Below are 55,750 nucleotides of genomic sequence, written 5' to 3' on the forward strand. Positions count from 1 at the left end.
CTACTGCAACTACGAAAAGGAGTAAAAAATAGATAAGGTATGGAAGATCCGTATATTGTCATAAAAGGTGCACGTCAGCACAACTTGAAAAATATTGATGTCCGTATTCCCCGGGATAAGCTCGTCGTCTTTACGGGCCTTTCCGGCTCGGGCAAATCGTCCCTGGCCTTTGACACGATTTACGCTGAAGGCCAGCGGCGTTACGTTGAATCCCTGTCAGCTTATGCCCGTCAGTTCTTGGGCCAGATGGATAAGCCGGACGTTGATTATATCGAAGGCCTGTCACCGGCCATTTCTATTGACCAGAAGACGACGAGCCGCAAACCCCGTTCTACTGTCGGTACGGTCACGGAGATCTACGATTACTTGCGTTTGCTCTATGCCCGGGCCGGTGAAGCTTTTTGCCCTCACTGCGGCAAGCCCATCCGTCAGCAGACGATTCAGCAGATGGCCGATTCAGTTCTCGCCTTAGGTGCAGGGGAAAAAGTCATGATCATGGCGCCTGTCGTCGACGGGCGCAAGGGGACGCACCAAAAGCTCCTGGCCCGCCTGGTCAAGGACGGCTACGTGCGCGTCCGCGTCGACGGCGAGGTCTATCTCCTGTCCGACGACATTCCTATGGAAAAGAATAAGAAGCACACCATCGAAGTCATTATCGACCGCCTGGTCATTAAGGATAGTATCCTCATGCGCCTGACGGATTCCCTGGAAACGGCAGCCAAGCTGAGTGAGGGTATCGTCCATATTCTGCGCCTGAAGACGGACGAAGTTCTCACCTTTAGTCAGCACTTTGCCTGCCCGGACTGCCACATCAGCCTGCCGGAAATCGAACCTCATCTCTTTTCCTTCAACAGCCCCTTCGGCGCCTGCCCAGCCTGCTCCGGCATTGGCAGCACGATGGAAGTAGACCCGCACCTGTGCCTGCCGGATGGCAGTATTTCCTTCGCCGATGGCTGTGTAGCGGCTCTCAGCAATAACCGTGATTCATGGTTCATGCGCCAGCTCGGCGGTCTCTTGAAGCGTTATGGCTTTACGGTGGACAATTGCTTCGACGAACTGCCTGCGGAACTGCAGGATAAGATTTTGCACGGTACAGCTGAAGACTGTGTCTTTGAATACGAAAACCTGCGTGGTGAAGTGAAGACCTTTACGACGCCCTTTGAAGGCGTCCTGCCTATGGTGCGGCGCCGCTATCAGGAAGCATCGTCGGATATGATGCGCGATCAGTTCGGCCAGTTCATGTCCGTCAAACCCTGCACGGCCTGCCACGGCGCCCGCTTGCGGCCAGAGGCATTGGCTATCAAGATTGGCGGCCTCAATATCCACGAGCTGACGGACCTTTCTGTCAGTGATATGATTGATTTCTTTGCCAAGGTGCAGCTGACGCAGCGGCAGGAACTCATTGCCAAGCAGATTTTGAAGGAAATCCGGGCCCGCCTCGACTTTCTGCGTACCGTCGGACTGGAATACCTCACCATGTCGCGTACGGCCGGCACCCTTTCCGGTGGCGAAGCCCAGCGTATCCGCCTGGCGACACAGATCGGTTCCGGCCTCGTAGGTGTCCTCTATATTCTGGACGAACCGTCTATTGGCCTGCATCAGCGCGATAATGACAAGCTCCTCGATGCCCTGCGTCACCTGCGTGATCTAGGCAATACGCTCATCGTCGTCGAACACGATGAAGATACCATGCGGGCGGCAGACTATATCCTCGATATCGGTCCGGCTGCAGGGGAACACGGCGGCCAGATCGTGGCGCAGGGGACGGTAAAAGATATTATGGCCTGCCCGGAATCGCTGACCGGTCAATACCTGAAGGGTACAAAATTCATTCCCTTGCCAAAAGAACGCCGCCACGGGAACGGCAACACGCTGGAAGTCATCGGGGCAGCCGAACACAATCTGAAGAATATCGATGTAGCCTTTCCCTTAGGTACCCTCACCGTCGTCACAGGTGTTTCCGGTTCCGGCAAGTCAACCCTGGTGAATGAAATTCTCTATAAAGGACTGGCCGAAGCGGTTTATCATACGCCGCACCGGCCAGGGAAATTTAAAGAATTGCGTGGCACAGAGCACATCGATAAGATCATCAACATTGACCAGTCGCCAATTGGCCGGACACCGCGTTCCAATCCGGCAACCTATACGGGGGTCTTTGATTTTATCCGCCAGCTTTTCAGCCAGACTGCCGAAGCGAAGGTGCGTGGCTATAAGGCCGGCCGCTTCAGCTTCAACATCAAAGGCGGCCGCTGCGAAGCCTGCCACGGTGATGGCATTATCCGTATTGAAATGAATTTCCTGCCCGACGTGTACGTGCCCTGTGAGGTTTGTCACGGTACGCGCTACGACAGGGAAACGCTGGAAGTCAAATACAAGGGCAAAAATATTTCCGACGTCCTCAACATGACCGTCGATGACGCGTGTGAGTTTTTCGCCCACATTCCCCGTATTTTGAATAAGCTGAAGACACTGCAGCAGGTCGGCCTGGGCTATATCCATCTGGGCCAGCCGGCAACGACCCTCTCCGGCGGTGAAGCCCAGCGTGTCAAGCTGGCTACCGAGCTTTCTAAGCGCAGTACAGGCCGTACGTTATATATTCTCGATGAACCGACGACGGGATTACATACGGCAGATATCCATAAGCTTATGGACGTCCTGCAGCTTCTCGTCGATGGCGGCGATACGGTCATCGTTATCGAACACAACCTGGACGTCATCAAGGTGGCCGATCACCTCATCGATCTCGGCCCTGAAGGTGGCGACGGTGGTGGTACAGTCGTTGCGACGGGTACACCAGAAGAAATCTGCGCCGTGCCGGCGTCGTACACGGGCAAGTTCCTCGCACCGGTTCTCAAACGGACACAGCAGCTTATGGAACAACGAGAACAACACACGAATGAATAGGAAAAAATCATGGCATTATCAGAAGCAGTACTGGAAAAAGTAAATAATCTCACGACCCAGCCCGGCGTTTACCTCTGGAAAAATGAACAGGGCCGTATCATTTACGTCGGCAAGGCCGTCAACCTGCGCAACCGCGTTAAGAGCTACGTCCGTAAGGATAGCAACCGTGCCATCAAGGTAGCGGCCATGATGAGCCACGCTGTCGATTTGGAAACCATCGTCGTAGCCAACGAAATGGAAGCGCTGATCCTGGAAAATACGCTCATCAAAAAGTATCATCCTCACTACAACATCATGCTCCGCGACGATAAGACCTATCCCTACATCAAGGTCACCATTCAGGAGGATTACCCGCGCATTACCATGACCCGCCGCGTACTGCGCGACGGCGCCCGCTACTTTGGCCCCTTTGCCGATGCTACGGCGGTCCACTACGTCCTGAAGCTCCTGCAGCAGGCCTTCCATATCCGCACCTGCCGCACCTTGAAGGCGACGCGTCCGTGCTTACAGTACCACCTGGGGCACTGCGACGCACCATGCGTCCATTACATCACTAAGGAAGACTACCGGGCCCTGGTCCAGCGTGGCCTCGATGTCCTGGAGGGACGCGACACAACGCTCGTACGGGAATTGCAGGAACAGATGGAAAGGTGTGCAGAAAACCTGGAATTTGAAAAAGCTGCCCTGTGCCGGGACCGCATTGAAGCTATCAAGGTCATTCAGGCCCAGCAGAATATCGTCACCCAGGGCGGTGACATGGACGTCCTGGGCCTTTCTAGTGATGCCGGCCAGACGTGCGTTCAAGTCTATACCATCCGCAACGGCAAGGTCATGGGCCGGGAAACGTTTAGTCTGGAAAACAGCGACGACGCCACGCCGGCCGTCATGATCGAAGCGATCATCGACCAGTACTATACGGCAGATACGTTTATTCCTAAGGAAATCGTCGTCGCCGCTGTAGCAGAACAGGAAGACTGCGAACGGCGCCTGAGCCAGCTCAAAGGCCAGCAGGTAACGATTATCGTACCCCAGAGGGGAATCAAAAAGAAACTCCTCGCCATGGCTGAAGAAAATGCCCGCGTTCTCCTGGAACAGCGGCGTCTCCAGTGGCAGCATGACCGGGAAAAAACGAGCGGTGCCGTCCGGGCCCTGGCGCAGGTGCTCGACTTGCCCTGTCTGCCGGAACGAATGGAATGCTTTGATATTTCCCATACCCAGGGGATCGAAACGGTAGCCTCCATGGTGGTCTTTGAAAATGGCCAGCCTGCCCGTAAGGAATACCGGCGTTTTAAATTAAAAACCGTACAAGGTAAGCCGGACGACTTTAAATCTATGGCGGAAATCATGGAACGGCGTTATAATGAGAAAGAATGGCCTGTACCGGACCTGATCGTCATCGATGGCGGCAAGGGGCAGCTCCACGCAGCCTTGCCCGTTATCCGCCAGGCCGGCTGCGAAGCACCGGTCATCAGTCTGGCCAAGAGGATAGAAGAGGTTTTTGTCGAAGGACGGAGCGATTCGATTATTCTCAGCCATCACACGCCGGAGTTGCAGCTTTTGCAGGCAATCCGCGATGAAGCACACCGCTTTGCCATTACGTATCACCGCCATCTGCGCGGCAAGCGCAGCCTCGTTTCTATTCTCGATCACGTTGAAGGCATTGGTCCGGCGCGCCGTAAGGCCCTGTGGCAGCATTTCAAGACGCTTGATGACATGAAGCAGGCAAGTATTGAAGACCTGGCGGCCGTACCGGGCATGACCCGCCAGGCGGCAGAAAACGTCTATTACTTTTTCCGCTTAGGAACGGATGAAAAACGCAAGAAAACACAATTGGTCTGACCGGGCATACAGGACCCGGCACGAAGGAGGAACTACGATGAAACACAAAATACTGACTCTGGTCTGCGCCGCTATGCTGGCAGGCTCTTTGTCCTATGCTGCGGAACCGGCCGTCGTCGGCACGGCACCGGCTAGTGTCTATACGCAGGCTGACGGCAGCCGGCTGACACTGCAGCTGCCGGACATTACGATCAGCACGAATCCGGCAGCAGCCCAGAAGATCAATGCGTACTTTGCCAAGAAAGCCGCTTCGACGAAGGCCTTCTTCGATAAGCAGCAGGGCAATGGCAGCGTCATGAGTGAAGATAAGTCCTACGAGGTCACCCTCAACGACGGGACCTACTTGTCTTTCGTCGAAACGGGGCATATCCGTTTTGAAAAAGAAGCTCATCCGACCTATTGGAAGACCGGCGTTACCTTTGACCTGGCTACCGGTGAAGTCCTGAACTGGCAGGACCTGGTCAAACCGGAAGACGCTAAGGCGTTCACGCTGAAAAATATCAACCGGGCTCTCTTGCTCAGTAAATACCACTTATCCGGGTACTTTACAGGGCTGACGGAATTGCCAAAGAATTTCTATCTTGATAAGAACCGGGGCATTCATTTCATCTTTGGCCTTTACGAAGTAGCTCCGTATTCTACAGGAATCGTCGATTTGGATATGATGAAGGATGCTAAATAACAAAAACATCATATTAGAAGAAAATATTTATTAATTATTTACCCTCTAGGTGTTGCAAAATTGAGATGTCCATGATATGATGAAACCAGATAAGAAATAACTACTTTTACAAATTGGAGGTCTTTCCCATGGACAAATACGAATGCACTATCTGCGGTTATATTTATGATGAAGCTGAAGGCGATGCTGATACGGGTGTAGCAGCAGGCACAAAATTTGATGCTTTGCCGGAAGATTGGGTTTGTCCGACCTGTGGCGCAGGCAAAGATGCCTTCGTAAAGATGGACTAATTGCAGACAGAGAAACCTCCCGTTGTGAGCTGATACCCACACGGGAGGTTTTTTGTACGGGTGCCTGACCCTTTAGGCATACGTGCAGCCTGCAGTGAGTATAAAAAAAAATTAAGGGAGGCTGTATGGTATGGATTTGAAAGAGGTTTATGAAAACGCGCGCGCTAAAATGAAGGGCTGTCACGTCTGTCCCGAATGTAACGGCAAAGCCTGTATTGGCATGATTCCCGGTTTTGGCGGCTTGCGCACGGCCCGTTCTTTTATGCGCAATGTGGAAGCACTGAAGGAATATGGCCTGATTATGCGCAGTATGGCAGGAGTAGAAGAACCGGATACGTCCTGCGTCATCTTAGGTAAGAAGCTGAGCATGCCCGTGCTCATCGCACCGGTGGGCGGGATCGTCCTCAATGCCAAGGTCGAAGGGGATCCGGCAGAAGTCGAACAGGCTTATGATGAAGCCGTTACCCAGGGGGCTATGGACGCAGGTACATTGGCCTTTACAGGCGACAGCGGTGCTGCGTACATGTACGCATCGGGGATTGAATCGTGCAAGAAACGTCCGGGGTATGTCATCCCGACGATCAAACCGCGGGAAGACGACAAGATTATTGAAAAGGCAAAGCTCGCTGAAAGCTCCGGCGCACCGGCTGTAGCATCCGATATTGATGCGGCTACGCTGATCAATATGCGTATCTTTGGCCAGCCCGTTGGTCCTAAGAGTGCTGCCAGCATTCACAAGATCGCTGCTTCGGTCAATATTCCCTTTATCGTCAAGGGCATTATGTCAGCAGAAGAAGCCGTTGCCTGTGCTGATGCGGGCGCACAGGGGATTGTCGTCAGCAATCACGGCGGCCGTATTCTCGATGGTATGGCTGGTACGGCCGATGTATTGCCGGAAATTGCTGCCGCCGTCAAAGGCCGCCTGACCATCTTTGTCGATGGCGGTGTCCGTCACGGTGAAGATGTTTTGAAAATGCTGGCCCTCGGCGCCGATGCCGTTCTCATTGGCCGGCCTGCTGCTGTCGCAGCTATTGGCGGTGGCGCAGAAGGTGTTAAGCTTCTTCTGGACACACTGCGCCAGGAATTAAGCGATGCCATGATGATTACCGGTACGAAGCGCCTGGACTGCGTCAATAGCAACGTCCTCAAAAAACTGTAAGAAATCCTATGCTATACGAAAAACGCTGCCTCTGTGGAGAGACAGCGTTTTTTTTACAGCAGTGAGGTAATTGATAAAAGTTCTTGCAAAAAGTCAAAAAGACTAATATAATAAGAGTGTAACAAAAGTCAAAAGGTATAACGTCTTTACAAAAATACAACCGATGTGGAAACATTTTAGATAAGCAGGTGATTAGTATGAGTGTATTAGCAGATAAGATTGAACAATTTATACTGCATAAGCTTTTAGAAGATGAAGAAGAAAATATCGTCCTTCGCCGTAATGAATTAGCCGATGAACTGGATTGCGCTCCTTCGCAAATAAGCTACGTCCTGAGTACGCGCTTTTCTAACGATAAGGGCTTTATGGTCGAATCACGCCGCGGTTCCGGCGGCTTCGTACGTATTATCCGCCTGGCACCGGCAAAAGAAGACCGGACGCCGGCGCCGATTTCGGAACGCCTGCCAGCCGTCAATATTACGATGGAAGATCTGGATGTCCTCTTATACAGGCTCATCAAAAGCAAGTCATTGACGAACCGCGAGGCCGTTCTTTTGCATCATACCTTCGAAGCGCTTTTTGACGAAGTGGATGAGCCCCAGCGGTTGAACGTCATCGGCCGCATTTTAAAACACCTGAACCTGCGCTAATCTGGTGGAAGGAGGCATCGTATATGCTTTGTGATCAATGTAAAAAAAGAGAAGCCGTAGTGCATATTACCAAAATAGAAAACGGCCATCGGGCAGAGCTGCATTTGTGCGCCGAATGTGCCCGCAAGCAGGGAAATTTCCCGGATAGTCCCGATTTTAATATTGTAGACAATGACTTTTTCCGCAAAATGGCCTATCCCGATTATTCCGGCCAGGCAGAAAAAGAACCGTGCTGTGCCAGCTGCGGCATGAAATATAGTGAATTTAACCGTCTGGGGAAATTTGGTTGTCCCGATTGTTATGCTGCTTTTGGGACGGAGATTACACCCCTTATGCGCCGCATCCACGGCCATACGAAGCACGTTGGCAAGGTGCCCAACCGGGGCAGCGGTGTCTTTCGTACGACGAACCAGATCAAGCGCCTGCGCCAGCATCTGCAAAAACTCGTACGGGACGAACAGTATGAAGAAGCCGCGAAGGTACGCGATGAAATCCGTTTCCTGGAACGGCAGCTGCCACCGGGTGACAGGACTGGGGGGAAATGAAGATGCTAAAAGATTTGTTAAAAGAACCGCTGGCACCCTGGCAAAATGGCTCCGGTGATGTAAGCGATATCGTTCTCGATAGCCGTATCCGCGTATCGCGCAATCTAAAAAAATATGTCTTCCCGTCGAAAGCGACAGACGAAGAATTGGCAGCTGTCCTGGCAGAAGGCGAACGGTATTTGCCGTCTTTGAATCTCTTGGGACACGGCACGTATGAGGCTGTCGCTCTGACGGACTTAACGCCTCTCGAACGGGAAGTCTTGGCAGAACGTCACATTTCTTCTGCCACGCAGATCAAGACGCCGGCCCAGCGGGGCGTCATGGTACGCCAGGATGGTGCCGTATCGGTCTTGATTAATGAAGATGATCACTTTTGTATTCAGACCGCCGCGCCGGGCCTGCAGCTCGAACAGGTGTGGGATGAGGCTTCACAAATTGATGACACCCTGGAAAGCAAGCTGAACTTTGCCTTCCGCGATGATTTTGGCTATTTGACAGCCAGCCCTTCCCTGACCGGTACGGGCCTCGTCGCCGGTGTGACACTGCACCTGCCGGGTCTGGTCATGATGAAGCGGCTGAACCGTATCGTTCAGGTCATTACGAAGCTGGGCTTTGCCATTTGCGGCCTTTACAGCGAACGGAATGAATATATTGGCAATCTTTTCCAAGTGACTAACCAGGTGACACTGGGCATTTCTGAAGAAGATATTCTCAAACAGATGAAAAAGATCGTCGGCCAGATCGTACAGGAAGAACGAAACTGCCGCAGCCTCTTATGGACGCATAACCAGAACGCCATGAAAGACCGCCTTTTCCGCAACTACGGTGTTCTTTCCCAGGCCTGGATGATGCAGCTCGATGAAGCTGTCGAATTGTTAAGTGACTTCCGCCTGGCTATCGATCTGGGCGTGATACAAGAACGGCCCCAGGCCTATCCGGCCTTATTGACTGCCGCCGGACCGGGATATCTGCAATACCAGGCCGGCCGGGAATTGAATGGGGAAGAATTGGATTTACAACGGGCTCAGACCCTGCGGCAGCTTTTGCGTACCTATGCCGTATAACGAGGTACCATCTGAAACAGGGAAGAGGGACGTTGTGTTTTCTCTATAAGGATGTGAATTACCATGTACAATAGATTTACGAATAATGCGCAGCACGTCTTGCAATATGCACAGCAGTCGGCACAACGGCTGGAACATAACTATGTCGGCACAGAGCATATCCTGCTGGGACTCGTGCTCAATAAAGAAGGCGTAGCCGGACAGCTCCTGTCGCAGCTGGGCCTGACGCCGGAAAATGTTGTCCGCGCTATTGAAAAGCTGGCCGCTCCGCAGCCCCGGAATGACGGGGAAACGGCGCTCCTGCCAAGTACGAAACGGGCCCTGGAATTGGCTGTAGCCGAAGCGAACCGCCTGGGCCAAAACTACGTGGGTACGGCCCAGCTGCTGGCCGGCCTGCTCCTCGATGAAAACGGCCGGGCCTGGCAGATCCTGGAATCGATGGATGTCGATCCCCAGCAGGTCATGCGCCGTCTGGCCGAAATGACAGGCATGGAAATGGAAGATGCCGGTGACGATGGTTCCGGCCAGGGGAAGGTAGATTTGAATTCCTTTGGCCGCGACTTAAATGAACTGGCACGGCAGGGAAAAATCGATCCGGTAATTGGCCGGGAAAATGAGATCGACAGGGTTATTCAAATTCTCAGCCGCCGGACGAAAAACAATCCGGTCCTCATTGGTGCACCGGGCGTAGGCAAGACGGCTATTGCCGAAGGCCTGGCCCAGCGCATTATCAATGGCACCGTACCGGATATATTGGCAGGGAAACGTATCTTTTCCCTCGATATGGCCAGCCTCGTTGCCGGTACGAAATATCGCGGTGAATTTGAAGAACGTATCAAAAAGGTTATTGAAGCTATTCGCAACGATCCGACGGTCATCCTCTTTATTGACGAGCTCCATCAGCTCATCGGTGCCGGTGCCGTCGAAGGTTCCATGGATGCGGCCAATATTCTCAAGCCTGCCTTGGCCCGTGGGGAACTGCAGTGCATTGGCGCTACGACCATTGATGAATATAAGAAACATATTGAAAAGGATATGGCTCTGGCCCGCCGTTTCCAGCCTGTTCTCGTAGGCGAACCGTCCCAGGCAGATGCTATACAGATTCTCTTTGGCCTGCGCGACCGTTATGAAGCCTTCCACAAGGCACGCATTACAGACGAAGCGGTGCGCAGTGCTGTAACCCTTTCGGCCCGCTATATTTCTGACCGCTATTTGCCGGATAAAGCCATTGACGTCATGGATGAAGCGGCGGCTAAGGTACGCATGAAAGTGTATTCACCGACAGACGAAGTGAAGCAGCTCGAACAGAAACTGGCGGATGTCCGCAAAGAAAAGGAAGCAGCCCTGGCCAGCGAAGATTTTGAACGCTGCGCTTCCCTGCGTGACGAAGGCAAACAATTATCAGAACAGCTGGAAAGCATGCAGAAGGAACGGAAGCAGCAGGATGATGCCCGCCTGGTCGTTACGGAAGATGACATTGCTGACGTCGTAGCCCAATGGACAGGGATTCCTGTCCGTCAGCTGACGGAAACAGAGTCGCACCGCCTGCTCCATTTGGAAGAAGAACTGCATAAGCGCGTTATCAGCCAGGATGAAGCTGTTTCTGCCGTTGCCAAGGCTGTGCGCCGGGCCCGGGCGGGCCTGAAGGACGCCAACCGGCCGATTGGCTCGTTCCTCTTCCTGGGACCGAGCGGCGTTGGCAAGACGGAACTGGCCCGTACGCTGGCACGGCAGCTCTTTGGCAGTGAAGACGCCATGATCCGTATCGATATGAGTGAATATATGGAAAAATACAGCGTTTCCCGCCTCGTCGGCGCGCCTCCGGGCTACGTGGGTTATGAAGAAGGCGGCCAGCTGACCGATGCCGTACGGGAAAAACCGTACAGTGTCATCCTCTTTGATGAAGTCGAAAAGGCAGCACCGGATTTCTTCAACCTCCTCTTGCAGGTCCTCGATGACGGACGCCTTACTGATTCACAGGGAAGAAGTGTCGACTTCTGCAATACCGTCATCATTATGACCAGTAACCTGGGCGCACAGCACTTGAAACCGGAAGCACCGGTCATGGGCTTTGCCGCAGCCGGTCATGAAAAGGAAAATAAGGAACGGGATTTCCAGGAAGCCAAGAAGGAAATTATGGAAGACGTCCGCCGTTTCTTCCGCCCGGAATTCCTCAACCGTATTGACGAAATACAGATTTTCAAACCACTGGGCCAGGCAGATCTGCGGCGCATCGTCGCTATTATGCTGCAGGAACTGAACCAGCGCCTGGATGAAAAAGGGATTCAAATGGAATGGACAGAAAATGCCGACGACGTCCTGGTCGATAAAGGGACTGACTTTGCCTTTGGCGCCCGGCCGCTCAAACGGGCCATTCAAAAGCTCGTGGAAGACCCCATTTCCGAAATGCTCCTCAGTGGCAGCCTGAAAAAGGGAAGCCACGTCTATGTAGACAGTAAGGACAAAAAGGAACTCGTCTTTACGACGCAGGCGGAGTAAGCTATGGCTAAAATTAAATCACGGTATGTATGTACGAATTGTGGCAGCGTTTCCAGCCGTTGGCTGGGACGCTGTCCGCAGTGCGGTGAATGGAATACGATGGCTGAGGAAACGGTGCGACCTGAAGCACCCAGGCAGGCAGCGAGCCTGCAGCGCAGCGGTCAGGACGTACGGCCCAGGCAGCTGCATGAAATTGCCATGGAGCGTATGAGCCGCATTGGCACGGGGATTGGTGAAGTAGACCGCGTCCTCGGCGGCGGTATCGTACCGGGAGCCCTGATCCTGCTCAGCGGTGATCCCGGCATCGGTAAATCGACGCTGGTCTTGCAGGTGGCAGCGGCAGTGGGGAAGGACGGTGACGTGCTTTATTGTTCAGGCGAAGAATCGGCCGGCCAGATTAAGCTGCGGGCCGACCGCCTGGGTGTGACGGCACCGGGCCTGTTGATTCAGGCCGATACGTCCCTGGACGCCGTGCTGCATGAAGCAGAACGGCGCCGGCCGCGCTTGCTGATTGTCGATTCCATCCAAACGGTCTACTGCCAGGAATGTGACGGTGCTCCCGGCAGTATGAGCCAAATCCGCGAAAGCACGGGCCGGCTCATGAATTTTGCCAAGCAAAGCAATGTGCCGGTCATCGTCATCGGTCACGTGACCAAGGAAGGAACCATTGCTGGACCGCGCATGATGGAGCATATGGTAGATACAGTCCTCTATTTTGAAGGAGACCGGCAGTACCAGTTCCGTATTTTGCGCAGCATTAAGAATCGCTTTGGCTCGACCAATGAGTCGGGCCTGTTTACGATGACCGAAGACGGATTGTCTGAGCTGGCTAATCCGTCGCAGCTACTCTTGGCAGAACGGGCGGCCCAACAGGCCGGTTCTGCTATTGCCGCCGTCCTCGATGGGCAGCGGCCTATGCTGGGAGAAATCCAGGCGCTCACAACTCACTCCGTTTTTGCTGTCCCCAGACGGACCGCATCGGGAATGGATTATAACCGGCTGATCATCCTGCTGGCCGTTCTGGAAAAACGGGTCGGTCTTAACCTGAGCCAGCAGGATGTCTATATTAACGTCATTGGCGGCTTAAAAATTACGGAAACTGCCGCCGATCTGCCTATTTCTCTGGCTGTCGTGTCGAGCTTCAGGGATCTGTCTCTGGAAGAGCATACGGTGGTCATGGGCGAAGTCGGGCTCACTGGCGATATACGCCGCGTGTCCCAGGTGCAGCGCCGCCTGCGGGAAGCAGCCAAGATGGGCTTTACCCGTTTTATTATTCCCAAGGGGAATCTTACAGAAATAAAGGAAACGGAGTTTCCCCAGTGCCGTATTATTGGCGTGAAGACCTTGCGTGACGCCATTACGGCAGCTTTTACAGAATAAATAATAAAAAGTTTAAATTTTACGGTCCCATGATGGGGTTAGAATGTGTTATACTGATAGCATGGAGAGGAAAGGGGGAAAAGCTAATGTTTCTTGTCCGCACTGGCAAGCACGTATGTGTCGCAGCGGCCCTGTTGGCCCTGCTTGGTGGCACGAGTGCGTTCGCTTTTTATCAAAGTCCTTCTTCTGCCAGCCGTACCAGTACGACTGTCTTGAGTCCGGCCGGTCCTGTGACGTATCACCAGGGCTACCGTGTCCTGCCTGATGGCCGGACGGAACCGGTCCTTGCCCGGCCAGGGTATGTCGTCAATTCCCATGGCGCTATTGAACCGGTTACGACGAAGATTACGCCCGCAGCTCCGCAGCCTGTACGTACCGGTCCGGTACAGAACGCTGCAGGACAGGACAAACCGGCACAGGCACGTTCGCTTATGCCGCAAGCAGGAACTGCGCAGCTGTAACTGCCATCAGTATCGAAACGGTCTGAAGAGCAGCTTTGCAATGGTAGATGATGCAGAGCTGCTTCTTTATGTATAGGCTTTGTTACAGTTTTTTCGAAAACGTGGTACATTGGTACAAAGTATGGTATGATTATGAATCATAATCAGGGATGGTATTCTTGATGACCGGAAAGGGGGTGAATCGTATGGAAGATAAAAATATGACCGATACGACAGAAAAGAAGACAGGTGAACACAAGAGGCTCAACGGCCGCAATATTGCGGACAATATTATGAAGGGCGCGATTATGCTGATCCTGGCCATCGTCTTTGTGCTCCTGGCAGATCAGCTGGTTTCCACGCCGTTTTTCAGCGCAGAAATTGAAAGCAAGTTTTCCCGTGTAGGTATTTTTGGTACGACCTTAATGGCTATCATTACGTACATTTTGGGAGCCCTCCTGGGAACCCTTTTGGGCTATATCCTTTCGCCGCTGATTTTGGGCCTGGTGTGGCGCGTAATCCAGCGCATGGAAAATGGCCTGAGCGACTTTTCTAGTCAGGACTTGCTGATCGGAACGCTGGGATTGCTTTTTGGACTTATCATTGCTAATTTAATAGGACTTGCGTTCTCACGGCTGCCTATTATTGGTGCGTATGGGCCTATTGTCTTCAGTATCATCTTCGGCTACGCCGGCATGAGTATTGCCGTCCGCAAGAAGACGGAAATTGCCGGCCTCGTAGGTATGCTGCGTCTGAATAAACAGGGCAAGGAAAAGGAGAAAGAACGGAAACGTGATGAATTCTCCGGTAAATTGCTCGATACGAGCTCGATCATCGATGGCCGCATTGCAGAAATCTGCAGTACCGGTTTCCTTGAAGGACCTTTACTGGTACCGGTATTTGTCCTGGAAGAGCTGCAGCTCATTGCCGACTCGTCGGACCTGCTTAAGCGTAATAAAGGCCGCCGTGGCCTCGATATTCTCAAGCAGATGCAGGAAGATAATTACGTAGAAGTACGCATTATCAATGATGATTTTGATGATGTCCAGGGCGTAGACTCCAAATTGGTGCGGCTGGGCCGTAAAATACACGCCAAGGTTGTGACTAATGACTACAACCTGAACAAGGTTGCCGCCTTGCAGGGCGTTGTCGTCCTCAATATTAATGACCTGGCAAATGCCTTGAAGCCGGCTCTTATTCCGGGAGAACAGATGAATGTCCTCGTCGTGAAAGCCGGGAAAGAAAATAACCAGGGCGTAGGCTATCTCGACGACGGCACGATGATCGTCGTAGAAAACGGCCAGCGTCATATCGGCACGACCGTGCCTGTTGTCGTCACGTCAGCTCTGCAAACGTCTGCAGGCCGCATGATTTTCGTAAAAATCGCAAACGAGTAGGTGAACGTATTGAAAGTATCTGTCATCATAGTAGCCGCCGGTTCCGGTCGGCGCTTTGGGTATGAACGCAATAAACTGTTTTTTCCCCTCTGCGGCAAACCTGTCCTCACGTATACACTGCAGCACGTTTTTGCTGCCGCGTGTGTCAGTGAGGTTGTTCTCGTCATAGCTGAACGGGACCGGGAAGATATTAGGGCTATTGTTGAGAGTCTGCATCCGTCCGTACCCGTACGCTACGCCTTAGGCGGCGCAGAACGGGAGGATTCCGTTTACAACGGACTCAAAGAGACCGCTGCAGACACGGATATCGTCATGGTTCACGATGGTTCGCGTCCCCTGGCCGGGCCGGAATGGTTTGACAATGCCCTGGCTGCTATGGGTGATGCGAATGTAGCCGTCTATGCCATTCCTGTCAAGGATACGGTAAAAGAGCGGGAGCATGCCAACGCGTGGGGGCTGCAAAAAGTCCGTACGTTGGAACGGAGCCGGCTCATTGCCGTCCAGACACCGCAGATATTCCGGCGGCAGACCCTCTTGGAGGCGCATCGCTATGCCAAGGAACATCATATTTCCGGCACAGACGACGCCTCGCTGGCAGAAGCTATGGGGGAAGCCATTGTAGTCCTTCAGGGCGATGAACGGAACCGTAAGGTAACGACCATGGATGACGTGCCGATTATGGAATTTTACATGACCGGCCCGTCGGAACACCGCGTCGGCAGCGGCTATGACGTGCATCAGTTGGCCAGCGGGCGGCCCCTCGTTTTAGGCGGCGTTCACGTGCCCTATGAACAGGGACTGGCCGGTCATTCCGATGCCGATGTTCTCGTCCACGCAGTCATGGATGCCTTGCTGGGGGCAGCGGGATTAAAGGATATTGGCACCTATTTCCCGGATAACGATCCGGCGTACGCCGGTATTTCCAGCATCGTCTTATTAGAGAAGGTGCGGCAGATCCTGATTGAAAACAGTTGCCGTATCGTCAATATTGATGTAACATTGTTAGCACAGCAGCCAAAAATTAAGCCATATGTAGAGCAGATGACAAAGAATTTGGCAGAAGCCCTGCAAATCAGTCCCCAAGCCGTGTCTGTCAAGGCGACGACGACGGAACATTTGGGCTTTGTGGGCCGCCAGGAAGGTATGGCAGCCCAGGCTGCGGCTATGGTCATAAAATATCGCAATTAACCTGATTTATGGGAGGAATTTTTCATGTCTAATGAAGTACGCGTTCGCTTTGCTCCGAGCCCGACCGGCCCGTTTCATATTGGCGGTGCCCGCTCGGCCCTCTTTAACTACCTGCTTGCCAAGCATACAGGTGGCACGTTTGTCGTCCGGATCGAAGATACGGACCAGAAACGTTCGACGCGCGAATCGGAAGAAAATATTAAGGATGCCCTGAAATGGCTGGGCATTAACTGGGATGAAGGCATTGACGTAGGTGGTCCTAACGGCCCGTACCGTCAGATGGAACGGCTGGACCTCTATAAAAAATATACGGACCAGCTCCTGGCTGAAGGCAAAGCCTATTATTGCTTCTGCACACCGGAAGAACTGGAAGCCGAAAAAGAAGCACAAATGGCTCAGGGCGAAACACCGGTCTATTCCGGCAAATGTGCGAACCTTGCACCGGAAACGGTACAGCAGTATCTGGCCGAAGGTCGTCCCTATGTTATCCGCGTAAAGACGCCAAAGAATGAAACACTGGAATTTGACGACCTCGTACGGGGCCACGTTTCTTTCGACTCCAATAAAGTCGGCGATTTTGTTATTGTCAAATCCGATGGCATTCCTGTATACAACTACTGCGTCGTACTCGACGATGCACTCATGCACATTACCCACGTCGTACGGGCAGAAGAACACCTGTCGAATACACCGCGTCAGCTCGTCCTCTATCATGCCTTTGGTTTCCCTGTACCGACCTTTGCACACGTGTCCCTGATCCTGGGCAAAGATAAGAAAAAGATGAGTAAGCGTCATGGTGCCACGAGCGTACAGCAGTATCGTGACCTGGGCTATTTACCGGCTGCTATTGATAACTTCCTGGCTCTCCTCGGCTGGACGCCGGACAGCGATCAGGAAATCTTTACGATGGAAGAATTGTGCCAGCAGTTCAGTCTCGACCGCGTTGCAAAAAATCCGGCCGTATTTGATATTGAAAAATTGAACTGGATCAATTTCCACTATATGAAGGAACTTGATGAAGACCAGCTCCTGGAACTCTGTCTGCCCCACTTGCAGCAGGCCGGCTATGCAGCGGCCCAGCCGTCGGCAGAAGATCTGCAGTGGCTGAAACACCTTTGCGCCGCCATGCGGGAACACGTACAGTATGGTGCCCAGATCGTCGATGCCGTCAAGGTTTTCTTTACAGACGACTTTGCGCCGGAAAATGAAGAAACGGCAGCCGTCCTTAAAGAAGAAACGGCCTCTTCCGTTCTTACCATGTTCTACCAGGAACTGAAGGCCCTTGACGAAGTGACACCGGATACGGTACAGCCGCTATTCAAGAAGATTCAGAAGGGCCTGAAAGTGAAAGGCAAGTTTGTCTACATGCCAATCCGTGTGGCCGTAACGGGCGTCATGCACGGTCCGGATCTGAACGTCATCGTTGCTCTCATGGGCCGCGATAAAGTCTTGAGCCGCTTACAGGCCAGTGGCTTGATCAACGCCTGATCGTAGCTTGAAAGGAGACGATTGCTGTGACGTACGGGGCAGCACGAGAAGTATTGGCGCGTAACTACGCAGCCCGTATCATCGAAGGACGGCATTTGGTGCTGGATGGAGAACTCGAAGTGCGTGAAAGCGACGGGGCCTATACGTACATCCACTGTACGACCCTTGATGACAAGTTAACCTTCCGCGTGACCGATTTCAGCCTTCTCGATGCTATCGAAGAGCGGGATGTATCCCCTATCTTTGGCATTCCGCTGCCACCGTACCGCCTCCTTTTGGCAGATACACCGTGCCGTGAATATTATGAAGGCATCGAAGCTGCTGCGGCATCGGCATATTATCCGCTTTTTCAGCAGCTGCAACGCGGTCTGGAAGACAACCTGCGCGCAGACACGGAAATAGACGATGAGGAAACGCCAGATACGTGGGACCGGCCTGACATGATATGGGAAAAGCCGGACGAAGACTAGGCTTGGGACAAAGGGCAAAAAGGCGGTGTATCGTCTTGACAGATTGCCATTTATTGAGTATCATTTAACTACAAATGATATTTAATAATAAATATCATTTGTATAAAATATGTAAATGCAATGATCAAAATAATCTGTAAGGGAACGCTACAGAGAGGCCGGGCAATAGCTGAGAACCGGGCCAGACGGTGAAATTACAGAGTTGCCTTTGTGAGCAGATCAGGTGAAGCATGGAGTATCCTGGTCCGGAAGCAGCCGTTATCTGCGTCGAGATTATGGCCAGATGCCATAAAGCAGAGTGGAACCACGGGCCACCGTCTCTGTCTAGGGACGGCGGCTTTTTGTATTGAAATTTAGGAGGCCTATGATGAGAGAATTAAAAGTGTACAACACACTAACCCGTCGCAAAGAAACGTTTGTACCGGTTACACCGGGACAGGTAAAAATATATGTCTGCGGTATTACGCCGTACAACCATTCCCATATGGGGAATGCCCGTCCCTTCGTAACATGGGATGTCATTAAACGCTATTTGGAACACTTGGGCTATGAAGTCACACATATTCAGAACTTCACGGACGTAGACGACAAGATTATCAATGCCGCCAACGGAGAAGGTGTAACGTGGGATACGATCGCTAACCGGTATATTGCCTCGTATTTTGAAGTCATGGATGCCCTGCATGTACGCCGGGCCGATAAATACCCGCGCGTTTCCGAACACATGCCGGAAATTATCAATATGGTACAGAAATTGATCGATAAAGGCTATGCCTACGTCATCGATCACGATGTCTATTACCGTGTCGAACAGTTTAAGGACTACGGCGAATTGAGTGGCCGTTCTCTCGATGATATGATGGCCGGCGCCCGTATCGAAGTAGACGACAGAAAAGATAATCCCATGGACTTTGCCCTTTGGAAAGGGGCAAAGCCGGGCGAACCGTCGTGGGACAGCCCTTGGGGTCCCGGCCGGCCGGGCTGGCATATCGAATGCTCGACGATGAGCAATAAATACCTGGGCGATACCTTTGATTTCCATGGCGGCGGCAGCGATCTCATCTTCCCGCATCATGAAAATGAAATTGCCCAGTCCGAAGCGTACACAGGCAAGAAGCCCATGGTCAAATACTGGCTCCATAACGGCTTCATTACGATCAACTCGGAAAAGATGAGCAAGTCCTTGAACAACTTCTTCCTTGTCAAAGACGTATTGGCTCATTACAGCCCGGATGCGCTGCGCTACTTCCTTATCTCCAACCACTATCGCAGCCCCTTGGATTTCAGCGATGAACGGCTGGAAGAAATGACGCGCAGTCTGGAACGGCTGGGCACGTCCATTGACAACGTATTGGAACTCCTGGCGATGCCGGCCGGCGCTAAATCGGAAACGTCTGCCCAGCTCCTGAAGGATGCCCAGGCTGTAGAAGAAAACTTCGAAGAAGCCATGTGTGATGACTTCAATACGGCTCTGGCCAGCGCAGCTATGTTTGAACTGGCTAAGAAGGTCAATATTTATAAAGATGCCGTTCTCACTAAGAACGTGCCTGTCGATTCGGCTGTCATGTCGGAAGTCAAACGTATCTTCAAGACCATGACCGATATTTTGGGGATTCTCGAAGACCGTTGGACCGGCCGCAAGAATGAAACGAGCAATAAGGATTTCGATGATCTCATGAACGTCATCCTCGAAGTCCGTCAGGAATGCCGGGCCCAGAAGCAGTATGCCCTGGCCGATGCCATCCGTGATAAATTGGCGGCTCTTGGCATTACTGTAGAAGATTCGCCACAGGGAGCGCGTTGGAAAAAGTGAAATTTAAAGCATTGCAAGCCTTAAAAGCAAAAAGCTATGCTGCCTTTGCCAAGGGGGAACGCTTAGACGTTCCCCGCGTAGAGACAGCCCAGCTGGACCCTATTTCCCTGGCCTTTGTCGGCGATGCCTGGTATGCCCAGTATATGCGGCGCCAGCTCGTCGCACTGGGAATTCCGAACGTACAGGTAATGCATACGCTGGCGGCTGAATTTGTTTCAGCCCGTGTGCAGGCTGCTGTATACCGGCAGCTGAAAGACCAGCTCCATGAGCAGGAAGCCGCTGTCTGCCAGCGGGCACGCAACGCCTATTCGCAGACGCCAAAAAGCGCTTCTGTCGCCGAATATCATGACAGTACGGCACTGGAAGCCCTCGTAGGATACCTGGTCCTTTCAAAGCAGCAGGTACGGTTAGCTGAGATGATGGAACGAATCTGTCAGTATACGCGGGACTATTGCCGCGCAGCGCATGGCGCTAAGGAGTAACGATGAGTGAAGAAAGTATAATTATCGGCCGTAACAGCGTGTGGGAAGCCTTGCAGGCAGGCCGTTCTATTTCGAAAATTTACATTGCTGCCGGTAATACGGCAGCCCCCTTATTGCGGATTAAAGAATATGCCAGGGAACGGGATATTCTCGTAGAAACGGTGCCGTCCAAGGTGTTGCACCATCTCGTGCCGGATGGCCGCCACCAGGGTGTGGTTGCCTTTGGTGCAGCCGTTTCCTTTGCCGATCTGACGGAGGTCCTGGCTGGCGTTGCTGAAAAAGTGGAGGTACCGTTCCTGGTTCTCCTCGATGGCATTGAAGATGTTCATAACCTGGGTGCCATCATCCGAACTGCAGAATGTGCCGGCGCGCATGCTATTCTCGTGCCTAAACGGCGCAGTGCCCCATTGAATGAAACGGTCGGTAAAACCAGTGCCGGCGCCATCGAATACATGCCCATCGTGCCTATTGGCAACAGCGTGCAGCTGCTGAATCGCCTGAAAAAACGAGGCTTTTGGGTAATCGGTGCCGATATGGACGGAGAAACAGATTATTTCCACAGTTCGCTTACCGAACCGATTGTCCTGGTTATTGGCAGTGAAGGCAAGGGCATATCCCGCCTGGTAAAAGAAACGTGTGATGTACTGGTACAAATTCCTATGTTCGGTCACATCAATTCGCTGAATGCGTCTGTCGCGGCAGCCCTTTTGATGTACGAAGTGGTTCGCCAGCGTCAGGCGGTGACCAAAAAATGAAAGATTTACTCGTCGTCGATGGCTACAATATTATCTTTGCCTGGAAATCCTTGAAAAGCCTGGCTAACCAGTCGCTGGAACACGCCCGGGAACGGCTCATCGATATCCTGGCCAGCTACGGCAAAGCGAAGGGCTATGAGCTGATTCTGGTGTTTGATGCTATGTATACGGAAGAATCGGCTAAGAGCATGAATGTTGGCAAGGACTGTAAAATTATTTTTACGGATAAAGAAGAAACGGCTGACAGCCGCATAGAAAAACTCGTATATGAACATCGGCATGAACACCGCAGCATTTATGTGGCCACGTCTGATGGGTCTGAACAAAATCAGATTCTCGGTACCGGTGCCTACCGTATTCCTGCACGGGAATTGGCAGATGACGTAGAACGGGCACGGAAGGAATTGAAAAGCTATGAGCGGCAAAACGTGTTGAGTGAAACACACAGCCGCAATGAAGTAGTCAGTCACGTACAAAATGACGAGGTGCTGCAAAAGCTGGAAAAAATACGCAGATCAAAAAAATGATAGAGGAATGATGTCATGGCGTTGGAGGAACGTGCAACTAAACAGAATAAGGATCGCTTTTATGACCTGACAGATGAAGAAATCGTCAGCCTGGCCCAGACGGAGCACGATCAGGAAGCAACGGAATATATCGTGCAAAAGTACCGCAATTTCGTCAAGGCCAAGGCGCGTTCGTATTTTCTGATCGGGGCTGACAAAGAAGATATCATTCAGGAAGGTATGATTGGCCTTTATAAGGCGACGCGAGACTTCCGCAGTGATAAACAAACGTCCTTCCGGGCCTTTGCAGACCTGTGCATAACGCGGCAGATCATAACGGCCATCAAAACGGCTACACGGCAAAAGCATATTCCGCTCAATTCGTATGTGTCATTAAACAAGCCTATTTATGAGGACGAATCGGACCGGACACTGCAGGATATCGTTACAGGCGTTCAGGTGACAGACCCGGAGGAACTGATTATCAGCCGTGAAAACATGGCTGATATGGAACTGAAGATGAACAAAGTCCTCAGCAATCTGGAATGGCAGGTGTTGACGGCGTATTTAGAGGGCAAGTCTTATAATGAAATATCCCAGGAATTGCATCGCCATGTAAAATCCATCGATAATGCCCTGCAGCGCGTTAAGCGGAAACTGGGACAGTACTTGGAAATGCGGGATAAAGAAAATAATGGAACACAGCCTATTGATAGGAATGGAAAATAAGTGTACAATAGTAACGTTAAGTGTGCTGTGTAAGGAGGATTATTGTGATTACTACCGTATTAGAAGTTGTCGTAGTTATTTTATCACTGCTGATCATTGGCGTTGTAGTTGCGCAAAAGAGTAAAACTCAGGGTATGGGTGCCGGCTTTGGCGGCGGCGCAGAAGATTTATTTGGCAGCAGAGCCCGTGGTATGGATGCCCTGTTATCTAAATTAACGATTATCTTGTCCATTGCGTTTGCTATTTGTACGCTCATCTTAGGGCGGCTGATGAACACATATTAAGAAGAAGTAAGGGCCTGCGGCAAGTGCCGCAGGCTTTTTTTCACAGCACGGGTGTAACGGAAAACATAACAAAATGTAGAAAATGCAGGAGACAGTAATGGATAAACAGTTGACACATGATATAATAAATATATGCAGTGAAACCACAGAAGGCGCTACTGTGGAAGATTGCGCGGAACAATTAGAAATTAAAGGTGATAAGCTGGCGCTGCTGTTTACAGTTTTTGATGAACTGGTAAGGAGTGGGATTCTTATGAGAGTAGCTGGTGAACGATATTTGGCCGTTAAGCGGGATGCAGGAATTGCAGGTATTACAGGCATATATAAAGGATATACACCCAATTTTGGCTTTGTCCTGACGGACGATTTACAGGACGATGTATATATAGCCGAAGCCAATCGCCATACGGCCATGAATAATGATAAGGTAGAAGTGCGGCTCATTCAAAACAGCCGTGGTCATCGCCAGGAAGGGGAAATTATCCGTATCGTAGAACGGGCTAATACGGATATTGTCGGCACGTACGACCGGCAAAAGACCTGCGGTTTTGTTACGCCTGATGACGAACGGCTGCGGGAAGATATTTATGTGCCTCTCGACAAGACGAAGGATGCCCGCAGCAGTGCCCGCGTCCTCGTACACATTACCCGCTGGCCTGAAGCAGGCCGCAAGGCAGAAGGAGAGATCACAGAAATCTTAGGCTACGATGGCGATAAGGATTTGGATATTAAGGTGATCATGGCCCGTCACGGCCTGCCCTTTGCCTTCCCTGATGCAGTCCTGGAGGAAGCAAACCGTATTAATACACAGGTGACCGTAACGGAAGACCGTAAGGATTATCGCGACCGCAACCAGATTACGATTGACAGTGAAGATGCCAAGGATCTGGACGATGCCATTGATGTCGTCCGCCTGCCAAACGGTAATTTCCGCTTAGGCGTCTATATTGCCGATGTCAGCTGGTACGTCAAACCCAACTCGGCCATCGATCAGGAAGCCTATACCCGTGGTACGAGCGTCTACCTCGTCGACCGGGTCATTCCTATGCTGCCGACGGTTCTTTCTAACGGCATCTGCAGCCTCAATGCAGGTGAAGACCGGTACTCTATGACCTGTGTCATGGAAATCGACCATCAGGGCAAGGTCGTAAACTACGAGATTGCTCCGGCAGTGATCCGTGTCAAACGGCGCTGCAACTATCATGAAATCAAAAATGCCCTCTTAAACGGGATTATTCCCGATGACCTGCAGCCTTTTATGCCCATGCTGGAAGACCTGAAAGAGGTTACACAAATTCTGAAGAATATGCGCATGCGCCGCGGCGCGATCGACTTCGATTTCCCGGAATACAAAATTATCCTCGATCCGGAAGGAAAACCGCTGCGTTTAGAAAAACGGGACCGTTCCCTGGCGGAACAGATTGTCGAAGAAAGTATGCTCATTGCCAACGAAACAGTAGCCTGCTACTTGCGGGACAGCGAAAATCCGTCTGTGTACCGGATCCATGAAGTGCCTGATCCGGAACGGCTGGAAATGATGCGGACCGTCCTCTCGAGCTTTAACCTGCCCGTACCGAAGGACGACGAAGTCAAACCGGCCGATTTCCAGCGGCTCATTGAAAAATCGAAGGGCACAGAGGCCGAACTGATCGTTCAGACCATTGCTTTGCGGTCTATGCAGCAGGCGAAGTACTCCACTGTCAATGCCGGACACTTTGGCCTGGCGTCGGAATGCTATACCCATTTTACATCGCCTATCCGCCGCTATCCCGATCTCATGGTACACCGCCTGATCCGCCAGACCAAGCGGCGCGGCAAGCTGAAGGAACAGGAAGCAGAACAGTCGTTGGCATACCACACGCAGGCGTCTATACAGGCGAGCACGCGGGAACGTGTAGCCGTTGAAGCCGAACGGGAAACAGACGACCTGAAGAAAGCCGAATACATGGTGCCTTTCGTAGGCCAGCCCTTTGACGCCCACATTACGGGGATTACGTCTTTTGGCCTTTTCGTGGGCCTGGAAAATGGCATTGAAGGCCTGATCCACATTTCCCTCCTGACAGACGATACCTATGAATTTGATGAAAATACATATACTATGCGGGGACTCTTTGGCGGCCATGTATACCGCTTAGGCGATCCGCTGGAAGTAACGCTGGCCAATGTCAATTTGGAAAAGTGTGAAATTGACTTTGTACCGGGCCGCGTAGAATCTTTAGAAGATCTGCAAAAAATCCTGGCAGCTAGTGCCGAACGGCGGCACCATCGCAGCGGCAGCCGGGAACGGAAACAGCCGTCGTGGCAGGAAAGTAAAGATGCCAAGTACGGATCCGGGAAAAAGAAGAAAAAAGGCAAGAAAGATAAAAAAGAAAAAAAGACGAGCACTGCCAAGAAGAATGGCCATAAGGGAAAGAAAAAGTCCCACAAAGGCGGCCGGGCAGGCAAGAAGTAGGAGGAATAGAATTTGGCTAAACCAGAAGGCGGAGTGAAATATATTACGGATAACCGCAAGGCCCGCCATGATTACTTTATTCATGAAACATTTGAAGCCGGTATCGCCCTTACAGGGACAGAGGTCAAGTCCCTGCGTCAGGGAAAGGTCAACCTGAAGGACAGCTTTTGCCGTATTGAAAACGGTGAGCTCCTCCTCGTCGGTATGCATATCAGCCCGTATGAACAGGGGAATCGCTTTAACCACGATCCCTTGCGGACACGCAAGCTCCTCATGCATAAGTACGAAATACTGAAGCTTTTTGGAAAAATACGGGAAAAAGGATACACGTTAATTCCGCTTAACCTGTATTTCAAGAAAGGCCGCGTCAAGGTTACCGTAGCCCTGGCCAGCGGCAAGAAATTATATGACAAGCGCCAGGCCCTGGCAGAAAAGGAAGCCAAGCGCGATATAGAACGGCGTATGAAAGACCGCAGATAAGTAAAAACCTCCCGGATGGAGCCCGTCCGGGAGGTCTTTTCAAAGGGGGCGGTCATAGCCGAACGAACCGATCCATGCTATAATAAACGAATGTAGCTATCATTCACCGCAAGGAGGATCACTATGAAATGTCGCTATTGTGAAAATGAAGCGGTATACCCGGACGGCTTGTGCGAACGCTGCCACCGGGCCGAAGCAGAGGCCCGCGGCGCTACCGTCATGTCCGAAGAAGAACGGGATAATTTTAAAGGAAAAACCATCAACGAAGATGGTTCTACGTATAATACGAATGAAAGGGAAGACGAAACATCCCGCATCCATGTGTATGTATCGAATGGCATGCCTTTGCGCATTAAGCTGGCTATAGGCTTTATTGTCTTTTGCCTCTTAGCCATTGTCGTCAGTGCCCTGGGCTTTTTGATTCTGGCGCTGCCCTACCTCGTGGCAGCCGGCGTCGTGTACGTCGCCTATAGCGTCATCAAAGCCATCCTAAAGAGCCGCCATTAGGAGGAAAGAATGAAAGATAATGTAGTAATCATCGATGGCAGCAGCCTCTTGTACCGCGCCTTTTATGCTATGCCGCTTTTGACGGACAGCCAGGGCCGTTATACGAATGCCGTATATGGCTTCTTAAATATGCTGCTGAAGTTGTATGAACAATTAGATCCTGAATATATCGCCGTGGCCTTCGATAAGGATAAACATACCTTCCGGAACGACATGTATGCCGAATATAAGGCTACGCGTAAACCTGCACCGGATGAACTGCGGCCGCAGTTTGCCCTGATCAGGGAAACCTTACAATGTCTGGGCATCTGCGTTCTCGAGCTGGAAGGTTATGAAGGCGATGACATTATCGGTACGCTGGCGCGGGAACTGGAAAAGCAGAACCTTTCCATCGATATCGTAACCGGCGACCGCGATGCACTGCAGCTCGTCGATGACGACGTGACGGTGCACCTGACCAAAAAGGGGATTACCAACATGCTCGCCGTAACGCCGGACGTCATGCAGGCGGAGTACGGCTATACGCCGGCTCAGGTTATCGACATGAAGGCCCTCATGGGGGATACAGCTGACAATATTCCCGGTGTGCCCGGTGTCGGCGAAAAGACGGCACTGAAGCTCATTACGCAGTTCCAGTCTGTAGCCGGTGTGTATGAACACGTCGATGAAGTGAGCGGAAAGAAGCTGAAGGAAAAACTCGTTGACCATAAAGACGAAGCCTTTTTGTCAAAATCCCTGGCTACCATTCGCTGTGATGTACCCCTGACGTACAGCCTGTCTGAATTTGTCCCGCAGCCGCGGGAGGAAGACGTGGCGGAACTGTTCCACAGCCTGGGCTTTAAAAATCTGCTCGAACGCTTTGCTGCGTTGGGACAGTTTTCCCATATTGCCCGGCAGGCAGCGCCACAGGCCGAATTGGTATTCTTGGACCCGGCTGCCTGGCAGCCCGAACGCCTGGCTGGCCAGAGCGTGGCTGTGGCTATGGTATGTGACCCTGCCGTGCCGGTACCAGAACTGAAGCAGCTGGCCCTGGCCGTTCCTGACGGCGTCCTCCGTGTGCCGGAAGACCAGCTGACAGCGTATATGAAAGGACTTACGCAGTGCCGCCAGGTCATTACGGCAGATGGTAAGACCCTGCTGAAGGTCCTTTCTGCCTATGCGCCGCCGCAGCTGCCCTTAGAGGATACGACGCTGGCAGCCTACCTCCTGGACCCGACGCGGACCGCCTATGGCCTGACGTATTTGTCAGAAAAGTTTGCTGTACCCTTTACGGACAATCCGGACCAGCCGGCAGCTACGCGCCTGGCTCATGAAGCGGCGTTTCTTTCCGCCCTCTGGCCGCAGGCAGAAGCAGCTCTCAAGAAATTGGGCTTAGACTCTTTATACAAGACGATCGAAGTACCGCTCCTGCATACCCTGGCCGTCATGGAAATGAACGGTTTTACCATTGACCGGCAGAAGCTGGAAGACATGGAACAGGATCTTTCCCGTCAGGCCGACGTCTTGGAAGAAGCCATTTATGATGATGCCGGTGAAGTATTCAATGTCAATTCGACGAAACAGCTCGGCACGATTCTCTTCCAAAAACTGGGCCTGCCGGTTATCAAAAAGACGAAAACAGGATATTCGACCGACTCGGCTGTTCTCGATGAACTGGCAGACAAGCACCCGATCATTCCTAAGATACTGCAGTTCCGTGCTTTGAAAAAGCTGATTTCTACGTACCTGGAAGGTTTGGAACCTCTCATTTCTCCGGTAACAGGCCGTATTTATACGTCCTTTAACCAGATGGTGACGGCTACGGGCCGCCTCAGCAGCTCTGATCCGAATCTGCAGAATATTCCCATCCGTACAGAGCAGGGACGGAAAATACGCTCCCTCTTTGTGCCGGGCGAAGGCTATGATTACATCCTCTCCGGTGACTACTCCCAAATCGAACTGCGCCTGCTGGCACATTTATCCCAGGATCCGACCATGATCGATGGCTTTCAGAAGGGACAGGACATTCACCGCCGTACGGCGTCGGAAGTCTTTGGCATTCCCTTGGCGGAAGTTACGCCGGAACAGCGGTCTCACGCCAAGGCCGTCAATTTTGGCATCATTTACGGCATCAGTGATTTTGGGCTGGCCCGCAATATTTCCATTACGCGGCAGCAGGCCAAGGAATATATTGAATCGTACTTTGCCCGCTATAGCGCCGTTCACGGTTATATGGAGCAGCTCGTCGCGGAAGCCCGGGAAAGCGGTATGGCCCGGACTATGTTTGGCCGTATACGGGAGCTGCCGGAAATCAACAGTAAAAACTTTACACGCCGTTCCTTTGCTGAACGGACGGCTATGAATACGCCCATTCAGGGCAGTGCCGCCGATATTATCAAGCTGGCCATGAATGCCGTTCAAAGCGAACTGGAACAGCGGGGGCTCAAGAGCCGTCTGCTCGTACAGGTACACGATGAACTGGTACTGGAAGTGCCGGCAGCTGAACGGGAAGAAATTGAAGCGCTTCTGCGCGATAAGATGGAACATGTGGTTACCCTGTCAGTGCCGCTGACCGTAGATATCCATTACGGCACGAACTGGGAAGAAGCAAAATAGAAGTAGGAGGACGTATGCCTGAATTACCTGAAGTGGAAACAGTACGGCGCTATTTAGCGGCTTCTCTGCCAGGGAAGTCGATTACTGCTGTAGATGTGCAGCTGCCGCGGCTTATCCGCAACCGGACGGCAGAAGACTTCGCCGCCTCCTTACCGGGCTGTACCTTTACGGCTGTAGCGCGGCGCGGCAAATACTTAAGTCTCATGCTGAACAGCCCGTGGTGCCTGTTGGTACACCTGCGCATGACAGGCCGCCTGATCTATGAGAGCGACACGACGGCACCCCTGCCGCCATATACGCGCATCGTCTTTACGCTCAATGAAGGCCGTCTGGTCTATGGGGATGTGCGTACCTTTGGCTGCCTTTGGATCGTGCCGGCAGCCGGTCCGACCGGTATTTCAGGCTATGACTCCCTGGGCCCCGACGGCCTGAGCGAAGACTTTACGGCAGACTATTTGTGGCAACAGGTACATGGGTCGCGCCGCCTCATTAAAGCCCTGCTGCTCGACCAGACCTGTCTGGCCGGACTGGGCAACATTTACGCCGATGAAGCCTTGTTTCTGGCGGGTATCCGCCCATCCCGGCGTTGCAGCCGCGTGACCCGCAAGGAGAGCCAGCGCCTGTATGAAGCCATTCGCACGGTCCTTACAGAAGGACTGGAAAATGGCGGCACGACAGTTTTCAATTTTATTGACGGCAGCGGCAAAGAAGGAAAGAATCAAGAAAATTTGCGCGTCTATGGCCGGGAGGGACAGCCTTGCCCGGTCTGTGGCGCTACGATCGTATATAAAAAACAAGGCGGCAGGGGCACCCATTATTGCCCGGTTTGCCAAAAATAACTATCTGGGAGGCAGGACTATGCGTATAATCGGACTTACAGGCGGGATTGCAACGGGAAAAAGCACCGTTGTAAACATGCTGCGTGCCCGTGGTGCCTGGATTATTGACTGTGATATTCTGGCCCGGGAAGCCGTAGCTCCCGGCTCGTCATGTTTGGCAGACATTGCCCGTCATTTCGGTGAAAAGGCGTTGCTGCCAGATGGCACGATGGACCGGGCCTATATAGGCAGTATCGTTTTTGCAGATCCGGCACGCAAAAAAGAATTAGAAGGGATTATCTTTCCGCAGATTCATAAACTACTGTCTGAACGAATTGACCACTTTAGAAAAAAAGATGAAAATTGCCTGATTTTTCTTGACATGCCCCTCCTTTATGAGTTAAAATACACCTCGTACGTTGATGAAGTCTGGCTGGTGTATGTGGATCCGGCGGCACAGCTGAAACGGCTGATGGCACGGAATCAATATACTGAAAGCGAAGCATTGGCGCGCATTCATGCTCAACTTCCTATAGATGAAAAACGGTCATTGGCTCAGGTTGTCATCGACAATACCGGTTCTCTGGAAAGCACGGAAGAACAGGTAGATAAAGAATGGAATGAACTAAGAAACCGGGTTTGGTCTGAGGAGTAAGCTGTGAGACGGAGAAATAATACGAAGGTAAAAATTATTATAGCCCTGTGTCTGGCAAGCTTTTCAGCCATGTATTTTTACTCCTGGAAAGATGATGTAATGCGCAAGATTGTATATCCCTTGCAGTACGATTACATGGTACGGCAGTATGCCTATGAAGACCATGTGGATCCGGCTCTGGTGGCAGCGGTCATCCTTGTAGAAAGCAAATTCAATCAGTCTGCAGCGTCCCATCGCGGGGCCAGCGGCCTGATGCAGATTATGCCGGATACGGGGAAGTGGATTGCTGAAGAAATGGGCATCAAGAATTTTACGCCTGATCAGCTGAACGACGTGCAGACTAATATTCGGATGGGTACCTGGTATCTCGCCTATTTGCTAAAAGAGTATGACGGCAATACGGTTCTGGCCCTGGCAGCGTACAATGCAGGACGCGGTCATGTGGACGAATGGATGGAAAAGTATGGCTGGGATAAAAATTTTGAAAAAATTGAAGAAATACCCTTTACAGAGACCCGAGAATATGTTAAGATGGTTTTGTTGAAGCGAGAAAGATACAAAGCCCTGTATAACTTTTAGTTTCTTTTTTATGCGGTTGTGGCGGAATGGCAGACGCGCTGTCTTCAGGCGGCAGTGATCGTAGATCGTGTGGGTTCAACTCCCACCAACCGCACCAAGTTGTATTATGGATGATACATTGATTGAAACACTCAAACAATGGAATATCTCAATGAATCTCCCACCTCAGGTGGGAGATTTTAAGTTAGTGAAGGAATTTCGGCCTCTTTCAGATCAAGGTACCGATAGCGACTATCTTATCTTTACCTATGAGAATGAAGAAAACGGCTGGACCGTCAAGGCGACGCTCAATGCGGCGACAGAGGAATTCTTTATCCGTACGGATATTGGTATGCTGGAATTCGCCTTAGTGGAATTCATCACAGAAGATTTTGCCATCTTTCGCCGGAATGTTGAAAGCAGGCTGCCGGCGTTAATCCGCGATTATTATGTGGAACGGCAGAATAACTTCAGCGTGCTCCTCCTGAACAAGGGGATAACGACCGTAGCCTGGGATGATATCCTGCCGGAGCAGTACAAGGGGTTGCAGCGTACGGTCAGTCCGAACGATGCCGTCCGCATTATTAATGGTTCCTACATGATACTGGCCTATTATGACCGGCAGACGCGGAGCGGCTTGTCCTTGATGTATAATATTCTGCGCGATGATTTCTTTGCTGAACGACGCATTCATAATTTTCCTAACCTCGTACATGATTTCGACAGCAGCGATGTAAGAGTACTGCACGATTCGTTAAAAAAACGTCTCGTACCGGTCCTCAATGCGATTGTTGCCGACATGGCAGAGCCTGAGTAGCTTTTTTCGTTGTCAGCAGGCCCTGTTGGTGGTATACTCTAATTAATTAGATGGAAACTTTTCTAAGAGTGGGTGAAAGCCCACTCTTAAATTTTACTTACGTGCATTTTTGAGAAAGATACAGGTGACATATGGGACGCGAACATATTGAAGATTTGGTAGCAAAGGAAGTAGAAAAAATCATCGCAGGCTCAGACCTGGAACTGGTGGACATCGAATACGTCCGGGAACGGAATTGGTATTTACGTGTATTCATCGATAAAAAAGGCGGCGTCGATTTGGAAGATTGCCAGTCTGTCAGCGAAAAACTGAGCAAGGTACTGGATGAAAAAGATCCCATTGGTGACAATTATCTTTTGGAAGTATCCTCGCCAGGTCTGGACCGCGTATTGAAGAAAGAAAAAGACTTTATCCGCTATCAGGGACGGACAGTAGATATCCATTTCTTTAAGCCCTACGATGGAACAAAGCTGATCGTGGCGGACCTGGTAGAAAAAAATGGCGATACCCTCAAAGTGCAGTATAAGGACCATTTGGAAGAACTGCCCATGAAAGAGATTTCCCAGATTCGTTTACACATTGATTTTTAGTGGAGGTATTAGAAAGTGAACAAGGAATTACTGAATGCGATTGAGTTTTTGTCTAAAGAAAAGGGCGTATCGAAAGACATCATCTGTGACTCATTAGAAGCCGTACTGATTACAGCTTATAAGAAGGAACCGGATGCAAATCCCAATGCCGTCGCAGAACTGAATCGTACGACCGGTGATTATAAGATCCTGGCACCCAAAACGGTAGTGGCAGAAGTGGAAGATGAAGAATCGGAAATCTCTCTCTCTATGGCACACATTATGGATTCGTCCTACGAAGAAGGCGATGTCGTCAACGTCAATGTCACGCCGAAGAATTTTGGCCGTGTTGCTGCCCAGGCAGCTAAACAGGTCATGATCCAGCGCCTGCGTGAAGCAGAACGGAACATGATCTACGATGAATTTTCCAATCGTACAGATGATATCATTACGGGGATTATTCAGCGCGTAGAACAGCACAACGTATATGTCGACCTGGGAAAAGCCGAAGCCGTTTTGCCGGCCTCGGAACAGATTCCGACGGAAACCTATGCCATTGGCCAGCGCATTAAATGCTACGTCGTAGAAGTCCGTAAGACGACTAAGGGTGCCCAGATTCTCGTATCGCGGACACATCCGGGCCTGCTCAAACGCCTTTTTGAACTGGAAGTTCCTGAAATTTATGATGGCGTCGTCGAATTAAAATCCGTTGCCCGTGAACCGGGCCGCCGTTCTAAAATTGCCGTCTATTCCCGTGATGCCAACGTCGATTCTGTCGGTGCCTGTGTAGGTCCGAAAGGCGCCCGTGTACAGAACATCGTAACGGAACTGCAGAATGAAAAAATCGACATTGTCAAATGGGATGAAGATCCGGCAGTATATATTGCCAACGCCCTGAGCCCGGCTTCTGTCGTTTCCGTCACCGTTGACGAAGCAGAAAAAACATCGAACGTCGTCGTACCGGATTATCAGTTATCCCTGGCAATCGGCAAGGCCGGACAAAATGCCCGCCTCGCTGCCAAGCTGACAAACTGGAAGATCGATATTAAGAGTGAAAGCCAGGCTGCAGAATTAGCGAATGAAGCACCGGCTGTCAGCGAAGTACCGGAAACGGACGATCTTTTGTCGGAATTAGCCGTCCCGGCTGTGGCAGAAACACCGGCCGTTGCAGAAGAGCAAGCTGCTGACGCTGAGGCTGCGAAAGAGTAGGTGACAGGCATGAAAAAGAAAAAGGTACCTTTACGGGTCTGTGCGGGCTGTCAGGAACAAAAAAGCAAGAAAGACATGATCCGCGTCGTCCGTACGCCGGAAGGAACTGTAGAAATTGATAAAACCGGCAAAAAGGCCGGCCGCGGCGTATACATTTGCCAGAATGAAGCCTGTCTCGAAAAGGCCTATCAGGAACACCGCCTGGAACGGTCTTTAAAGACCAAGGTTTCTGCAGAAATATATGAAGCCCTCCGCCAGGAGCTCGTATGACCGGGCGCGAGAAGATTTGGAACCTCCTGGGTCTTGCCTGCCGGGCCCGCAAGACTATTTGTGGTGCCGGTGCGGCTGAGAAATTTTTAAAGAAACATCGGGTTCCGCTGCTGTTCATCGCTTCAGACGGCGGCGATAACGCCGTAAAGTACCGGCGCCTTGCCGAACGCCGTAGCATGACAGTGATTGACATATTTACGAAGGAAGAATTAGGTGAAGCCGTAGGAAAAGCGCAAAACGTCGTCATCCTGTTAGATGACCCGGGCTTTGCTAAAGCGATAGATGATGTAAGCAAGATGATGTAGAAGGGGGTAACCAGATGACGAAACGAGTATACGAAGTCGCAAAGGAATATGGCGTATCGTCCAATGATGTTATCAAAGTATTGGAGGAACATAATATAAAAGCTACTAACTTTTCAAGTGTAAACGATAAAGAAAAAGATTTGCTCGATAAAGCATATCACAAAAAGGCTGCCGATAACCAAGGCAAAAAAGCGAATACAGCCCAGTCCGGCCAGAATGATAAGGGCCAGCATAAAAAAGAAAATGGCGACCGCCAGAACCAAAATAAAAATGGCGGCAATGCCCATCAGAATGACAACGGCAGCAAGCACAACAATGCGCATAATCACAACGCCGGCGGTGGCAATCGCAGCCAGCAGCCGCAGCGCAACAACCAAAACAATAACCAGAATAATGGCCAGAATAACCATAAAAAGGGCGGCACGCCGGCCCAGGGGACGCAGCAGTCCCAGCAAAATCACCAGCAAGGTGACAATAAGCGTACGAAATACTTTGGCCATGCCAAACAGAATGGCGATAACCGCAATACATCATCGGATAATAAAAATCGTCACAACAACAATAACCACGGAAAGAACAATAACAACCAGGGAAACAACCGGCCGCATACCCTCTTGTCCAACGTCCTGAATAAAGGAAAACACAAGAATAAGCGGAATAAGGGGCAGTTTGCCAACCAGCATACACAGGAAGCCCCGGTGAAAAAGACAAAGAATTACCCTACGTCTATCGAATTGCCGGAAACGATCATCGTAAAGGATTTTGCCGAACGCTTAGGCCGTGAAGTCAGCGAAGTCATTAAGAAGCTCTTTATGGATGGTTTTATGGCAACGATCAACCAGGAAATCGATTATGAAACGGCCTCTATCATTGCTGATGAATTCGGCGTAACCGTCACGCAGGAAGCACCCCCGGAAGATCCTACGGAAATTGAAGAAATTGTAGATGCGCCGGAAACGCTGAAAACAAGACCGCCTGTAGTTACCATTATGGGTCACGTCGACCACGGTAAGACGAGCCTCCTCGATGCGATCCGTCAGAGCAGCATTACCAGCCACGAAGCCGGCGGCATTACACAGCACATCGGCGCCTATCAGGTCCGTTATGAAGGCAAGAAGATCGTCTTCATGGATACGCCGGGGCATGAAGCCTTTACGGCTATGCGTGCCCGCGGTGCTCAGGTAACGGATATTGCCGTCCTCGTCGTCGCTGCTGATGACGGCGTTATGCCACAGACCATTGAATCGATTAACCATGCCAAATCGGCAGGCGTACCGATCATCGTGGCCATCAACAAAATCGATAAAGAAAGCGCTAATCCCCAGCAGGTTATGCAGCAGCTTACGGAATACGGCCTGATCAGTGAAGAATGGGGCGGTGATACGATCATGGTTCCCGTTTCGGCCCATAAGAAGATCGGCCTTGACGACCTTTTGGAAAACATCCTCGTCCTCGCCGAAGTACTGGAATTGAAAGCAAACCCGGACCGTCCGGCCCAGGGTGTCGTCATCGAAGCCAAGCTCGACAAGGGCCGCGGCCCTGTCGCTTCTGTCCTCATCCAGAAAGGGACACTCCATGTAGGCGATACGATCATCGTCGGTTCCTGCTACGGCAAGGTCCGTGCTATGACCAGTGAACGGGGTGAACGCGTAAAGAAAGCCGAACCGTCTATTCCGGTAGAAATCCTCGGCCTCAACGACGTTCCGGAAGCCGGCGATATCCTCAATGTAACGGACGAAAAGACAGCCCGTTCCGTTGCGGAAAAACGTCTGGAAAAGAAACGCTCGTCGGAATTGCACGTCAACGCCAAGGTTACCCTGGATGATCTCTTTAATCAGATCCAGCAGGGTGAATTGAAGGAATTGTCCCTTATCGTCAAGGGCGATGTACAGGGCTCTGTCGAAGCATTGAGCCAGTCCCTCATGGCGATCAAGAGTGATGAAGTCCGTATTTCGATCGTCCATGCCGGCGTCGGTGCCATTACTGAATCGGATATTATGCTGGCCTCTGCCTCTAATGCCCTGATCATCGGCTTCAACGTACGGCCCGATGCATCGGCCCGCAAGGCTGCGGAGCATGAAAATGTTGACATGCGTACATACCGCGTCATTTACGATGCGATTAATGATGTCGAAGCAGCCATCAAGGGGATGCTTGAAAAGAAATACGAAGAACATATTACGGGCCGGGCAGAAGTCCGTCAGGTCATTACGACGCCGAAGGTCATCGTTGGCGGTTCCTATGTCAAGGAAGGCAAGATTACCAGCTCCTCTAAGATCCGCCTGATCCGCAATGGTATTGTCGTACACGAAGGGGCTATCGACGGCCTACGTCGTTTCAAGGATGACGTAAAGGAAGTTGCCGAAGGGTACGAATGCGGCATTACCCTGGAAAACTACCGTGATATTAAGGAAGGCGATGAAATCGAAGCCTACGAAATGGTAGAAGTTGCGCCGGAATAAAGTGAGGAAGTAACTATGGGTGAATTACGAGCACGTAAAATACAAGAATTTATTAAGCAGGAAGTGTCCAACATTATCCTGCGGGAATTAAAGGATCCGCGCATGGGCTTTGTTACCGTCACGGATGCACGCATTACCGGTGATCTGCGGGAAGCTACGGTCTATGTCAGCCTCTTTGGCGACGACGCACAGAAGAAGGATACCCTGAAGGCGCTGAAAAGTGCCAACGGCTATATCCGCTCTGAAGTAGGCAAACGCCTGGGCATCCGTTATTCGCCGACTATCGAATTTAAGGAAGATACTTCTCTGGATTATGGCATGAAGATCGATAAGATTCTTCATGATATCGAAAAGAAGGACTGAGGCACATGAATTGTTCTGTTTCTGAACTGAAGGAACTCTTAGGGCAGTATGAACATATTTTGCTGACAGCTCACGTCAATCCCGATGGTGACGCTGTCGGCGCCTTGGCGGCGACTGGGGAAATGCTTAGGGCCTGGGGCAAACAGGCGCTCATCGTGTTAGATGATGACGTAGATGATAAGTTTGAGTTTTTACCGGGCATCCGGACCGTCTATAAGCCGGACGATGTAAAAACCGATGCGTCGTGGCTGACACTGATCCTCGATGCTACGGGTGTAGACCGCATTGGCAAGACGGCGGAGCTCATCCACGGCCCCTTAGTGAACATCGATCATCATATTTCCAACGCCCATTTTGCCGATGCCGAGTATATCCGTCCTGATTATGCGGCAACGGGTGAAGTACTGACTGACCTCTTTACGCAGTGGGGCTGCGCCATTACGCCGTCCATGGCCAATGCCTTATACTTGGCTATTGCGACAGATTGCGGTTTCTTTAAATTCAGCAATACGACAGGGCACACGCTGCGTATGGCAGCACTCCTCGTAGAAGCAGGGGCACAGCCTAATGTCATTTCCGAGCATTTGGAAGCCCAGTCTCTCGTGAAGCTGCAAGCACTTTCGGAGGTGCTGAAGCACATCGATCTCTATGGCGATGGCAAAGTGGCAGGGATTACTTTTACGCCCGATATCCTGCAATATACAGGGGAACACACGGGCGGCTATATCGATTATGCCCGTACTGTCAAGGGCGTAGATGTGGCCTTTACGGTCAAGTACATCAGCGCAGAGGAAACGCGGGTCAGCCTGCGCTCTAAGGCGACCGATGTTAATGCCATTGCAGCCGTCTTTGGCGGTGGTGGTCACATCCGCGCAGCCGGCTGTACGATCAAAGCCCCCTTGGCTGAGGCAAAAACTATGCTCATAAAGGAAATACTGAAAGCCCTATGATACATGGAATTGTCAATGTTTTAAAACCGACGGGCATGTCCAGCCACGATGTGGTTGGGCAGCTGCGCCGGATTTATCAAATGAAAAAAGTCGGTCATGCCGGTACGCTCGATCCGCTGGCCGCTGGCGTCCTGCCGGTCTACCTGGGGCAGGCAACGCGTCTCATCGAGTATGGTGACAGTGATATTAAGACGTACCATGCCGAATTCACGCTGGGCCTGGCGACGGATACAGAAGATATTACAGGTCAGGTCGTACAGACACTGCCTGTACCTGATGTGACGGAGGCACTGGTAGAGGCGGCGTTGCAGACGTTCTTAGGTGAAACAGAGCAACAGCCGTCACGCTATTCAGCCATCAGCATCAACGGCGTCAAAGCCTATAAGCTGGCACGGCAGCATCAGGATTTCGTCTTGCCGGCACGGCAGATTACGATTCATGATATTCGCCTTCTGGCCTATCATGACGGCCGGGGCGTCCTCTCTGTAACCTGTTCCAAAGGGACCTATGTCCGTTCGCTCATCCGCGACCTGGGAGAAAAACTTGGCACCTGTGCCTGTATGTCCTATTTGGTCCGCGTGCGGGCCGGTCTGTTTGATATCAGCTCGGCAGCGACGCTGGAGGAACTGGAAGCAGATCCGCAACGCTATGTCCTGCCGGCCGACCAGGCGATTCAGTCCTTGAAAAAAGTGCGGCTTACAATACAGCAGGGGACATTCCTCCTGCAAGGCCGTGCCGTGCCGTTTGCCGGCCGGGGGCTGGCACAGGGAGACATTCTGCGCGTTTATAATGAAGCCGGAAACCTCATGGGTATTGCCCGTTTTGATGCAGAGCACCACGTGATCCGGCCGCATAAAATGTTTGCAGAGCTATTGTGAGGTAATCAACCATGGATGTTTTTCATTCTTTTGAAGAGGTACAGCACTATCCGCAAACGGTAGTAGCGCTGGGCACGTTCGATGGCGTTCATTTAGGACATCAGAAGGTCATGCACGAAGCCTTGAAACAAGCAACGGAACTGCAGGCAAAAGCCGTCGTCGTCACCTTTGCGGCGCACCCCTTGTCGGTGCTGCGTCCCGAGAAGGAACCGGCAAGGCTGGCGACGGTCGAACAAAAAACGCGTTACATCGAAGAGCAGGGCATGGATGGCCTCGTCCTGCTGCCCATGAACCGTCATCTGATCGATGAATCGCCGGAAGAATTTTGCCGTCAGCTGCTGCAATATATGAAACCAAAAGCCATCGTCGTCGGCTCTAATTTTACGTACGGCGCCAAAGCGGCCGGCAATACGGATACACTGCGTGAATTCATGCAGGCCTATGACGTGCCGGTCTGTGTACTGACCTTACTCGGCAGTCCCGGCCATCCCACGCCGATTAGCAGTACAGTCATTCGCAAGCTAGTCGCCCAAGGTCACATGGAAACGGCAGAACTCCTGTTAGGTCGTCCTTTTGAACTGGAAGGCAGCGTTATGCCCGGCGACCACCGTGGGACGACCATCGGTTTCCCCACGGCGAATATGCATATTCCGGAACACATGGCCATGCCGCCGGATGGCGTTTATGCCACCGGTGTCTGGCTCAACGGAAAAATCTGGCCGTCTATGACCAATATTGGCAATAACCCGACCTTTGCCAATCAATACCGCCGCATTGAGACCAATATTTTGGACTGGCACGGCGACTTGTATGGCCAGCAGCTGCGTTTATTTTTTTATAAACGGCTCCGCCATGAAATTACCTTTGTCGAAACGGAACTGCTGATCCGGCAGATGGAACAGGACCGGGAACATGCCCGGACTTATTTCGCACAGAGGGAAAGCAAATTAAAAACGAATAGCAATGATTGATGATATATAAATCCGACTAAATTGTTTTAGTCGGATTTTAATCTTTTTCTAATCTTCTTTAAATTGAATTTATATCATAATAATGATACAATAAATATATAATTAAGGTATGCGTTCGGATTAAAGAAGGAGTGGATTGAAATGAAATTTTCAAATCTTGCTAACGGTTTAAAGGCTTCGGAAATTCGGGAACTCTTGAAATTGACGGCTCAGCCGGATATTATTTCGTTTGCTGGCGGCCTGCCGGCTCCGGAACTCTTCCCGCTGGAAGAATTAAAGAAAGTAGATGCAGCTGTCATCGATAAGGAAGGCCAGGCAGCCGTACAGTATGGGACTACCGATGGCTATGTACCCCTGCGCCAGCATATTTGCGAACGGATGAAAAAATCCTTCGGTGTAGATTGCAAAGTCGATGAAGTATTCATTACATCCGGTTCCCAGCAGGGCTTATCCTTTATTCCCCAGATTTTTATCAATCCTGGCGATGTCATGCTCGTTGAAAGCCCGACCTATTTAGGTGCCTTGAACGCCTTTAAACTGTGCGGTCCGGAATTCGTAGAATTGCCGACAGATGACAAAGGTGTTATTCCGGAAGAACTGGAAAAGATCCTGAAGAAATATGGCGATCGTATCCGTCTGGCCTATGTCATTCCGGAATTCCAGAATCCGACCGGTGTAACCTGGCCGATTGAACGGCGTAAAGCCTTTATGGATCTCATCAACCAGTATGATTTCCCGGTAATTGAAGATGATCCGTACGGCGAACTGCGCTATGATGGTGACAAAGTTCCGTCCTTGAAATCCATGGATACAAAAGGCAATATCATTTTCCTGGGATCGTTCTCGAAGATCATGATGCCAGGCCTGCGTGTTGCCTGGATTGTAGCCGATCCGGCTATTATCGATAAATGCGTTAAATACAAACAAGCTGCCGATTTACAGACGTCGTCCTTTGCACAGCGTCAGGTTTCGTTCTTCCTCGATATGTATGATATCGACGCGCATATCAAGGAAATTTGCGATCTCTATGGCAAACGCCGTACCTTGATGCTCGATAAGATGAAGGAATACTTCCCGGCAGAATGCACCTTTACGTATCCGGAAGGCGGCCTGTTCACATGGGTAACGCTGCCGGAAGGTATTGACGCGAAAGAATTGATGCCGAAGGTCCTGGAAAAGAAAGTGGCCTATGTACCGGGCGGTGCGTTCTATCCGAATGGCGGCGGTGAAAACCACTTCCGTATGAACTATTCGTGCATGCCGGAAGATAAGATTATCGAAGGCGTAAAACGGTTAGGCGATGTATTAAAAGAAGAAATTGCTAAAATGAAATAAGCTAATTTCATAAACGAAAGGGACAGTGGGGCATCGGCAACACTGTCCCTCTTTTGTGTATCCGGAGCCGGTTTTGCATGCTGCCTTCCGCTGTTACCGTGTTTGCAATCTCTATATATTGGTGTTATAATCTTACCACTGGGGAAAAAATAAAACAGGGGTGATTTTTATGACAAAATTTTCTGATTTTGCAAATACGTTACAGGCATCTGACATTGCAGAACTCTTGGCACTGACGGAAAAACCGGAAGTGATTTCCTTTGCCGGCGGCTTGCCTGCACCGGAACTGTTCCCAATCGAAGAAATGAAGCAGGTTGATCAGGCTATTTATGAAAAAGAAGGCCGTCAGGCTGTACAGTACGGTACGACAGAAGGGGATGTACCGCTGCGTGAAGAAATTGCCAAACGTATGAAGAAATCTTTCTTTGTTGACTGTGAACCAAAGGATATTGTCGTTACGACAGGTTCTCAGCAGGCACTCTTTATTTTATCGCAGATCCTCGTCAATAAGGATGAAACCATTGCTATGGAAAGCCCGTCCTATATGGGCGCCATCATGGCGTTTGATCCTGTACGTCCGAAATATATCGAAGTACCGACTGATGACAAGGGCATTGTTCCGGAAGAACTCGATGCGATCCTGGCTAAAGATGACAGTGTCCGCATGATTTACGTTATTCCGGAATTCCAGAATCCGACAGGTATTACATGGCCTGTAGAACGCCGTAAAGCGTTTATGGATGTCATCAATAAATACGATGTCGTCGTTGTAGAAGATGATCCGTACGGTGAAATCCGCTATGACATCGAAAAATTACCGTCCTTGAAATCCATGGATACACAGGGCAAGGTTGTCTTCCTGGGTTCCTTCTCGAAGATTTTTATGCCGGGCCTGCGCCTGGGCTGGACGATTGCCAATCCGGAAATCATCGACAAATTCGTTAAATTCAAACAGGCTGTTGACCTGGGCACGTCGACCTTTGGCCAGCGCCAGGCAGCGTATTACTGCCAGATGTTTGATATGGATGCACATATTAAAGAAATCAACGCACTCTATGCAAAACGCCGCGATTTGATGTGTGAATCCATGAAAAAATATTTCCCTAAAGAATGCACCTTTACGTATCCGCAGGGCGGCCTGTTCACATGGGTAACCTTGCCGAAAGAACTGGATGCGAAAGAATTGATGCCTAAATGTCTGGAAAAAGATGTTGCCTATGTACCGGGCGGCATTTTCTATCCGAATGGCGGCAATGGCAATCACTTCCGCCTCAATTATTCCAACATGCCGGAAGACCGCATTGTCGAAGGGATCAAACGGTTAGGGGAAGTATTGACCGAAGCATTGGCCAAATAAGCCGTGCCGGTTATCATGTACGTAGAGAAGGGCGTGCCATTAGGGCATGCCCTTTTTTTCAGGAAAGGAGACTTGTTTTGCAGCCCACAGACATTTTAAAACAATATTTTGGTTATTCCTCTTTCCGGCCGGGTCAGGAAGAAGTAATCAAAACACTGCTGGCACGACGGGATTGCCTGGCTATTATGCCGACGGGCGCAGGGAAATCCCTTTGCTTCCAGATTCCCGGGCTTATGCTTCCCGGTATTACCCTGATTATTTCTCCGCTTATTTCGCTCATGAAGGACCAGGTGGATACACTGGTCAATCAGGAAATACCGGCAGTCTATATCAATAGCCAGTGCACGTGGGATGAACTGCGGCAGCGCTTTTCGGAAATCCGGGCTGGCCGCGTGAAACTCGTCTATATTTCACCGGAACGGCTGCAAAATGAGTTTTTTACGTCTTTTATGCAGACCCAGCCTATTTCCTTGGTAGTCATTGATGAGGCCCATTGTGTTTCCCAATGGGGACACGATTTCCGGCCCAGCTATTGTGCGATCAGTGCCTGGGTGGAAGCCTTGCCCCGGCGGCCAGTGGTAGCGGCTTTTACGGCAACGGCGACGGAAAAGGTAAAAAAGGATATGCAGCAGCTCCTGGGACTCAGGGAAGAACGGGTCTTTGTCGGTGGCTTCGACCGGCCCAATTTGTATTTCCGCGTTGTCCGCGATACGGACCGGACGCGGTTCATATTGGCCTATTTGGCCAGTCATCGGGAGGATAGCGGCATTATCTATGCGGCAACGCGCAAAGAGGTGGACCGCCTCTATACGGAAATACGGCATCAGGGCTTTTCCGTCGGCCGCTATCATGCGGGGATGAGCGACGAAGCCAGAAAAAAAGAACAGGAACGGTTTACGTATGATAAGATACAGGTCATTGTTGCGACCAATGCCTTTGGCATGGGCATCGATAAGAGCAACGTCCGCTACATTATCCATTACCAGATGCCGAAAAACATCGAAAGTTACTACCAGGAAGCCGGTCGTGCCGGCCGCGACGGCGGTCCCGGTGAATGCATTCTCCTCTTTAGCCGTCAGGATATTATGATTCAGAAATATCTCATCGAGCATTCTGTCCATACAGTAGAGCAGCAGCAACGGGAACAGGATATGCTGAACCGCATGGTTGGCTATTGTGAAACCAGAGGCTGCCTGCGCCAGTATATTCTTTCTTATTTTGGCGAACGTCCGGAATGGACTGCCTGCGGCAAGTGCGGCAACTGCGACCAGGAAGTCGTAGAAGAGGACCAGACGAATATTGTCCGTCCGATTTGTGCCTGTGTCGATGAATTAAAGGGGCGCTTTGGTATGACACTGGTCTGTGATATACTTAAAGGCAGCCAGTCAGCTAAGGTAAAGCAGTATGGTTTCCAGCGCCTCGTCCTTTTTGGTGCCCTCAGCAACTTTACGGGCCGGGAAATTCGCGATAGCGTACGTCAAAGTGTCCTCGACGGATATTTGCAGCAGTCTGAAGGCAAGTACCCTGTTTTATCTCTCACAGCATTAGGACGGCAGGTCCTGGCAGGCAAGGAACGGGCCATCCAGAAGGTAGCCGTACGGCAGGAACCGGAATTGGCTGCCGTACCGAAAAAAGCGAAGAAAAAGACCGTGGGCACCATCGATGAAGAGGCCTTGCGTCCTATCTTTGACGTGCTCCGTCAATTGCGTCTGGAATTGGCACAGGACGAAAACATTCCGCCCTTTGTCATTTTCTCCGACGCCACCTTGTGGGCTATGGCCCAGGAGCGCCCGCATACACTGGAAGAAATGAGTAATATTAAAGGCGTCGGTGCCTTTAAGCTGCACAAATATGGTCCTCAGTTCATAGAAGCGTTGCACAGCTTTGAGTAAAGGGAGAGTGAATGCGCGTGAGTAACGCAGATACACAATATTTGGATATAGTAGAGCGGATTCTAAAAGACGGCTATTATTCCAATAATCGTACGGGAATTCCAACGTATAAACTGCCTCATCAAATGATGCAGTTTGATCTGGAAAAGGAATTTCCCATTTTAACGACAAAATTCGTCGCCTTCAAGACGGCTATCAAAGAAATCCTCTGGATTTGGCAGCTCCAAAGCAATGATGTACGGGAATTGCAAAAGATGAACTGCCACGTCTGGGATGAATGGATGCGTCCCGATGGTACGATCGGCAAAGCCTATGGATACCAAATCCGTAAATACAAGCAGGTCGATACCCTGCTGGAACAGCTGACAAAGGATCCGCAGAACCGGCGCATGATCGTCAGCCTGTGGAACATTGAAGACCTGCCGGACATGGCCCTTCAGCCCTGTGCCTATCAGACCCTTTGGGATGTCAGTGACGGCCGCCTCAACTGCATGCTCATTCAGCGCAGTGGCGATATGGGCCTGGGCGTGCCCTTTAACATGGCTCAGTATGCTGCCTTAGTGTATATGATTGCCCAGGTTACCAACCTGCGTCCCGGTCTCTTTACGCATGTCATCAATAATGCCCACGTCTATGAAAATCACGTAGAAGCCATGCGGACGCAATTAGCCCGGCGCGACCAGGCTTTTGCAGCGCCGGTACTGAAACTCAATCCGGCCATCCACAATTTCTACGCTTTTAAGCCGGAGGATATTGTCCTCGAAAATTATCAGCACCTGGGCAAGATTTCGATGGAGGTGGCTGTCTGATGCTCCACCTCATTGCTGCGGTCTGCCAAAATGGCGGCATCGGTAAGGACAATGATCTCCTCTGTCACCTGTCAGCCGATCTGAAACATTTTAAATCCCTGACCATGGGCCACACGATGATCATGGGCCGCAAGACCTTTGAGAGCTTGCCGGGCCTTTTGCCAGGCCGGCCTCATTGGCTGTTGACGAGCCAGGCAGGGTATGGCTCACAGCTTGCAGGCGTTACGGTTTTTCACAGCTTGGAAGCCATCCTCCAGGCCCTCGATCCGGCAGAAGAGTATTTCGTTATTGGCGGTGCGTCTTTGTATGCTGCCTTTTTGCCGCACGCAGACAGCCTGTACGTGACGGAAATTGCAGCGGCCTTACCGGCTGATACGTATTTTCCGGCGTATGATCCGTCGCAGTGGCGCGAAGTAAGCCGTGAAGAGCATGCTGCCGATGACCGGAATGCCTATGCTTTTTCCTTTGTGCATTATATTCATAAATAAGGATTTTCCGTATGCATTTTAGTTATATGGAAAATAAATAAAAAGTTGACATTAAGGCATAGGTGTGATAGAATTACATTCAGAGCTAGAGAATAGCTGCATTTGTTTTTTCTTAGGAGGATTTTGTTATGCACGGTAAAGTAAAATGGTTTAGCGCAGAAAAAGGTTATGGCTTCATTGAAAGAGAAGATGGTGGCGACGTTTTCGTACACTTCTCCGCTATTCAGGAAGATGGTTTCAAATCCTTGACAGAAGGTCAGGAAGTTGAATTTGATATCGTAGACGGCGCACGTGGCCCTCAGGCTGCTAATGTAACTAAAGCCTAATTAATTACGCGCTATTAGATATAGAAACCTTTTAATCGGTAACTCCTTGGGAGTTACCGATTTTTTGTTTTCCTGCTTATAACAGTTTGCATAAAGGGGAAAGAAAACCCTTGGTTTAATTTACAAAAATATTGCATAAAAACTTGTAATTATAAAATGACTATGGTATGATATACCTATGTTCCAGGTAAGACACAGTTTATAAGCGATTTGGAGGATGAATATACATGAAACATGCAAACAGCTTTAGCGACTACAGCGTAGAAGAATTAAAAGGAATTTTGCTCCTGGCAGAAAAGATCAAACAAAATCAGCAGGCTTTTTCCCATTTGTTAGATGGTAAAAAACTGTATACCCTGTTCGAAAAGACGTCGAACCGTACGTATCTCTCCTTCAATATCGGCATGGAAGAATTAGGTGGCAAATCATATAATCAATTGTGGAAGGCCAGCAACTTCACGATTGGCGACCTGCCCAGTGAAGTCAAATACGTTGGCCGTAATGTAGACTGCATTATGGGACGCTTTAAGAAATCGGAAACGACCCACGCCTTTATGGATGCATCGATCGTACCGGTGATCAATGGCTGCGATAATACGTTCCATCCGACACAGGCTCTGGCCGATATGCTGACTCTCTATGAAAAGACAGGTCATTTCGACGTCAAAGTCCTGTATATCGGGGCCAAGAATAATACGTATAATTCCCTTTGTGAAATCGTTACAAAGCTGGGCGGCACTATGTACGGCCTCACTCCGTTCAGCCAGGTCATGGGCGTAGATGACTCGTTCTACAAGGAACTGAAAGCAACGGGCCGGTATATCGAATTGTCCAATCAGATCAGCAAAGACGACCTGAAAAAAGTCGTAGCTGACGTCGACTGTGTTTACACGGATACGTGGGTTGATATGGAATTCTTTACCAACCCCGATTATGCAGAAAAGAAAGACCAGATCATCAGCATGATGATGCCGTATCAGATCGATGGCGAACTCATGGCCGGCACGGATACGATGGTCTTCCATGATATGCCCATTCACCCGGGCTATGAAATTACGCAGGATGTCGTAGATGCTCATTTGGAAACGATTCTGGACGAAGCAGAAAACCGGCGCCATGCAGAAAAAGGCCTGCTCGTATACCTCATTACAGGCAAACTCGACTGGTAACGACGCACGTTCCATACGCTCCCTTTTCGGGAGCGTATTTTTTTGTAGTCAAGGACTGGTATGGTGGAGTATAATAAACAAAAAAGAATAGTGAGGAGGCACATATATGAAAATAGTAGTAGCAATGCCTGTTACAGAACAACAGAAAGGCTGGCTGCAGACGGCAGCACCGGGTCATACCTTTTATTATGCGGACACGACGGCAGCCGTAGGCGTGGAAGTCCCGGCTGGTGAGTTGGCAGATGCCGAAGTCATTATCGGCAATCTTTCACCCAAACTCGTGCAGCAGGCGCAAAACCTGCGCTGGATGCAGCTTAACAGTGCCGGCAGCGGTGCTTACGTACAGCCTGGCATCTTACCGGACGGTGCGTTACTTACGAATGCCACCGGCGCCTATGGCCTGGCTTTATCGGAGCATATGCTGGCCCAGCTGCTGGCTATGATGAAGAAACTTTTTACGTATTACGATAATCAGAAACAAAACCTTTGGCAGGATGCAGGCCCGGTCACATCTGTCTACGGTGCTACGGCCTTGATTACAGGCTTTGGCGATATTGGCAGTGAATTTGGCAAACGACTGAAAGCCTTAGGCGCCCACGTCATCGGCATTCGCCGCCGCAGTACGGACGTACCGCCTGAAGCGGATGAAATGGGAACGATGGACCACCTGGATGAATACTTATCCCGGGCCGATATCGTAGCTACGAGTCTTCCTGATACGCCGGCAACACGCTATCTCTATAATAAAGAACGCTTTGCTGCCATGAAAAAAGGCGCCTGGTTCCTCAACATTGGCCGGGGCAATTGCGTAGTTCAGGCGGACCTCATCGAAGCCGTACAGAGCGGCCACCTGGCCGGGGCAGCCTTGGATGTAACCGATCCGGAACCATTGCCGGCAACGGATCCCATTTGGCAGGTGCCGGGGATCTATATTACCCCGCACGTTTCAGGCGGCTTCCACCTGCAGGCGACACACGACCGGATCATTCAGATTGCCTGTGAAAATCTCAAGGCCTATCTCAGCGGCCAGCCTCTAAAAAATATAGTAGATTTTACAACCGGTTATAAGAAATAAGGAGGACGAAGACATGCTAAAAACGATTGGCTTTATCGGTGTAGGTATTATGGGCAAGCCTATGGTACGCAACCTTATGAAAGCAGGCTTTTCCCTGCGCATCTATGCCCGGACCAAAGCGAAGGTCGAAGATGTCATCAGCGAAGGTGCTGAATTTTTCCCGACTATCGGTGAATGCGTACAAGGCTGTGACGCTGTGATTACGATGGTAGGCTTTCCTAAAGACGTAGAAGACGTGTATTACGGCGAAGGCAATATTTTTGCAGCGGCAACAGCAGGCCAGTACCTTATTGATTGCACGACTACCAGTCCGAGCCTGGCAGAACGTCTCCATGAAGATGGGGCAAAAAAAGGTCTCCACGTTTTGGATGTTCCCGTTACCGGCGGCGAAGGCGGTGCTATTAAAGGTATATTATCTCTCCTCGTCGGCGGTGACCGGGAAGATTATGAAGCCTGCATGCCGATCTTCAAGGCCGTTGGGACCAATATCAATTATTTCGGCAAAGCCGGCAATGGCCAGCATGCCAAAATGGCAAACCAGATTCTCGTAGCCGGTGCCTTAGGCGGCGTTTGCGAAGCCCTGGCATACGGGAAAGCCGAAGGGTTGGATTTGCAGGCACTCTTTGATGCCGTTTCGACCGGTGCCGGCGGCAGTGCCCAGCTGAGTGCCTTAGGGCCTAAAATCTTGGCTGGCGATTTCCGTCCCGGCTTCTATATGAAGCATATTATTAAGGATCTGCGCCTGGCTACAGAAGAAGCCGAACGCAAAGGCCTTACCCTGGATGTGGTGCCCAAAGTACTGGCTGATTTCCGTGAACTGGAAGAAAAGGGGCTAGGTGAAGAAGGCTCCCAGGCACTGATTAAACACTATGTTCATGAAAAAAACTAATTTATAGACGTATTTCTGAAAGAAACCTTGTCGTATGCGGGCAGGGTTTCTTTTTATTTTACATAATTATGACAGAGGCCAGGCATAAACCTTACAGAGCGCGGTTACACTTAGACCTGTAATTATGAACTTATTCTACATGGGAGATGAAATCGCAATGTACTCTTTACATCGCAACAAAAAAGCTCTGGCTGCCTCTATCGCAGCCGTACTCTGTATGGCCTCTGTCGGCGTATTTGCCGCTACGGAACACTGGAATGATGCGTCCCTGACGCCGCAAATGACGACCCGCACAGCCGTATCCAATAATACGGACTGGCAGCAATGGAAAGCCCATTGGGACGAAGTAAAGTCCAATTATGAACAAGTATCGATCGCACCGGGTGCCGATGCCTCTAAGCTGAATTTTGGCTGGTACTCCAAAGACAAAGCCGACCAGTCTAAAGTCCGCATCTCTAAAAACGAAGATATGAGTGATGCTAAGACCTTCAAAGGCTCGAGCAAAGCCGGTACAGTCATCGAAGGCGTAACGTACTACAGCAACAAAGTTACCGTCAAAGGCCTGAAACCTAACACGACGTACTGGTACCAGGTAGAAATCGACGGCCAGTGGCAGGCAGCCCAGAAAATCGTAACGGGCGATCCCCACGATTTCTCCTTCATGTATGTTGGTGACCCGCAGATCGGCGCATCCAAAGGCCAGACACCGTCTGACGGCAATGCCAAACAAAATGCGGAAATCGCTGCCCGTAACGATGCGTATAACTGGAATAAGACACTCAACAGTGCCTGAGCACAGCATCCGGAAATCGATTTCCTCGTTTCCCCTGGCGACCAGATCAACGAACCGGCTGAAGACCAGTCCGCGGCTAAGATCCTCGAACAGGAAACGGAATACGCCGGCTATCTCTCGGCAGCAGCCCTGCGCAATCTGCCGGAAGCTTCCAGCATTGGTAACCATGATAGCATGACGACAGGGTACCAGAACCACTTTAACGTACCGAATCCGTTCACGGACGAAACGAACCCGACCAAAGCAGGCCATGGCTATTACTACACCTATGGCAACGCCCTCTTCATCGTCATTAACGCCAACAACTACAACGTAGCTGATCATCAGAAACTGATTGAAAAAGCCATCAAAGCGCACCCGGATACAAAATGGCGTGTTGTCGTTATGCACCAGGATATTTACGGCAGCGGTCTTGATCACTCTGATTCCGACGGTATCCTCTTGCGGACGCAGCTCACACCGATTTATGACGCCAATAAGATCGACGTCGTTCTTCAGGGCCATGACCACACGTATGCCCGTACGTATCAGCTGAGCAGCGACGGCAAACAGCATGCTACCTTCGATGAAGTCAAGGTTCCCGGCCAGAGCGGTCAGTCTCATAAACTTCTGAGCACAGCTCTCAAAAATAAAGATTTCAAGGCCAACTACGAATCGCAGAATATCTGTTATACCATTGAAGATATGAGCCAGGGCGTACTCCATAATCCGAAAGGCGTCTTCTACATGTCTTCGAACTCGGCTACAGGTTCCAAGTTCTATAACCTCATTCCGCAGCAGCAGGATTACATTGCCGCCCGCAGCCAGACGTGGCGCCCGACGTACTCCGTCGTACGTATTACGGACAATGCCTTTACAATCACGACGTATGATGCGGAAACAGGTACACCGATCGATAGCGCCTACAGCATCGTCAAAGACTAATGCAGAAGTATATCCTCCGCTTGATCCTGATTGTGGTACTTCTTTGTGGCGGCGCCTATTTTCTCGTAGCCTGGAATCAGGTAGATAAGCCGGTCCTCGTCAATACGGACGGGCGGACCTTTGAAAAGGCACAGGTCGTTTCTATCGTCCGGGACAACCTGCAGGAAAACGGCAGCCGTGTTGGTGATCAGATTGTAGAAATTGAGCTGGAAACTGGCAGTAATGCCGGCGCCAGGGAAGAGGCGAATTGTCCGAACGGCCTTCTCTTTGGCACGGTATGTGAGCCAGGTATGGAAGTCATCGTCATTACCAGCCAGGTGGGAGAGCTGAAGCTCCATACAGTATACAATATAGACCGGTCACTGCCTCTCTACGCTTTTATCGGCGCCTTTCTCCTGCTCCTCTGTCTCATTGGTGGCAAGAAGGGAATGAAGTCAGCGGCTGCGCTGGTATTCACGTTTATCTGTTTTGTATTCTTCTTCTTTCCCATGCTGCTTCGCGGCATCAACCCGATTGCGGCGGCCTTGATTACCTCAGCCATTGTACTGGCAGCAACCATATGGCTGATCAATGGAAGCACGCGCAAGGCCGCCATGGCCTTTCTGTCCACGTTGGGCGGAATTACCGTGTCCTGCCTGGCAGCCGTCATCTTTGGCTGGATGACTCATCTTTCCGGGTACAATGTACCTAATATAGAGAACCTCATGTTTGTAGCGCAGAATACGGGCATGGACGTAGGAGAGCTTCTCTTTGCAGGCATCCTCTTCGCCAGCCTCGGTGCAGTCATGGATATTGCCATGGACATCACCAGCGCTTGCTACGAGCTGGTGCGGCATAACCCGGATATTACGCGGCAGCAACTGTTCCAGGCCGGTATGAACGTAGGCCGGGATGTTATGGGCACGATGGCAGCAACCCTGATTCTGGCATTTTTCGGCGGCTCCCTGGGGGTCTGGGTCATGGACTACGTGTACAACCTGCCGTACTTGCAGCTTGTCAATTCCAATGCCATTGGCATTGAAATCATGAAAGGCTTTTCTGGCAGCTTTGGCGTCATCCTGACAGTACCTATTGCGGCAGCGCTCAGTATGCTCCTCAAACACAAAAAAGACGCATAACCTCATACGTATGGCGACCCCCTCTTCTGAAGGAATGGAAGAGGGGGTCTTTTTATTCGTAATAACAAAATTTTTATACTGCTTATACCAAGTACATCTTTTATGATTTTTTATATTGTTTTCATGTATGAACATTATTTACATTGAATATACAAGGCGCATATGGTAATATAAACATATATCCTCTTGGTAGTTTAAGGGAATAAATATTCGTTTTAAAGCTGTAAAAGAAACAGCTGGGAAAGAGGCTGCATATGAGTCAAAGAACTGATATCCATAAAATCCTGATTATCGGCTCCGGTCCGATTGTTATTGGCCAGGCTTGTGAATTCGACTATTCCGGCACACAGGCCTGTAAAGCCTTGCGCAGTTTGGGCTATGAAGTTATTCTGGTCAATTCCAATCCGGCGACGATTATGACGGATCCAGAAATGGCTGACAAAACCTATATTGAACCGTTGAATGAAGAATGCGTGGCCCGGATTATTGAAAAGGAACGGCCTGATGCGCTGCTGCCAAACCTGGGCGGCCAGTCCGGCCTGAATTTGTGTGCCGAACTGTATAAGGCTGGTGTCCTGAGCAAATACGGCGTCCAGGTTATCGGTGTCCAAGTCGATGCCATCGAACGGGGCGAAGACCGCATTGCTTTTAAAAAGACCATGGACGACCTGGGCATTGAAATGGCCAAGAGTGAAGCCTGCTACACCATTGAGGAAGCCCTCGATACGGCAAAAAAACTTGGCTATCCTGTCGTCCTGCGCCCGGCCTACACGATGGGTGGTGCCGGCGGCGGCCTGGTTCACGATGAAGAAGAACTGCGTACTGTTTGCGAACGCGGTCTCCAGGCCAGCCTTATTCATCAGGTACTGGTGGAAGAATCAATCCTGGGCTGGGAAGAGCTGGAACTGGAAGTCGTCCGTGATAAAGACAACAACATGATCACGGTCTGCTTTATCGAAAACGTCGACCCCGTCGGTATCCACACGGGCGATTCGTTCTGCACGGCACCGATGCTGACTATTCCTGAAGCTGTGCAGCAGGAACTGCAGCGCCAGGCCTACAAAATTGTCGAACACATCGGCGTCATTGGCGGTACGAACGTCCAGTTTGCCCGCGATCCCAAGACAGGCCGCGTTGTCGTCATTGAAATTAATCCGCGTACGTCCCGTTCGTCTGCCCTGGCTTCTAAAGCAACGGGCTTCCCTATTGCTCTCGTTTCGGCCAAATTGGCAACGGGCCTGACCTTGGCAGACCTGCCGTGTGGTAAATACGGCACTCTCGACCGCTATGTGCCGGATGGCGATTATGTCGTCGTCAAATTTGCCCGCTGGGCCTTTGAAAAATTTAAAGGCGTTGAAGATAAGCTGGGGACGCAGATGCGCGCCGTCGGTGAAGTCATGTCCATTGGCAAAAACTACAAGGAAGCCCTGCAAAAAGCAATCCGCTCTTTGGAAAAGAACCGTGCCGGTTTAGGTCATGTAGGAAAATTTGAAAGCCTTTCCCTGGCCGAATTGCTGACCCTCTTGGAAACGCCTACGTCAGAACGGTATTTTGAAATGTATGAAGCCCTGCGCAAAGGGGCAACGGTAGAAGATATCCAGTCGCGTACCATGGTCAAGGCCTATTTCATTGAACAGATGAAAGAGCTGGCCGATGAAGAAGGGGCGCTCCTGCAGTACCAGGGCAGCGTGCCGCCTGATGCGGCTCTTATACAGGCCAAGCAGGACGGCTTTTCCGATGAATACCTGGGACAGATCCTGGGCGTCCCAGAAGATACAATCCGTACCCGCCGCCTGGCTCTCGGCCTGGAAGAAACGTGGCACGGTGTACACGTGAGCGGCACAGAAGACAGCTCCTACTATTATTCTACCTATAATGCGGCCGACCAGAATCCCATTGCAGCGGACGAAAAGAAGATCATGATCCTCGGTGGCGGTCCGAACCGCATCGGCCAGGGCATAGAATTTGATTACTGCTGCGTCCATGCAGCCCAGTCCCTGAAAAAACTCGGCTTCCACACGATCATTGTCAACTGCAACCCGGAAACGGTTTCTACAGACTATGATACGTCGGACAAACTGTATTTCGAACCGCTGACCCTTGAAGATGTACTCAGTATTTATAAAAAAGAAAAGCCCTTAGGCGTTATTGCCCAGTTCGGCGGCCAGACGCCGCTCAATTTTGCTGCCAAATTAAAAGCCGAAGGCGTCAACATCCTCGGTACGACGCCGGAAGTCATCGATCTCGCCGAAGACCGCGACCAGTTCCGCGCTGTTATGGATAAACTCGGCATCCCCATGCCGGAATCAGGCATGGCCACAACAGTCGCCGAAGCGCAGGCTATTGCAACCAAAATCGGGTATCCTGTTATGGTACGGCCGTCGTACGTTCTGGGCGGACGAGGCATGGAAGTTGTTCACGACGAAGCCTCTATGGCAAATTATATGGAAGCGGCTGTCGGTGTGACGCCGGACCGGCCTATCCTCATTGACCGTTTCCTCCACAATGCCCTCGAATGTGAAGCCGATGCTATCAGTGACGGTACGGATGCCTTCGTGCCGGCTGTCATGGAACATATCGAACTGGCAGGCATTCACTCTGGTGACAGTGCCTGCATTATCCCCAGCCGTACGATTAGCCGGGAAAATCTTGATCTCATCAACGAATATACACGCAAGATCGCTGTCGAAATGCACGTCGTCGGCCTGATGAACATGCAGTATGCCATAGAAGACGACAAGGTTTACGTTCTCGAAGCCAACCCGCGTGCTTCCCGCACAGTACCACTCGTATCCAAGGTCTGCAATATTCGCATGGTACCCTTGGCTATTGATGTCATGACGGCTTCTATTACAGGCCGTCCTTCGCCGCTGCCGGAATTGAAGGAACAGCATATTCCCTACTATGGTGTCAAGGAAGCTGTATTTCCTTTCAATATGTTCCCCGAAGTCGATCCGGTGTTAGGGCCGGAAATGCGTTCTACAGGCGAAGTGTTGGGCTTGGCACAGACTGCCGGCGAAGCCTACTTTAAAGCCGAAGAAGCGGCTAAAGCGACACTGCCCCTCAAGGGTGCCGTCCTCATTTCCGTCAGTGATGCAGACAAACCGTACATTGCGGCCATTGCCCAGCGCTTTGCTGAAGATGACTTCACGATTTATGCGACAGATAAGACCTACCGTCTTCTCCAGGCAGCCTGCATTCCTGTACAGCGCGTCAATAAGATTTCCGAAGGTACACCACACGTGGAAGATCTGATTACCAACGGGACGATCCAGATTGTCATTAATACACCGTCACCTGTAAAAGATTCGGCTGTCGACGATGGCGCCTTGCGCAAGGCTGCCGTCCGCGCCCGTATTCCCTACGTGACGACCATTGTTGCCGCGAAGGCCAGTGCCGATGGTATTCATCGCATGATTACGCATGGCCGCAGCCCCGTCCTGTCCCTGCAGGAATGGCACCACATGATTACAGACAAAAAATAAGACCTGCCCGTCTATATAGAACCTTTACCGGATGGCCTGCCTCCTTAGGGAGCAGGCCGTCTTTTTTAACCCTATTTGCCGTTTAGACGGCTTTGCAGGCATGCTTTGGCAGGGGGATAAGGAAAAAGTAATATTTTTTTGTATTCCGCCCTTGACGATAGACCGATTCGGTGCTAACATATGTCTATCAGCTATTGCGGACGTGCGAAAGAATGAATAAGCAAGAAATGCAAGTTCTATTTTTTTTGTATAGTTTGTTATGTTAGCGCATGTGATTGTGTTTTAAAAGTTCTTCAAAAAAGTGCTTGACAGACAGAATGACAGGTGATATACTTCAATAGCTGTCAGGTGAGGGAAAACAAAAAGTCCTGAATGTAGTGCGTCGAGTGGACAAATGAGTTTAAAAAAACTTAAAAACTGCTTGACAAGCCGCATGAATCCTGATAAGATATACAAGTCGCAAGACGACACGATGACCTTTGAAAACTGAACAATGTAAACATATGAAATGCTAGCGTGCGAGGTTCTATATTTTATAGAACGTCAATCAAATGTAACACAAACAATAAGTAAGACAGAGCTAGATAGCTCTTCACATATCATGGAGAGTTTGATCCTGGCTCAGGACGAACGCTGGCGGCGTGCTTAACACATGCAAGTCGAACGA

Annotated in this window: 51 protein-coding genes, 1 tRNA gene and 1 rRNA gene; all 53 read left to right on the top strand. The window is 50.8% G+C overall.

The genetic code is table 11. The features are described from left to right. Window positions 1-39: 39 nt before the first annotated feature. The gene (gene uvrA / locus H8J70_RS01625; protein ID WP_186502017.1) at window positions 40-2,904 is read left to right on the top strand and encodes an excinuclease ABC subunit UvrA; all 2,865 of its coding nucleotides are present in this window, start codon (window positions 40-42) and stop codon (window positions 2,902-2,904) included. Window positions 2,905-2,913: 9 nt separating this feature from the next. After that, window positions 2,914-4,743, top strand: coding sequence for an excinuclease ABC subunit UvrC (gene uvrC, locus H8J70_RS01630; protein ID WP_186502018.1), 1,830 nt, complete (start codon window positions 2,914-2,916; stop codon window positions 4,741-4,743). Window positions 4,744-4,780: 37 nt separating this feature from the next. Then, entirely contained in the window at window positions 4,781-5,425 is a 645-nt protein-coding gene (locus H8J70_RS01635) for a DUF3298 and DUF4163 domain-containing protein (protein ID WP_186502019.1), read from the top strand. Between the two features lie 128 nt (window positions 5,426-5,553). Further along, window positions 5,554-5,715 carry a rubredoxin gene (locus tag H8J70_RS01640; protein WP_186502020.1) on the top strand — a complete coding sequence of 54 codons (162 nt, stop codon included), beginning with the start codon at window positions 5,554-5,556 and terminating at the stop codon, window positions 5,713-5,715. 130 nt (window positions 5,716-5,845) lie between these two features. Beyond that, the gene (locus H8J70_RS01645; RefSeq protein ID WP_186502021.1) at window positions 5,846-6,874 is read left to right on the top strand and encodes an alpha-hydroxy-acid oxidizing protein; all 1,029 of its coding nucleotides are present in this window, start codon (window positions 5,846-5,848) and stop codon (window positions 6,872-6,874) included. A 197-nt stretch (window positions 6,875-7,071) separates the two neighbouring features. After that, a complete protein-coding gene (locus H8J70_RS01650) occupies window positions 7,072-7,524 on the top strand; it encodes a CtsR family transcriptional regulator (protein ID WP_186502022.1) in 453 nt (150 codons plus the stop codon). Window positions 7,525-7,547: 23 nt separating this feature from the next. Beyond that, complete coding sequence (locus H8J70_RS01655; RefSeq protein ID WP_186502023.1) at window positions 7,548-8,069, top strand: UvrB/UvrC motif-containing protein; 522 nt, start codon at window positions 7,548-7,550, stop codon at window positions 8,067-8,069. Window positions 8,070-8,071: 2 nt separating this feature from the next. Next, window positions 8,072-9,133, top strand: a complete 1,062-nt coding sequence (locus H8J70_RS01660; RefSeq protein ID WP_186502024.1) for a protein arginine kinase — start codon at window positions 8,072-8,074, stop codon at window positions 9,131-9,133. 63 nt (window positions 9,134-9,196) lie between these two features. After that, on the top strand, window positions 9,197-11,632 hold the full coding sequence (locus tag H8J70_RS01665) for an ATP-dependent Clp protease ATP-binding subunit (RefSeq protein WP_186502025.1): 2,436 nt from the start codon (window positions 9,197-9,199) through the stop codon (window positions 11,630-11,632). 3 nt (window positions 11,633-11,635) lie between these two features. Further along, window positions 11,636-13,012 (top strand): DNA repair protein RadA, encoded by a 1,377-nt coding sequence (gene radA / locus H8J70_RS01670; protein WP_186502026.1) that lies wholly within the window; start codon window positions 11,636-11,638, stop codon window positions 13,010-13,012. A gap of 86 nt (window positions 13,013-13,098) precedes the next feature. After that, window positions 13,099-13,473 carry a hypothetical protein gene (locus H8J70_RS01675; RefSeq protein ID WP_186502027.1) on the top strand — a complete coding sequence of 125 codons (375 nt, stop codon included), beginning with the start codon at window positions 13,099-13,101 and terminating at the stop codon, window positions 13,471-13,473. A gap of 185 nt (window positions 13,474-13,658) precedes the next feature. Continuing rightward, on the top strand, window positions 13,659-14,849 hold the full coding sequence (locus tag H8J70_RS01680) for a PIN/TRAM domain-containing protein (protein ID WP_186502028.1): 1,191 nt from the start codon (window positions 13,659-13,661) through the stop codon (window positions 14,847-14,849). Then, the gene (ispD, locus tag H8J70_RS01685; RefSeq protein WP_288200910.1) at window positions 14,850-16,037 is read left to right on the top strand and encodes a 2-C-methyl-D-erythritol 4-phosphate cytidylyltransferase; all 1,188 of its coding nucleotides are present in this window, start codon (window positions 14,850-14,852) and stop codon (window positions 16,035-16,037) included. A gap of 24 nt (window positions 16,038-16,061) precedes the next feature. Next, window positions 16,062-17,525 (top strand): glutamate--tRNA ligase, encoded by a 1,464-nt coding sequence (gene gltX, locus H8J70_RS01690; protein WP_186502029.1) that lies wholly within the window; start codon window positions 16,062-16,064, stop codon window positions 17,523-17,525. Window positions 17,526-17,551: 26 nt separating this feature from the next. After that, complete coding sequence (locus H8J70_RS01695) at window positions 17,552-17,995, top strand: hypothetical protein (RefSeq protein WP_186502030.1); 444 nt, start codon at window positions 17,552-17,554, stop codon at window positions 17,993-17,995. Window positions 17,996-18,362: 367 nt separating this feature from the next. Beyond that, window positions 18,363-19,808 carry a cysteine--tRNA ligase gene (gene cysS, locus H8J70_RS01700; protein WP_186502063.1) on the top strand — a complete coding sequence of 482 codons (1,446 nt, stop codon included), beginning with the start codon at window positions 18,363-18,365 and terminating at the stop codon, window positions 19,806-19,808. Further along, a complete protein-coding gene (locus tag H8J70_RS01705) occupies window positions 19,805-20,290 on the top strand; it encodes a Mini-ribonuclease 3 (protein WP_186502031.1) in 486 nt (161 codons plus the stop codon). Before cysS ends, H8J70_RS01705 begins: the two co-directional genes overlap by 4 nt. Before the next feature lie 2 nt (window positions 20,291-20,292). Beyond that, window positions 20,293-21,045, top strand: a complete 753-nt coding sequence (gene rlmB / locus H8J70_RS01710) for a 23S rRNA (guanosine(2251)-2'-O)-methyltransferase RlmB (RefSeq protein ID WP_186502032.1) — start codon at window positions 20,293-20,295, stop codon at window positions 21,043-21,045. After that, window positions 21,042-21,572: an NYN domain-containing protein gene (locus H8J70_RS01715; protein ID WP_186502033.1), complete on the top strand. Its 531-nt coding sequence runs from the start codon at window positions 21,042-21,044 to the stop codon at window positions 21,570-21,572. Before rlmB ends, H8J70_RS01715 begins: the two co-directional genes overlap by 4 nt. 15 nt (window positions 21,573-21,587) lie before the next feature. Continuing rightward, window positions 21,588-22,280: an RNA polymerase sporulation sigma factor SigH gene (gene sigH, locus H8J70_RS01720; protein WP_186502034.1), complete on the top strand. Its 693-nt coding sequence runs from the start codon at window positions 21,588-21,590 to the stop codon at window positions 22,278-22,280. A gap of 47 nt (window positions 22,281-22,327) precedes the next feature. Then, a complete protein-coding gene (secG, locus tag H8J70_RS01725) occupies window positions 22,328-22,564 on the top strand; it encodes a preprotein translocase subunit SecG (RefSeq protein ID WP_186502064.1) in 237 nt (78 codons plus the stop codon). 97 nt (window positions 22,565-22,661) lie between these two features. Continuing rightward, window positions 22,662-25,016 carry a ribonuclease R gene (gene rnr, locus H8J70_RS01730; RefSeq protein ID WP_186502035.1) on the top strand — a complete coding sequence of 785 codons (2,355 nt, stop codon included), beginning with the start codon at window positions 22,662-22,664 and terminating at the stop codon, window positions 25,014-25,016. 12 nt (window positions 25,017-25,028) lie between these two features. After that, window positions 25,029-25,496, top strand: a complete 468-nt coding sequence (gene smpB / locus H8J70_RS01735) for an SsrA-binding protein SmpB (protein ID WP_186502036.1) — start codon at window positions 25,029-25,031, stop codon at window positions 25,494-25,496. Between the two features lie 123 nt (window positions 25,497-25,619). Continuing rightward, window positions 25,620-26,003 (top strand): hypothetical protein, encoded by a 384-nt coding sequence (locus H8J70_RS01740; protein WP_186502037.1) that lies wholly within the window; start codon window positions 25,620-25,622, stop codon window positions 26,001-26,003. Between the two features lie 9 nt (window positions 26,004-26,012). Beyond that, window positions 26,013-28,598: a DNA polymerase I gene (polA, locus tag H8J70_RS01745; RefSeq protein WP_186502038.1), complete on the top strand. Its 2,586-nt coding sequence runs from the start codon at window positions 26,013-26,015 to the stop codon at window positions 28,596-28,598. A gap of 14 nt (window positions 28,599-28,612) precedes the next feature. Next, window positions 28,613-29,437, top strand: coding sequence for a DNA-formamidopyrimidine glycosylase (gene mutM / locus H8J70_RS01750; protein WP_186502039.1), 825 nt, complete (start codon window positions 28,613-28,615; stop codon window positions 29,435-29,437). Window positions 29,438-29,456: 19 nt separating this feature from the next. After that, window positions 29,457-30,071, top strand: coding sequence for a dephospho-CoA kinase (gene coaE, locus H8J70_RS01755; RefSeq protein ID WP_186502040.1), 615 nt, complete (start codon window positions 29,457-29,459; stop codon window positions 30,069-30,071). A 3-nt stretch (window positions 30,072-30,074) separates the two neighbouring features. Next, complete coding sequence (locus tag H8J70_RS01760) at window positions 30,075-30,650, top strand: lytic transglycosylase domain-containing protein (protein WP_288200909.1); 576 nt, start codon at window positions 30,075-30,077, stop codon at window positions 30,648-30,650. A gap of 12 nt (window positions 30,651-30,662) precedes the next feature. Next, window positions 30,663-30,747: transfer RNA gene (locus H8J70_RS01765), tRNA-Leu, on the top strand. Window positions 30,748-30,837: 90 nt separating this feature from the next. Then, window positions 30,838-31,446, top strand: coding sequence for a hypothetical protein (locus tag H8J70_RS01770; protein ID WP_186502041.1), 609 nt, complete (start codon window positions 30,838-30,840; stop codon window positions 31,444-31,446). A 131-nt stretch (window positions 31,447-31,577) separates the two neighbouring features. Continuing rightward, the gene (locus tag H8J70_RS01775; RefSeq protein ID WP_186502042.1) at window positions 31,578-32,036 is read left to right on the top strand and encodes a ribosome maturation factor RimP; all 459 of its coding nucleotides are present in this window, start codon (window positions 31,578-31,580) and stop codon (window positions 32,034-32,036) included. Window positions 32,037-32,051: 15 nt separating this feature from the next. Next, window positions 32,052-33,224: a transcription termination factor NusA gene (gene nusA / locus H8J70_RS01780; protein WP_186502043.1), complete on the top strand. Its 1,173-nt coding sequence runs from the start codon at window positions 32,052-32,054 to the stop codon at window positions 33,222-33,224. A 9-nt stretch (window positions 33,225-33,233) separates the two neighbouring features. Further along, window positions 33,234-33,494, top strand: a complete 261-nt coding sequence (gene rnpM / locus H8J70_RS01785) for an RNase P modulator RnpM (protein WP_186502044.1) — start codon at window positions 33,234-33,236, stop codon at window positions 33,492-33,494. Continuing rightward, window positions 33,491-33,799, top strand: a complete 309-nt coding sequence (locus H8J70_RS01790) for a L7Ae/L30e/S12e/Gadd45 family ribosomal protein (RefSeq protein ID WP_186502045.1) — start codon at window positions 33,491-33,493, stop codon at window positions 33,797-33,799. The genes rnpM and H8J70_RS01790 overlap by 4 nt, the downstream gene beginning before the upstream one ends. A 14-nt stretch (window positions 33,800-33,813) precedes the next feature. Continuing rightward, window positions 33,814-36,261 (top strand): translation initiation factor IF-2, encoded by a 2,448-nt coding sequence (gene infB, locus H8J70_RS01795; RefSeq protein ID WP_186502046.1) that lies wholly within the window; start codon window positions 33,814-33,816, stop codon window positions 36,259-36,261. A 15-nt stretch (window positions 36,262-36,276) separates the two neighbouring features. Then, entirely contained in the window at window positions 36,277-36,624 is a 348-nt protein-coding gene (gene rbfA, locus H8J70_RS01800) for a 30S ribosome-binding factor RbfA (RefSeq protein ID WP_186502047.1), read from the top strand. A gap of 5 nt (window positions 36,625-36,629) precedes the next feature. Next, complete coding sequence (locus H8J70_RS01805) at window positions 36,630-37,574, top strand: DHH family phosphoesterase (protein ID WP_186502048.1); 945 nt, start codon at window positions 36,630-36,632, stop codon at window positions 37,572-37,574. Beyond that, entirely contained in the window at window positions 37,571-38,452 is an 882-nt protein-coding gene (gene truB, locus H8J70_RS01810) for a tRNA pseudouridine(55) synthase TruB (RefSeq protein WP_186502049.1), read from the top strand. The genes H8J70_RS01805 and truB overlap by 4 nt, the downstream gene beginning before the upstream one ends. 11 nt (window positions 38,453-38,463) lie before the next feature. Beyond that, entirely contained in the window at window positions 38,464-39,423 is a 960-nt protein-coding gene (locus tag H8J70_RS01815) for a bifunctional riboflavin kinase/FAD synthetase (protein ID WP_186502050.1), read from the top strand. Window positions 39,424-39,564: 141 nt separating this feature from the next. Continuing rightward, window positions 39,565-40,758, top strand: coding sequence for an aminotransferase-like domain-containing protein (locus H8J70_RS01820; protein ID WP_186502051.1), 1,194 nt, complete (start codon window positions 39,565-39,567; stop codon window positions 40,756-40,758). A gap of 169 nt (window positions 40,759-40,927) precedes the next feature. After that, window positions 40,928-42,115: an aminotransferase-like domain-containing protein gene (locus H8J70_RS01825; RefSeq protein WP_186502052.1), complete on the top strand. Its 1,188-nt coding sequence runs from the start codon at window positions 40,928-40,930 to the stop codon at window positions 42,113-42,115. A 77-nt stretch (window positions 42,116-42,192) separates the two neighbouring features. Beyond that, the gene (gene recQ, locus H8J70_RS01830; protein WP_186502053.1) at window positions 42,193-44,007 is read left to right on the top strand and encodes a DNA helicase RecQ; all 1,815 of its coding nucleotides are present in this window, start codon (window positions 42,193-42,195) and stop codon (window positions 44,005-44,007) included. A gap of 17 nt (window positions 44,008-44,024) precedes the next feature. Beyond that, entirely contained in the window at window positions 44,025-44,816 is a 792-nt protein-coding gene (locus tag H8J70_RS01835) for a thymidylate synthase (RefSeq protein WP_186502054.1), read from the top strand. Continuing rightward, complete coding sequence (locus tag H8J70_RS01840; protein ID WP_186502055.1) at window positions 44,816-45,304, top strand: dihydrofolate reductase; 489 nt, start codon at window positions 44,816-44,818, stop codon at window positions 45,302-45,304. The genes H8J70_RS01835 and H8J70_RS01840 overlap by 1 nt, the downstream gene beginning before the upstream one ends. Window positions 45,305-45,432: 128 nt before the next feature. Continuing rightward, window positions 45,433-45,630, top strand: coding sequence for a cold shock domain-containing protein (locus tag H8J70_RS01845; protein WP_023054391.1), 198 nt, complete (start codon window positions 45,433-45,435; stop codon window positions 45,628-45,630). Between the two features lie 227 nt (window positions 45,631-45,857). Continuing rightward, window positions 45,858-46,799 (top strand): Rossmann-fold NAD(P)-binding domain-containing protein, encoded by a 942-nt coding sequence (locus H8J70_RS01850; protein ID WP_186502056.1) that lies wholly within the window; start codon window positions 45,858-45,860, stop codon window positions 46,797-46,799. Window positions 46,800-46,905: 106 nt separating this feature from the next. Further along, window positions 46,906-47,874, top strand: a complete 969-nt coding sequence (locus H8J70_RS01855; protein ID WP_186502057.1) for a D-2-hydroxyacid dehydrogenase — start codon at window positions 46,906-46,908, stop codon at window positions 47,872-47,874. Window positions 47,875-47,887: 13 nt separating this feature from the next. Further along, window positions 47,888-48,763, top strand: a complete 876-nt coding sequence (locus H8J70_RS01860) for an NAD(P)-dependent oxidoreductase (RefSeq protein WP_186502058.1) — start codon at window positions 47,888-47,890, stop codon at window positions 48,761-48,763. Window positions 48,764-48,920: 157 nt separating this feature from the next. Then, the gene (locus tag H8J70_RS12435; RefSeq protein WP_222433540.1) at window positions 48,921-49,556 is read left to right on the top strand and encodes a fibronectin type III domain-containing protein; all 636 of its coding nucleotides are present in this window, start codon (window positions 48,921-48,923) and stop codon (window positions 49,554-49,556) included. Window positions 49,557-49,571: 15 nt separating this feature from the next. Then, the gene (locus H8J70_RS12440) at window positions 49,572-50,480 is read left to right on the top strand and encodes a metallophosphoesterase family protein (RefSeq protein WP_288200924.1); all 909 of its coding nucleotides are present in this window, start codon (window positions 49,572-49,574) and stop codon (window positions 50,478-50,480) included. Window positions 50,481-50,500: 20 nt separating this feature from the next. Beyond that, the gene (locus H8J70_RS01870; RefSeq protein ID WP_222433541.1) at window positions 50,501-51,598 is read left to right on the top strand and encodes a YibE/F family protein; all 1,098 of its coding nucleotides are present in this window, start codon (window positions 50,501-50,503) and stop codon (window positions 51,596-51,598) included. A gap of 254 nt (window positions 51,599-51,852) precedes the next feature. Then, window positions 51,853-55,083 carry a carbamoyl-phosphate synthase large subunit gene (gene carB / locus H8J70_RS01875; RefSeq protein ID WP_186502060.1) on the top strand — a complete coding sequence of 1,077 codons (3,231 nt, stop codon included), beginning with the start codon at window positions 51,853-51,855 and terminating at the stop codon, window positions 55,081-55,083. Between the two features lie 598 nt (window positions 55,084-55,681). Beyond that, window positions 55,682-55,750 (top strand): 16S ribosomal RNA (locus H8J70_RS01880); the annotation flags it as partial.

The sequence above is a fragment of the Megasphaera hominis genome (genome assembly GCF_014269395.1).
Taxonomy (GTDB): domain Bacteria; phylum Bacillota; class Negativicutes; order Veillonellales; family Megasphaeraceae; genus Megasphaera; species Megasphaera hominis.

Bases quoted from the DNA above. Each gene is read 5' to 3' on its own strand.
- H8J70_RS01650 (WP_186502022.1), top strand. From the start codon at position 7,072: ATGAGTGTATTAGCAGATAAGATTGAACAATTTATACTGCATAAGCTT.
- H8J70_RS01860 (WP_186502058.1), top strand. From the start codon at position 47,888: ATGCTAAAAACGATTGGCTTTATCGGTGTAGGTATTATGGGCAAGCCT.
- H8J70_RS01850 (WP_186502056.1), top strand. From the start codon at position 45,858: ATGAAACATGCAAACAGCTTTAGCGACTACAGCGTAGAAGAATTAAAA.
- H8J70_RS01775 (WP_186502042.1), top strand. From the start codon at position 31,578: ATGGGACGCGAACATATTGAAGATTTGGTAGCAAAGGAAGTAGAAAAA.
- H8J70_RS01840 (WP_186502055.1), top strand. From the start codon at position 44,816: ATGCTCCACCTCATTGCTGCGGTCTGCCAAAATGGCGGCATCGGTAAG.
- truB (WP_186502049.1), top strand. From the start codon at position 37,571: ATGATACATGGAATTGTCAATGTTTTAAAACCGACGGGCATGTCCAGC.
- H8J70_RS01655 (WP_186502023.1), top strand. From the start codon at position 7,548: ATGCTTTGTGATCAATGTAAAAAAAGAGAAGCCGTAGTGCATATTACC.
- mutM (WP_186502039.1), top strand. From the start codon at position 28,613: ATGCCTGAATTACCTGAAGTGGAAACAGTACGGCGCTATTTAGCGGCT.
- H8J70_RS01805 (WP_186502048.1), top strand. From the start codon at position 36,630: ATGAATTGTTCTGTTTCTGAACTGAAGGAACTCTTAGGGCAGTATGAA.
- H8J70_RS01680 (WP_186502028.1), top strand. From the start codon at position 13,659: ATGGAAGATAAAAATATGACCGATACGACAGAAAAGAAGACAGGTGAA.
- H8J70_RS01820 (WP_186502051.1), top strand. From the start codon at position 39,565: ATGAAATTTTCAAATCTTGCTAACGGTTTAAAGGCTTCGGAAATTCGG.
- uvrA (WP_186502017.1), top strand. From the start codon at position 40: ATGGAAGATCCGTATATTGTCATAAAAGGTGCACGTCAGCACAACTTG.
- H8J70_RS01640 (WP_186502020.1), top strand. From the start codon at position 5,554: ATGGACAAATACGAATGCACTATCTGCGGTTATATTTATGATGAAGCT.
- H8J70_RS01740 (WP_186502037.1), top strand. From the start codon at position 25,620: ATGAAATGTCGCTATTGTGAAAATGAAGCGGTATACCCGGACGGCTTG.
- gltX (WP_186502029.1), top strand. From the start codon at position 16,062: ATGTCTAATGAAGTACGCGTTCGCTTTGCTCCGAGCCCGACCGGCCCG.
- rbfA (WP_186502047.1), top strand. From the start codon at position 36,277: ATGGGTGAATTACGAGCACGTAAAATACAAGAATTTATTAAGCAGGAA.
- H8J70_RS01825 (WP_186502052.1), top strand. From the start codon at position 40,928: ATGACAAAATTTTCTGATTTTGCAAATACGTTACAGGCATCTGACATT.
- H8J70_RS01790 (WP_186502045.1), top strand. From the start codon at position 33,491: ATGACCGGGCGCGAGAAGATTTGGAACCTCCTGGGTCTTGCCTGCCGG.
- H8J70_RS12435 (WP_222433540.1), top strand. From the start codon at position 48,921: ATGTACTCTTTACATCGCAACAAAAAAGCTCTGGCTGCCTCTATCGCA.
- sigH (WP_186502034.1), top strand. From the start codon at position 21,588: ATGGCGTTGGAGGAACGTGCAACTAAACAGAATAAGGATCGCTTTTAT.
- coaE (WP_186502040.1), top strand. From the start codon at position 29,457: ATGCGTATAATCGGACTTACAGGCGGGATTGCAACGGGAAAAAGCACC.
- rnr (WP_186502035.1), top strand. From the start codon at position 22,662: ATGGATAAACAGTTGACACATGATATAATAAATATATGCAGTGAAACC.
- H8J70_RS01635 (WP_186502019.1), top strand. From the start codon at position 4,781: ATGAAACACAAAATACTGACTCTGGTCTGCGCCGCTATGCTGGCAGGC.
- infB (WP_186502046.1), top strand. From the start codon at position 33,814: ATGACGAAACGAGTATACGAAGTCGCAAAGGAATATGGCGTATCGTCC.
- H8J70_RS01645 (WP_186502021.1), top strand. From the start codon at position 5,846: ATGGATTTGAAAGAGGTTTATGAAAACGCGCGCGCTAAAATGAAGGGC.
- H8J70_RS01845 (WP_023054391.1), top strand. From the start codon at position 45,433: ATGCACGGTAAAGTAAAATGGTTTAGCGCAGAAAAAGGTTATGGCTTC.
- H8J70_RS01855 (WP_186502057.1), top strand. From the start codon at position 46,906: ATGAAAATAGTAGTAGCAATGCCTGTTACAGAACAACAGAAAGGCTGG.
- H8J70_RS01815 (WP_186502050.1), top strand. From the start codon at position 38,464: ATGGATGTTTTTCATTCTTTTGAAGAGGTACAGCACTATCCGCAAACG.
- H8J70_RS01660 (WP_186502024.1), top strand. From the start codon at position 8,072: ATGCTAAAAGATTTGTTAAAAGAACCGCTGGCACCCTGGCAAAATGGC.
- uvrC (WP_186502018.1), top strand. From the start codon at position 2,914: ATGGCATTATCAGAAGCAGTACTGGAAAAAGTAAATAATCTCACGACC.
- H8J70_RS01675 (WP_186502027.1), top strand. From the start codon at position 13,099: ATGTTTCTTGTCCGCACTGGCAAGCACGTATGTGTCGCAGCGGCCCTG.
- H8J70_RS01715 (WP_186502033.1), top strand. From the start codon at position 21,042: ATGAAAGATTTACTCGTCGTCGATGGCTACAATATTATCTTTGCCTGG.
- carB (WP_186502060.1), top strand. From the start codon at position 51,853: ATGAGTCAAAGAACTGATATCCATAAAATCCTGATTATCGGCTCCGGT.
- rlmB (WP_186502032.1), top strand. From the start codon at position 20,293: ATGAGTGAAGAAAGTATAATTATCGGCCGTAACAGCGTGTGGGAAGCC.
- H8J70_RS01665 (WP_186502025.1), top strand. From the start codon at position 9,197: ATGTACAATAGATTTACGAATAATGCGCAGCACGTCTTGCAATATGCA.
- cysS (WP_186502063.1), top strand. From the start codon at position 18,363: ATGAGAGAATTAAAAGTGTACAACACACTAACCCGTCGCAAAGAAACG.
- polA (WP_186502038.1), top strand. From the start codon at position 26,013: ATGAAAGATAATGTAGTAATCATCGATGGCAGCAGCCTCTTGTACCGC.
- radA (WP_186502026.1), top strand. From the start codon at position 11,636: ATGGCTAAAATTAAATCACGGTATGTATGTACGAATTGTGGCAGCGTT.
- rnpM (WP_186502044.1), top strand. From the start codon at position 33,234: ATGAAAAAGAAAAAGGTACCTTTACGGGTCTGTGCGGGCTGTCAGGAA.